Annotated in this window: 42 protein-coding genes and 1 tRNA gene (1 of these 43 running past the window's edge); 26 read left to right on the forward strand and 17 right to left on the reverse strand. The window is 45.8% G+C overall.

Annotated elements, in window-relative coordinates; translation table 11 throughout:
- Nucleotides 1-376, forward strand: the 3' end of a protein-coding gene (locus Q5866_RS01115; protein WP_303178211.1) for a tRNA-dihydrouridine synthase family protein. 587 nt of this gene lie to the left of the window's left edge; the window shows 376 of its 963 coding nt (coding positions 588-963); its start codon lies beyond the left edge, outside the window; the stop codon is at nucleotides 374-376.
- 6 nt (nucleotides 377-382) lie between these two features.
- Nucleotides 383-754: a YbaN family protein gene (locus Q5866_RS01120; protein ID WP_099291280.1), complete on the forward strand. Its 372-nt coding sequence runs from the start codon at nucleotides 383-385 to the stop codon at nucleotides 752-754.
- A gap of 25 nt (nucleotides 755-779) precedes the next feature.
- On the opposite strand, the gene leuS is transcribed toward Q5866_RS01120, so the two are convergent.
- A complete protein-coding gene (gene leuS / locus Q5866_RS01125; RefSeq protein ID WP_303178213.1) occupies nucleotides 780-3,551 on the reverse strand; it encodes a leucine--tRNA ligase in 2,772 nt (923 codons plus the stop codon).
- 498 nt (nucleotides 3,552-4,049) lie between these two features.
- Between leuS and Q5866_RS01130 the strand changes: the two genes are divergently transcribed.
- From Q5866_RS01130 to Q5866_RS01160, 7 genes are read left to right on the forward strand one after another with little or no spacing between them, the layout of a single operon-like run.
- Entirely contained in the window at nucleotides 4,050-5,078 is a 1,029-nt protein-coding gene (locus tag Q5866_RS01130; protein WP_099291278.1) for an HmuY family protein, read from the forward strand.
- Nucleotides 5,079-5,114: 36 nt separating this feature from the next.
- Nucleotides 5,115-7,349 (forward strand): TonB-dependent receptor, encoded by a 2,235-nt coding sequence (locus Q5866_RS01135; protein ID WP_303178215.1) that lies wholly within the window; start codon nucleotides 5,115-5,117, stop codon nucleotides 7,347-7,349.
- 19 nt (nucleotides 7,350-7,368) lie between these two features.
- Nucleotides 7,369-11,688 (forward strand): cobaltochelatase subunit CobN, encoded by a 4,320-nt coding sequence (locus Q5866_RS01140; protein WP_303178217.1) that lies wholly within the window; start codon nucleotides 7,369-7,371, stop codon nucleotides 11,686-11,688.
- Between the two features lie 2 nt (nucleotides 11,689-11,690).
- Nucleotides 11,691-12,389 (forward strand): hypothetical protein, encoded by a 699-nt coding sequence (locus Q5866_RS01145; RefSeq protein ID WP_292264898.1) that lies wholly within the window; start codon nucleotides 11,691-11,693, stop codon nucleotides 12,387-12,389.
- The gene (locus Q5866_RS01150; RefSeq protein WP_186974840.1) at nucleotides 12,389-12,991 is read left to right on the forward strand and encodes a MotA/TolQ/ExbB proton channel family protein; all 603 of its coding nucleotides are present in this window, start codon (nucleotides 12,389-12,391) and stop codon (nucleotides 12,989-12,991) included. The genes Q5866_RS01145 and Q5866_RS01150 overlap by 1 nt, the downstream gene beginning before the upstream one ends.
- Complete coding sequence (locus Q5866_RS01155; RefSeq protein WP_099291273.1) at nucleotides 12,988-13,311, forward strand: DUF2149 domain-containing protein; 324 nt, start codon at nucleotides 12,988-12,990, stop codon at nucleotides 13,309-13,311. Before Q5866_RS01150 ends, Q5866_RS01155 begins: the two co-directional genes overlap by 4 nt.
- A gap of 51 nt (nucleotides 13,312-13,362) precedes the next feature.
- Nucleotides 13,363-14,832 carry a sodium:solute symporter gene (locus Q5866_RS01160; RefSeq protein WP_303178221.1) on the forward strand — a complete coding sequence of 490 codons (1,470 nt, stop codon included), beginning with the start codon at nucleotides 13,363-13,365 and terminating at the stop codon, nucleotides 14,830-14,832.
- Here Q5866_RS01160 and Q5866_RS01165 read toward each other — a convergent pair.
- The 3 genes from Q5866_RS01165 to Q5866_RS01175 all read right to left on the reverse strand — a co-directional run bounded on the left by Q5866_RS01165 (nucleotide 14,796) and on the right by Q5866_RS01175 (nucleotide 17,624).
- Nucleotides 14,796-15,659, reverse strand: a complete 864-nt coding sequence (locus Q5866_RS01165) for a VIT1/CCC1 transporter family protein (protein WP_303178223.1) — start codon at nucleotides 15,657-15,659, stop codon at nucleotides 14,796-14,798. The two genes, Q5866_RS01160 and Q5866_RS01165, sit on opposite strands and share 37 nt — an antisense overlap.
- Nucleotides 15,660-15,823: 164 nt before the next feature.
- Nucleotides 15,824-16,543, reverse strand: a complete 720-nt coding sequence (locus tag Q5866_RS01170) for a pirin family protein (protein ID WP_227217006.1) — start codon at nucleotides 16,541-16,543, stop codon at nucleotides 15,824-15,826.
- A 142-nt stretch (nucleotides 16,544-16,685) separates the two neighbouring features.
- Nucleotides 16,686-17,624 (reverse strand): ribose-phosphate pyrophosphokinase, encoded by a 939-nt coding sequence (locus Q5866_RS01175; protein WP_099291269.1) that lies wholly within the window; start codon nucleotides 17,622-17,624, stop codon nucleotides 16,686-16,688.
- Nucleotides 17,625-17,920: 296 nt separating this feature from the next.
- Here Q5866_RS01175 and Q5866_RS01180 point away from each other — a divergent pair, with 296 nt between their 5' ends.
- A complete protein-coding gene (locus Q5866_RS01180) occupies nucleotides 17,921-19,294 on the forward strand; it encodes a dipeptidase (protein WP_303178226.1) in 1,374 nt (457 codons plus the stop codon).
- 146 nt (nucleotides 19,295-19,440) lie between these two features.
- Here the strand turns inward: Q5866_RS01180 and Q5866_RS01185 are convergent, their stop codons facing one another.
- On the reverse strand, nucleotides 19,441-20,355 hold the full coding sequence (locus Q5866_RS01185) for a YafY family protein (RefSeq protein ID WP_292264889.1): 915 nt from the start codon (nucleotides 20,353-20,355) through the stop codon (nucleotides 19,441-19,443).
- A 441-nt stretch (nucleotides 20,356-20,796) separates the two neighbouring features.
- Here Q5866_RS01185 and Q5866_RS01190 point away from each other — a divergent pair, with 441 nt between their 5' ends.
- The 6 genes from Q5866_RS01190 to Q5866_RS01215 all read left to right on the forward strand — a co-directional run bounded on the left by Q5866_RS01190 (nucleotide 20,797) and on the right by Q5866_RS01215 (nucleotide 24,891).
- Entirely contained in the window at nucleotides 20,797-21,009 is a 213-nt protein-coding gene (locus tag Q5866_RS01190; protein WP_303178229.1) for a winged helix-turn-helix domain-containing protein, read from the forward strand.
- Between the two features lies 1 nt (nucleotide 21,010).
- Nucleotides 21,011-21,754, forward strand: coding sequence for a hypothetical protein (locus tag Q5866_RS01195; protein WP_303178231.1), 744 nt, complete (start codon nucleotides 21,011-21,013; stop codon nucleotides 21,752-21,754).
- 346 nt (nucleotides 21,755-22,100) lie between these two features.
- A complete protein-coding gene (locus Q5866_RS01200) occupies nucleotides 22,101-23,249 on the forward strand; it encodes a tetratricopeptide repeat protein (RefSeq protein ID WP_303178233.1) in 1,149 nt (382 codons plus the stop codon).
- A 48-nt stretch (nucleotides 23,250-23,297) separates the two neighbouring features.
- A complete protein-coding gene (locus tag Q5866_RS01205; protein ID WP_141560914.1) occupies nucleotides 23,298-23,615 on the forward strand; it encodes a hypothetical protein in 318 nt (105 codons plus the stop codon).
- Nucleotides 23,616-23,698: 83 nt separating this feature from the next.
- On the forward strand, nucleotides 23,699-24,187 hold the full coding sequence (locus tag Q5866_RS01210; protein ID WP_303178235.1) for a hypothetical protein: 489 nt from the start codon (nucleotides 23,699-23,701) through the stop codon (nucleotides 24,185-24,187).
- Nucleotides 24,187-24,891, forward strand: a complete 705-nt coding sequence (locus tag Q5866_RS01215) for a restriction endonuclease (RefSeq protein WP_303178237.1) — start codon at nucleotides 24,187-24,189, stop codon at nucleotides 24,889-24,891. The genes Q5866_RS01210 and Q5866_RS01215 overlap by 1 nt, the downstream gene beginning before the upstream one ends.
- Nucleotides 24,892-25,029: 138 nt before the next feature.
- On the opposite strand, the gene Q5866_RS01220 is transcribed toward Q5866_RS01215, so the two are convergent.
- The 8 genes from Q5866_RS01220 to rbfA form a co-directional block, all read right to left on the reverse strand.
- Complete coding sequence (locus Q5866_RS01220) at nucleotides 25,030-26,505, reverse strand: COG3014 family protein (protein ID WP_303178239.1); 1,476 nt, start codon at nucleotides 26,503-26,505, stop codon at nucleotides 25,030-25,032.
- A 50-nt stretch (nucleotides 26,506-26,555) separates the two neighbouring features.
- Nucleotides 26,556-27,152 carry a penicillin-binding protein activator LpoB gene (locus tag Q5866_RS01225; RefSeq protein WP_303178241.1) on the reverse strand — a complete coding sequence of 199 codons (597 nt, stop codon included), beginning with the start codon at nucleotides 27,150-27,152 and terminating at the stop codon, nucleotides 26,556-26,558.
- Between the two features lie 109 nt (nucleotides 27,153-27,261).
- Nucleotides 27,262-28,119, reverse strand: a complete 858-nt coding sequence (locus Q5866_RS01230; RefSeq protein WP_303178243.1) for an N-acetylmuramoyl-L-alanine amidase-like domain-containing protein — start codon at nucleotides 28,117-28,119, stop codon at nucleotides 27,262-27,264.
- Between the two features lie 77 nt (nucleotides 28,120-28,196).
- The gene (pheS, locus tag Q5866_RS01235; RefSeq protein ID WP_303178245.1) at nucleotides 28,197-29,219 is read right to left on the reverse strand and encodes a phenylalanine--tRNA ligase subunit alpha; all 1,023 of its coding nucleotides are present in this window, start codon (nucleotides 29,217-29,219) and stop codon (nucleotides 28,197-28,199) included.
- Between the two features lie 74 nt (nucleotides 29,220-29,293).
- Entirely contained in the window at nucleotides 29,294-29,707 is a 414-nt protein-coding gene (locus tag Q5866_RS01240; protein WP_292264867.1) for a VanZ family protein, read from the reverse strand.
- Nucleotides 29,707-30,522, reverse strand: coding sequence for a peptidylprolyl isomerase (locus Q5866_RS01245; RefSeq protein WP_303178249.1), 816 nt, complete (start codon nucleotides 30,520-30,522; stop codon nucleotides 29,707-29,709). Before Q5866_RS01245 ends, Q5866_RS01240 begins: the two co-directional genes overlap by 1 nt.
- 11 nt (nucleotides 30,523-30,533) lie before the next feature.
- Complete coding sequence (locus tag Q5866_RS01250) at nucleotides 30,534-31,742, reverse strand: ABC transporter permease (RefSeq protein WP_303178251.1); 1,209 nt, start codon at nucleotides 31,740-31,742, stop codon at nucleotides 30,534-30,536.
- Nucleotides 31,743-31,755: 13 nt separating this feature from the next.
- Nucleotides 31,756-32,094, reverse strand: coding sequence for a 30S ribosome-binding factor RbfA (gene rbfA, locus Q5866_RS01255; protein WP_099291857.1), 339 nt, complete (start codon nucleotides 32,092-32,094; stop codon nucleotides 31,756-31,758).
- A gap of 91 nt (nucleotides 32,095-32,185) precedes the next feature.
- Here rbfA and Q5866_RS01260 point away from each other — a divergent pair.
- From Q5866_RS01260 to speA, 3 genes are all read left to right on the forward strand, one after another.
- A tRNA-Pro gene (locus Q5866_RS01260) sits at nucleotides 32,186-32,261 on the forward strand.
- A gap of 96 nt (nucleotides 32,262-32,357) precedes the next feature.
- A complete protein-coding gene (locus Q5866_RS01265) occupies nucleotides 32,358-33,821 on the forward strand; it encodes a hypothetical protein (RefSeq protein ID WP_303178254.1) in 1,464 nt (487 codons plus the stop codon).
- A 176-nt stretch (nucleotides 33,822-33,997) separates the two neighbouring features.
- On the forward strand, nucleotides 33,998-35,890 hold the full coding sequence (gene speA, locus Q5866_RS01270) for a biosynthetic arginine decarboxylase (RefSeq protein WP_186974822.1): 1,893 nt from the start codon (nucleotides 33,998-34,000) through the stop codon (nucleotides 35,888-35,890).
- Between the two features lie 888 nt (nucleotides 35,891-36,778).
- On the opposite strand, the gene dinB is transcribed toward speA, so the two are convergent.
- The 4 genes from dinB to Q5866_RS01290 form a co-directional block, all read right to left on the reverse strand.
- On the reverse strand, nucleotides 36,779-37,855 hold the full coding sequence (gene dinB, locus Q5866_RS01275) for a DNA polymerase IV (RefSeq protein ID WP_099291252.1): 1,077 nt from the start codon (nucleotides 37,853-37,855) through the stop codon (nucleotides 36,779-36,781).
- 170 nt (nucleotides 37,856-38,025) lie between these two features.
- A complete protein-coding gene (locus Q5866_RS01280; RefSeq protein WP_099291251.1) occupies nucleotides 38,026-39,048 on the reverse strand; it encodes a deoxyhypusine synthase in 1,023 nt (340 codons plus the stop codon).
- Nucleotides 39,049-39,200: 152 nt separating this feature from the next.
- On the reverse strand, nucleotides 39,201-40,064 hold the full coding sequence (gene speB, locus Q5866_RS01285) for an agmatinase (protein WP_186974821.1): 864 nt from the start codon (nucleotides 40,062-40,064) through the stop codon (nucleotides 39,201-39,203).
- 98 nt (nucleotides 40,065-40,162) lie between these two features.
- Nucleotides 40,163-41,470, reverse strand: coding sequence for an amidohydrolase (locus tag Q5866_RS01290; RefSeq protein WP_303178258.1), 1,308 nt, complete (start codon nucleotides 41,468-41,470; stop codon nucleotides 40,163-40,165).
- 443 nt (nucleotides 41,471-41,913) lie between these two features.
- Between Q5866_RS01290 and Q5866_RS01295 the strand changes: the two genes are divergently transcribed.
- The 7 genes from Q5866_RS01295 to Q5866_RS01325 form a co-directional block, all read left to right on the forward strand.
- Nucleotides 41,914-43,080 (forward strand): FecR family protein, encoded by a 1,167-nt coding sequence (locus Q5866_RS01295; protein ID WP_303178260.1) that lies wholly within the window; start codon nucleotides 41,914-41,916, stop codon nucleotides 43,078-43,080.
- 167 nt (nucleotides 43,081-43,247) lie between these two features.
- A complete protein-coding gene (locus Q5866_RS01300) occupies nucleotides 43,248-46,754 on the forward strand; it encodes a TonB-dependent receptor (protein WP_303178261.1) in 3,507 nt (1,168 codons plus the stop codon).
- An 18-nt stretch (nucleotides 46,755-46,772) separates the two neighbouring features.
- Entirely contained in the window at nucleotides 46,773-48,731 is a 1,959-nt protein-coding gene (locus Q5866_RS01305; protein WP_303178262.1) for a RagB/SusD family nutrient uptake outer membrane protein, read from the forward strand.
- Nucleotides 48,732-48,798: 67 nt separating this feature from the next.
- Entirely contained in the window at nucleotides 48,799-50,217 is a 1,419-nt protein-coding gene (locus Q5866_RS01310; RefSeq protein ID WP_303178264.1) for a DUF4959 domain-containing protein, read from the forward strand.
- 13 nt (nucleotides 50,218-50,230) lie between these two features.
- Nucleotides 50,231-51,934 (forward strand): DUF4998 domain-containing protein, encoded by a 1,704-nt coding sequence (locus Q5866_RS01315; protein ID WP_303178266.1) that lies wholly within the window; start codon nucleotides 50,231-50,233, stop codon nucleotides 51,932-51,934.
- A gap of 217 nt (nucleotides 51,935-52,151) precedes the next feature.
- Nucleotides 52,152-52,928 (forward strand): hypothetical protein, encoded by a 777-nt coding sequence (locus Q5866_RS01320; protein WP_303178268.1) that lies wholly within the window; start codon nucleotides 52,152-52,154, stop codon nucleotides 52,926-52,928.
- A gap of 36 nt (nucleotides 52,929-52,964) precedes the next feature.
- On the forward strand, nucleotides 52,965-53,980 hold a 1,016-nt coding region (locus Q5866_RS01325), incomplete at its 3' end, for a TlpA disulfide reductase family protein (RefSeq protein WP_303178269.1).

Here is a 53,980-nt window from a genome sequence, read left to right on the forward strand (position 1 = left end):
GTATTACAACGGGGATGTGTTGACCCTAGAGGATATTCAACGGGTGACGGCACGCTTTCCCCGTTTGGAAGGCGTCATGATCGGCCGGGGATTGTTAGCGAACCCCGCGTTGGCAATGGAATACTTGGATGGTAAAGAATTGACCTCGGAGGAGAAGTACAGGAAATTCAAACTCTTTCATGCCGAACTTCTGGCCGCTTATGCCGAACGTTTGCAGGGTGAGCATCAATTAGTGATGAAAATGAAAACTTTCTGGGAATATTTCATGCCGATGACCGACCGGAAAATATTGAAGAAGATTCACAAGAGTAACAAACTATCCCAGTATAACGAAGCGCTTGCGCGTGCCTTCGTGCCGGGACAGGAGGAAGGGTGATAGCGGATGAAGAAAGCGATATATATCATTATAGGCTGTATTTCCGTGGTGTTGGGTATAATCGGTATTTTCGTGCCCGGTTTGCCGACGACACCTTTTCTTTTATTGAGTTCATGGCTTTTTTACAATAGTTCCAAGCGATTGCATGATGCCTTGCATCGTTCCAAGTGGTTGGGGCCTTATATCCGGCGTTTTCAAGAGAAAAAAGGAGTGGGTTGGAAGACAAAAGCGGTATCCATTATTTGTATGTGGACGATGATCAGTATTTCCGCTTTCGGGATTATCGAGAATTTGCATGTGAGGATATTATTATTGATATTGGGTGTTGTCGGGACATGTAGCGTGCTGTTTATCGTACCGAATCCCAAAAAGAAATAAAAGAGAGCGACGCTCTCTTTTATTATTATCCTATCACCACGTTCACGATTTTTTTCGGTACGATAATCATTTTCTTGATTTCCTTCCCGTCCATCCATTTCGCGAAGTCCGGAGAGGCTTTTACGGCTGTTTCAATCTCTGCGTTGGTTGCCGTTGCGGGCATGGCGAGTTTGAAACGTACCTTGCCGTTGAAGGAAACCGGGTATTCGAACTCGTCTTCCACGAGGTATTTTTCTTCCCATTTCGGGAAGGCTTCTTTCGTGATGCTTTTCGTGTGGCCTAGCAGGCTCCACAGTTCTTCTGCCATGTGTGGGGCAAAAGGAGCGAGGGTGATCACGAGAGGTTCGAGGATAGCCCGTTTATTGCATTTCAAGGCTGTCAGTTCGTTCGTGCAGATCATGAAAGCGGGAATGGACGTGTTGAACGAGAAGTTCTCGATATCGTATTCCACCTTCTTGATCGTTTTATGCAGTACTTTCAATTCTTCTTTGGTCGGCATCTCGTCGCTCACGCTGAAATCTTCGCCGTTTTGGAACAGGCGCCAGAATTTACGCAGGAATTTGTACACCCCGTCGATACCTTGCGTGTCCCACGGTTTGCTGAATTCCAGCGGTCCGAGGAACATCTCGTACAGGCGCAACGTGTCAGCCCCGTATTCTTCGATAATCGTGTCGGGGTTCACCACGTTGAACATGGACTTGGACATCTTCTCGATAGCCCAGCCACAGATGTATTTCCCGTTTTCGAGGATAAACTCGGCATTGGCGAATTCCGGTCGCCATGCACGGAACGCATCCACGTCTAACACGTCATTCTTCACGATATTCACGTCCACGTGTAACTCCGTGGTCTTATGCTGATCCTTCAACCCGAGGGAAACAAACGTATTCGTGCCTTGTATCCGGTACACGAAATTCGAACGTCCTTGAATCATACCTTGGTTGATTAGTTTCTTGAAAGGCTCTTCTTCGGTGGCAACACCGATATCATGCAAGAACATGTTCCAGAAACGGGAATAAATCAAATGTCCCGTGGCGTGTTCTGTCCCGCCCAAGTAAAGATCCACGTTTTTCCAGTAATTGCAGACGTCCTTATCTACTAGAGCCTTGTCATTGTGCGGGTCCATGTAGCGTAAAAAATACGCCGAGGAACCCGCGAAGCCGGGCATCGTGTTTAATTCCAGAGGATAACCCTCTTCCGTTTTCCAGTCTTGTACACGACCTAGAGGCGGTTCTCCTGTTTCTGTCGGCAAGTATTTATCTACCTCCGGCAACTCCAGCGGCAATTTTGACTCGTCGAGCATATATGGCATACCGTCTTTGTAATACACTGGGAACGGTTCGCCCCAGTATCGTTGACGACTAAAAATGGCATCCCGCAGACGGTAATTGATCTTGCTTTTACCGATTCCTCTTTTCTCGACTTCTTGCGAGATATACGCGATGGCATCTTTTACTTCCATGCCGTTGATAATACCGCTGTTAATCATCTTGCCGACTTTCGTGTCGTATGATCCTTCGGACATATCGTGTCCTTCCCCGTCGTCAATCACGGGAACGATCGGGAGATTGAAATGACGCGCAAAAGCGTAGTCGCGGCTGTCGTGTCCCGGTACTGCCATGATTGCTCCGGTTCCGTAGCCGGAAAGCACGTATTCGCTGATCCACACGGGTATCGCCTCGTTCGTGAACGGGTTAATGGCGTATGAACCGGTAAATACTCCGGTCACTTTTTTCACTTCCGTCTGGCGCTCCCGTTCCGTGCGTTTCGACACGTAGTCCAAGTACTCGGCAACGGCGTCCGCCTGTTCCGGGGTGGTCAGCTGTTTCACGTAATCCGATTCGGGAGCCAGCACCATGAATGACACCCCGAATATCGTGTCCGGGCGGGTGGTGAAGATTTCCAGTTTCACGTCCGAATCTTTCACGTCGAAAATCACGTCGGCACCTTGCGAGCGACCTATCCAGTTGCGTTGAATATCCTTCAGCGAATCCGACCATTCCACTTTATCCAATCCGTCCAATAGCCGTTGGGCATAGGCGGATACGCGGAGCGACCATTGGCGCATTTTCTTCTGTACCACGGGATAACCGCCTCGTTCGGACAGCCCGTCTTTCACCTCGTCGTTGGCAAGCACGGTTCCCAGTTCCGGGCACCAGTTCACCATCGTGTCGGCAAGGTAAGCGATGCGGTAATTCAATAATATCTCTTGTTTCTCCTTCTCCGATTTGGCTTTCCATTCTTCGGCAGTGAAATGCAGTTCTTCGCCGCATGCCGCGTTCAGTCCTTCCGTACCCACCGTTTCAAAAGCTTTTACCAGATCGCTGATCGGCATGGCTTTTTGCTCGTCGTAACAGAAATAGCTGTTGAACATCCGGATGAAAGTCCATTGTGTCCATTTGTAATATCCCGGGTCGCAGGTACGGATTTCTCTGTCCCAATCGTACGAGAAGCCGATCTTGTCCATTTGTTCCCGGTAGCGGTTGATATTTTTCTCCGTCGTGATAGCCGGGTGTTGCCCTGTCTGGATGGCGTATTGCTCTGCCGGCAGTCCGTAGGCATCATACCCCATGGGATGCAACACGTTAAAACCTTTCAAATGCTTGTAACGGGAATAGATATCGGAAGCGATGTAGCCTAGCGGGTGTCCGACGTGTAACCCTGCCCCGGAGGGATAAGGGAACATGTCCAGCACGTAATATTTGGGTTTGGAAGGATCCATTTCAACCCGGTAAGTTTTGTTCTCTTGCCAGTAGCTTTGCCACTTTTTCTCGACTTCCTTGAAATTGTATTCCATGTTATTCTTTTTTTAGTTCTCGTAATGAATGACAAAGGTAATAAAAATACAGAAGTCGGAAACTCTTTTATTATTTTATGTCATAGGGGTGATTACCTAATATTGTAAGAGGATGTACTCTTTTCCTATATAAATCCGGTATGAATTCCGTATGATTTCCGGTTCAATTCCGCTTATAAAGTTTTTACTAAGCTTTTAGTAAGCTATTAAAACGCTATTACTGTATAGGGTTTTAATAGGGTTTTAATAGGGAACTAATAGCGTTTTACACGGAAGTGATGCGGAATTTATATGGAATTGATATGTATTTTATTATTGTAATCCAGATGTTTAGTGACTGACGTGATATCTTATTTGTACCGTGGTGAAATTTAAGGAAGAATCCCTAATATAGATGAAATGGAGTCTGTTTTTCCTCATTTTTGGGGATTGTGAGGGGATGTTCGGGGATATACTTTTGTAGCGATAAATAGTCTGTTAAATTAAAATTTTTATATAATGAAAAAGATGAATCAGTTTATTGCGTGGGGGCTGATGTTGTGTGTTGCCTGTTTTACAGCTTGTTCTGATGACGATAACGGTAGTGGTTGGGATGGTGAATCCACCGTGGTTGCTGCCGCCGATTATGACGCGTGGACGTATTTTGATTTTAAGACGGGTACCGTGAAGACGCTTAGCGTGAAATCCCAAGAAGGTGGTATCACCGGGATATACAAGGGTGATTTAGATATCTCCGTTATGGGGAGTTCTTACGGGAATCAAGAGGGCGTGAAGTTGATTATTTCTACAATTGCCGAGGATTCGGTATTGCTTTCTCTGGATAGTTTGATGCTCAGCATGAGTGGTGATGTGGAGCCTTATTCTTTATCGGCGAAAGCGGCAATAGCGCGGGACGGGGAAGAGTGGGTGTTGACGGGAGTACCGACAAGTGTCGATGTGGTCAACGGAGAAACAACCACGGTGTACAAGGAAGTAACTTTCAGCGGAAGAATAGGTGCGGCAGCCGGAAGTGCGGCAAGTATAAAGGTGACTTTTAAGCCGGGCGCTATGCCTATGGCGATCACTGGGACTTATACCGTGAAAGAGAGGGATAACAAGGTCTATATGTTGAATGGGGACGAAACCTCTTTTGACTGGGATATTGCTTTCCACAAGTATGATGTCAAGACGAACGGCGGGGGTGCGGTGAAATTGAACACGTTCGACCTTGATGCGGTAACCTTGTCTTCCGTAACCGGGGAGAATTTCACGGCTGACACGGACGATCACCAAGTAATGGTGGATATGACGAACATGATGGAAGGTTTCGTGGGGTATCAGTCCACGAAATTGAATGAAGTATTGTGTGGTTGGGTGACGGCAACCCCGACAGGTTCGATGCCGCCTTATACTTACGAGATCAATAAGAATGTATTCGTGTTGAAAACGGCAGCCGGGGAGTATGCTAAAATAAGATTCACGGATTATTCCAATGATAAGAACGAGAAGGTATATGCCGCGTTTGATTACGAATATCCTCTAAAGTAACGCGCGGAAGCCGTGCTTGGTTCAATGGAGAAGCAGATGAGAAACGGATTGTTGATATTGTTTTTGATATTTTTGTCCCCGTGTTTAATGGCGGATGAACACGAGAATGAGGCTCCCTCTTTTAAGGTAAAAGGAGTAGTCGTGGACGAGAAAGGGGAACCGCTGGCAGGGGCTTCCGTGTGGGTGAAAGGGACTGTTGTCGGTGCGGGAACGAATGCGAAGGGGGAGTTCACGGTAAAACTGACGTCGAGGGAGAAATGTGTGTTAAGAGTTAGTTTCACGGGTTATGCCCCGAAGGAACGGGAAGTAGTTCCCGGTCTGGATAGTTTGTTTCACTTCGCGCTGGCTCCGGGTGATAACGCGCTGAACGAGGTGGTGATCACGGGAACCCGCACGATGAAACCGTTGAAGGATGTACCCGTGCTGACCCGTGTCATCTCACGAGAGGATATAGCACAAATCAATCCTTTGGATTTGCAGAGTCTGTTGGAGTACGAGATGCCGGGATTGCAGTTCGGGTTGGCTCACGGTTCGGGTTTGCCGGAATTGAAATTCCAAGGCTCGGCGGGGGGATACGTGTTGTTCTTGATTGACGGGGAACGCGTATCGGGGGAAGGTTCCAGTAATAATATAGATTATAGTTTGATTGATGTTGATAATATCGAGCGGATAGAGGTGGTGAAAGGACCTATGTCGACGTTGTACGGTTCGCAGGCGATGGGGGGCGTGGTGAATATTATCACGAAGGATGCCGATCGTCCCTTCACGGGAAACGCTTCCGTCCGTTACGGTAATAACGACGAGAGTAAGTATTCGCTGTCATTGGGTACGAAGCAAGGGCGATTCTCCGCGTTGACGTCGCTTTCTTATCGCACGCGGGATGCTTACGCGCTGAAAGACGAGGTCGGGCAAATTCAATACACGCACTACAAGGATATGTATGACCGGGATTCGGTCGTCGCGGATACTTCGACCAAAGGGATGACGAGCGTTAAGGGGTTCGAGATTTGGCAAGTGAACCAGAAATTGAGTTTCACGTTTAACGATCGCTTCCGTGTATCGTTGGACGGAACGTATTATAACAATCATATTCTGGAATATATACAGGAAAAGGAACAGGATGTGTTTTCGACTTACAAGCTCAACCCGAAGATGTTTTACGCGATAAATGATAGGCATATTCTGGATTTGTCGTACGTGTTCGAGAATTACGAGAAGAAAATAGAGTATAAAAAATCTCCCGCGGAAAAGAGGTTTGGGGATATGACCCATAACATGCGGTTGAATTACACGGGATATCTCCATGACAGACACACGCTGACTGCGGGGATCGAGATGAACACGCAGCGGTTGCAGCATTACTGGTTTGATAACGGGTCGGGAAAAAAGTTTGACGCGCAGACTTACGTGTTGTATTTGCAGGAGGATTGGAAAGTGAGTGATTCGTTTAGTATTCTGGCGGGTGTGCGGTCGGATTGCCATTCGGAATACGGTTTCCATGCGAGTCCGAAAATATCGTTGATGTACAGGTACGGGGTGTTGGCTTTGCGTGGCGGTTACGGGATGGGATTCCGTATACCTTCGTTGAAAGAGTTGCACAGCGAGTATGATATGGGCGGACAAGGTTTCTTTATGATTTACGGTAACGAGGATTTGGAACCGGAGATCAGTCACCAAGGGACGTTGTCGGCGGAGGTGACGAGGGGGATTTTTAACGGTTCGGTATCCGGGTACTACACGAGGTATTTCGACGAGATCGGTTTGGGGTTGTCTTCGGACGGGAAGAACCAGCAATATTATAACGCGGATAACGCGACAAGGACGGGGGTGGATGTGATGGCGCAATTCCGTTTCAGGAACGGGTTGACGTTGCGCGGTGCGTACGCCTATATTGACGCACATTCCGAGGTTGACGGGTATAATATGGCGAGTGATCGTCCGCATAGCGTGACGTTCACGGCGAATTATTCCAAGACGTTCGGGAAGGTGACGCTGTCGGTGGCACTGAACGGGCGTTGGATGTCCTCGGTGGAAACGTGGTACAAGAATAGCGCGGGCGGTTACGTGCAGAATGAATATGACAGCCGGACGTTTTGCGCGTTGAATCTTAGCGGGCGTTTCCCGCGAGGGTTCCGTTTTACGGCGGGACTGGATAACCTGTTTAATTTCAAGGATAAAAACGTGACTGCCGATCAATCGGTTACCCCGCAACGAGGAATAGGGGTGCTCGGGACGTTGTCCGTGAATTTGGCGGATTTGTTTAAATTATAATCAGATAAAAAGAAAACGGATGAAAAAGAAATGGCTTAAATGGGGATGTCTTTTGGTCGTGATCTTGTTGGGAGTGTGGGGGTATCGTGTATGGTTCGGGACCACGAGGATTGCTTTCGTGAATTTCCAGACGATGACGATGGGGAGTATCGCGAAGGCGAATGACAATTCATTTATTCAATTGCAGGAGGTTCCCGTCGAGGAGTTGGGGCGTTTGTCCGGCTTCGATATGGTGTTCGTGAACGGGATGGGGTTGCGTGTCGTGGAAGAACAGCGGCAGCAGATACAAAACGCGGCGGACAAGGGTGTACCGGTGTTCACGACGATGGCGACGAACCCGGCGAATAATATATGCACGATAGATTCGGTCGATCAGGCTGCCTTGCGGGCTTATCTCGGTAGCGGGGGCAGGCGGAATTACAAGAATTTGCTGAATTACGTGCGGAAGAATATTGACAGGAAGGTGATGATTGCTGTCGAGGAACCGGGGGAGCCGATCGAGCGGGCATCGGATATCCTGTACCATGCGGATTTGGACAAGCCGGGGGAGGAACTGGACTTTCTGTCTGTCGGGGAGTACGAGAAATATTTGAAAGATAAGAAATTATACAGGGATGGGGCGAAAAAAATCGTGGTGACGGGACAGATGGCCGATGCCACGGGGTTAATCGACACGCTGGAACGGGTCGGGTATAATGTTTACCCGGTGTTGTCGTTGCGGCGTTTGCTTGATTTTATCTGGGAGATTGCCCCGGACGCGATAATTAATATGGCGCACGGCCGTTTGGGCGATGACATGGTGCGTTATTTGAAAGAACGTAATATTCTGTTGTTCGCGCCGCTGACGGTGAATAATCTGGTGGAGGAATGGGAACGCGATCCCATGGGAATGTCCGGCGGGTTTATGTCCCAGAGTATTGTTACGCCCGAAATAGACGGGGCTATCCGCACGTCGGCTTTGTTCGCCCAGTATAAGGACAAGGAGGGATTACGCCATTCCTACGCGGAGCCTTCCCGTTTGAGAACATACGTGGAGAATATACAGAAAACGTTTGCCTTGAGGGATAAGCCGAATAGCGAGAAACGGGTGGTGATTTATTACTATAAAGGACCGGGACAGAGTGCCATGAGCGCGGCGGGAATGGAAGTGGTTCCCTCGTTGTACAATCTTTTGAAGAAGATGAGAGAGGAGGGCTACCGGGTGGACGGCCTTCCGGCAAATCACAAGGAACTGGAGAAAATGATCATGGCGGAAGGTGCCGTGTTCGGGACTTATGCCGACGGCGTGGTAGATCGTTTCTTGAAAGAGAGTCACCCTTTGTTGATTTCGAGGGAGGAGTACGAGAGTTGGGTGAAACAAGCCCTGCGCCCGGAGAAATATGCCGAGGTGGTTGCCGCTTTCGGGGAATTTCCCGGGGAATACATGAGTCCCGCTGACGGGATACTGGGAATATCCCGGATACAGTTCGGGAACGTGGTGATAATGCCGCAACCCGCTGCCGGGGGCGGGGATAACGCTTTCCAGATCGTGCATGGGACGGATGCGGCTCCCCCTCATTCTTATATTGCGGCTTACTTGTGGATGCAATACGGGTTCAAGGCGGATGCCATGATACATTTCGGGACGCATGGCAGTCTGGAGTTTACGCCCAAGAAGCAGGCAGCCCTGTGCGATTTGGATTGGCCGGACAGACTCGTGGGCAGTGTGCCTCACTTGTATATTTATTCCATTGGCGACGTGGGCGAGGGGATGATTGCCAAACGTCGGGGATACGGGATGTTGCAATCCTATCTGACTCCCCCGTTTATGGAGAGTAACGTGTGGGGTATTTACCGGAGTCTGACGGAAAAGATAAAGATATACAACCAGAAATTGTACCCGGAGAAGGGTATCGCCAACGCGAAGGACGTGGAGCAGGCTTCCTTGGCGGTGAAAGAGTTGGCGGTTTCCTTGGGCATGCACCGGGAGTTGGGGTTGGATAGCGTGTTGACGGTTCCCTATACCGAGGAAGAGGTTTTGAAGATTGAAAACTTTGCGGATGAACTGGCGGCGGAGAAGGTGACCGGACAGTTGTACTCTATGGGAGTGCCTTACGAGGCTGCCCGGATAGAGTCTTCCGTTTATTCTATGGCGACCGACCCGATTGCTTACGGGTTATACGCGTTGGATAAGTTGCGGGGAAAGGCGGAGGCCGGGGTATTGAAGCGGAAGGCTATTTTTACCGAACGTTATCTGGAGCCGGCGAAGAAGTTGGTCGGGAGGTTGTTGAACGGGAGAGAGAACGTGAACGACGAGTTTATTTGCCGGGTGGCAGGAATCACGAGCGGGGAGTTGGCTCAAGCCCGGGAGATTGATGCGGACCGGAATGCGCCCAAGGGGATGATGGCGATGGTGATGGCGGCGACGGCAAAGCAACCGACCGTGAAAGATGAAAAGAAGGAAGAGGGAATGTCCGGGATGATGAAGGAGATGATGAAACAGACGGGCAAGGGCAAGACTCCCGGGGAAATGATGAAGATGGCGGAAAAAATGGGTATGCCCAAGGAAGCGATAGAGAAGGTGAAAGCCTCTATGTCGAAGCCGGGAGAGGATAAGCCCGATATGAGTGCCATGATGAAAGCGATGATGGGCAAGAAAGCGAAAGAGTACTCGAAAGAGGAGGTGAACAAGGCTCTTGCCATCATGGAGGTGGAGAAGACGTTGAAGAACGTGAATAATTACAAAAGGGCTTTGGCAGAAAGTCCGGCAGTCGAATTGCAGTCGTTGATGAACGCTTTGAATGGTGGGTACACGGCTCCTTCGCCCGGCGGAGATCCTATCGTGAACCCGAACACCTTGCCGACGGGGCGCAATCTTTTTGCCATTAACGCGGAGGAAACTCCCACGGAGTCCGCTTGGGAGAAAGGGATGCAGTTGGCAAAGAGTACTATCGAGATGTACCGGAAACGGCATGACGGGGAGTTCCCGAAGAAGGTGAGCTACACGCTTTGGTCCGGCGAGTTTATCGAAACGGGAGGAGCCACGATAGCCCAAGTGTTGTATATGCTCGGCGTGGAGCCCGTGCGGGATGCTTTCGGGCGGGTGAGCGATTTGAAGCTGATTCCTTCTGCCGAGTTGGGACGTCCCCGGGTAGACGTGGTGGTACAGACTTCCGGGCAGTTGCGGGATATTGCGGCTTCCCGTCTTTTCCTCGTGAATAGAGCCGTGGAAATGGCAGCGGCTGCCAAAGATGATAAATACGAGAATCAAGTGGCTGCCGGAGTGCTGGAAGCGGAGAGGACATTGATTGATAAGGGGATTTCCCCGAAGGATGCCCGTGAGATTTCGACATTCCGGGTGTTCGGGGGTGCGAATGGCGGTTACGGAACCGGAATCACGGGGATGGTAGAGGCGGGAGATCGCTGGGAGAGTGAATCGGAAATCGCGGCGACTTACTTGAATAACATGGGGGCTTACTACGGTAGCGAGAAGAATTGGGAGAAATTCAGGCAATTCGCTTTCGAGGCAGCGCTAACCCGCACGGACGTGGTGGTACAACCCCGACAGAGTAACACGTGGGGAGCGTTGAGTCTTGATCACGTGTACGAGTTCATGGGCGGAATGAATCTTGCCGTGCGTAATGTGACGGGGAAAGACCCGGATGCTTACCTGAGTGATTACCGGAACCGGAATAATAACAAGATGCAGGAGGTGAAGGAGGCGATCGGGGTGGAATCCAGAACGACGATATTCAATCCCTCGTATATTAAAGAAAAAATGAAAGGAGAAGCAACCTCCGCGTTCGGTTTTACTGAAATTATCCGTAATACTTACGGGTGGAACGTGATGAAACCTTCGGTGATTGACAACGAGATGTGGGACGAGATTTATAACGTGTACGTGAAGGATAAATTTGACCTCGGGGTGCAGGATTTCTTCGAGAAAGTGAGTCCTGCCGCATTGCAGGAGATCACTGCCATTATGATGGAAACCGTGCGTAAGGGGATGTGGAAGGCTACCGAGCAGCAGTTGGCGGATTTGTCGGAGTTACACATGGATTTGATCAAGAAGCATAAACCGGCATGTTCCGGATTTGTGTGTGATAATGCCAAATTGCGTGATTTTATCGCTTCCAAAGCGACTCCCGAAGCGGCGAAAGAGTACCGGAACAGTATTCAGCAGGTGAGGGAGGTTGCGGCAGACCGGTCCAAAGGGGTGGTGATGAAGAAAGACGAGATAGCCTCGGAAACACAGAAGCGCACGAATCGGGTGAGTACCCCGTGGATTGCGGCAGGGGTGATTGTGGTGTTGATCGGTTTGGCGGTCTTGATGAGGAAAAGACGTAAAAGCAGTATGTAATCATGGATACGATAGTTTGGATTCTGATTCTATTGACAGCATTTAATTTTTTGTTGAAGCAGACCTTTTGGAAACCGGTAGCGACGCTTGTCGCTACCGGTATTGCCGCGGTTTTCGTGTTGCTGGTATGGCCTTACGCTATCGAGCAATCGAAGACGCAGATCGCGGATTGGTTGTCCGACAATCAGTTGATGCTGGATACATCGGTGATTCTGACACTGGAACTGTCCCTGCAAATGGCTTTTTGCCTGTTGTCGGTTCACGTGGCGAATTTCTCTCCCGTGAAGCGGCGTATGATGTGGGCTTACCGGGTGTTGTACCGGTTCCCGGGTGTGTTGATATTGCCGGTATTGTTTTTCGGGCTCACGCAAACGATATTTACATTCCCGGGTGTGTCGTTTGAATTAATCGCTTGGTTGTTTGCCTTGTTTATTGCGGTAGTTGTTCCCTTGGGACGTTGGTTTATCAAGTGGTTGTTGCCGGAGGCGGAATTGCGGTTGGAATTGTTTTTCCTGACCAATGCTCTGGCGGCCGTTCTGGGGATTATCGCTACTGTGAACGGGCGTACTGCCGTGGACGGGACGACGCGAGTCGATTGGTCGGCAATGTCCGGCTGTATCGGACTTTTCGCGGTGGGGGCTGTCGTGGGGTGGATCGTGTATGTAATAAAAAGAAAACTAACTTTTAAATTGAAAAGATAATGAACGCGATTTCTGATATCATGTTTTGGATATCAACAGGATTGTTGGTGCCTGTTATTGTATTGTTGATTTTATTGTTTTTCCGCTCCCTTTTGCTGGTGGGCAGTTTTTTCGGTCAGTATGTTTCTATTCGCAAGACGGACAAGTTGATCCGGGAGCAGATGGAAACGCTGCATGTGGATAATATCGATCATTTCGGTTCCAAGTTGCCGGAGAAGAGTAGTTCATTGGTGGTGATGTTTATGAAACGGATATTGGCGGAACAGGGAAATAAAGCCCAAGTGCAGCGGTTGTTGGCGAATTTCGAGATTGCCGCCGATAAGGATTTGGCAACTTCCAAGACGTTGACGAAGCTGGGGCCCATTCTCGGGTTGATGGGAACCTTGATTCCCATGGGACCGGCGTTGGTAGGGTTGTCGACGGGTGATATCGCTTCTATGGCTTATAATATGCAGGTGGCTTTTGCCACGACGGTGATCGGTCTGGTGGCGGGAGCTATCGGTTTCCTGACGCAGCAAGTGAAACAACGTTGGTATTTGCAGGATATGACTAATCTGGAATGTCTGGTCGAGGTGTTGAACGAAAAGAATGAACGAAAATGAAACGCAATTTGTTGAAGAAGGAGGAGGATAATGATCCGATTAGTGCGGTATCCAATCTTTTCGACGTGGCAATGGTGTTTGCCGTGGCGTTAATGGTTGCGCTGGTGACTCGCTATAATATGACGGAAATGCTTTCGACAGAGGATTTCACCATGGTGAAGAACCCGGGAAAGGAAAATATGGAGATCATTACCAAGGAAGGTGAGAAGATCAATCGTTACACTCCCTCGGAAAATCAAGACAAATCGGGTAAGCGGGGAAAGAAGGTGGGGATTGCCTATGAACTTGAGAATGGTGAAATTATTTATGTCCCGGAATAGAAAAGGAGCGTAAAGTGACTATATTTGTCGTGGAATTTAAAACAATTGTCTGTGTCCACGAGTGTAGTTTTAGCGATATTGCTGTCTTATTTTCTGTTGTTGATTCTGGTTGGCTTCGTGACAACCAGAAAGGCGAATAGCGAGATGTTTTTTACCGCAAACCGAAATTCGCCTTGGTATCTGGTGGCTTTCGGGATGATTGGGACTACGCTTTCCGGGGTGACTTTTATTTCCATTCCCGGGGAGGTCGGCAATACACATTGGACGTATCTGGCAGTGGTTGCGGGCAATTGCGTGGGGTATATCGTGATTGCCCTCGTGCTTTTGCCTTTGTATTATAAACAGAATCTGGTTTCCATTTACTCGTGGCTGGGTTCCCGATTCGGGGAGAAAGCCCGGTTGACGGGTTCTTTTTTCTTTATCGTGTCGCAGTTGGTGGGGGCTTCCTTCCGCTTGTTCTTGGTCGTGGGGGTGTTACAGTTGGCTTTTTTTGACGCGGTGGGGATTCCGTTTCCCGTGACGGTGTTTGTCACGATTGCTTTCGTGTGGATTTATACCGTGCGGGGAGGTATAAAAACGATCGTGTGGACGGATGCCTTGCAGACGATATGTATTCTGGTGTCGGTCGGTCTGACGATTGCCGTGGTGAATGAAGCGTTGGAACTCGATTTTTCATCGGCAGTGGCGGCGGTGAAAGAGAGTCCTCTCTCGCGGGTGTTCGATTTTGACTGGCGTTCGGGGCAGAACACGGTGAAGCAGTTCTTGGCGGGAATAGCGATCACGGTCAGTTTGAACGGGTTGGATCAGAATATGATGCAGAAGAATCTGACTTGCCGTTCTCTGCGGGATTGTAAGACGAATATGTTCACGTTTTCGTTTCTCTTTCTGGTGACGAATTTGTTGTTTCTTATGCTGGGAGCCTTATTGTACATGTATGCCGAACGGGAGGGGATCGTGTTGCCGGGGAAGTCGGACGATGTGTTCCCGTTTTTATCGTTAAATTATTTCGGTACGGCGGCAGGAATATTCTTTTTGCTGGGAATCACGGCGGCGGCTTATTCTTCTGTCGATTCTTCGCTGACCTCGTTGACAACCTCTTTCTGTATTGATTTTTTGAAAATAGATCCCCGGAATAAGCGGGATAAGAGAAAGCGTATGGGGGTGCATGTCGTTTTCTCTTTGTTGATGATTTTTGTCGTGGTACTTTTCCGGGAGTTGAATAATTCGAGCGTGATCTCGGCTCTTTTTAAAGCGGTGGGGTACACGTACGGTCCGTTGCTGGGGCTTTTTGCCTTCGGGTTGACTACCCGCTGCCAAGTGCGGGAAAAGTATATTCCTCTCGTGTGCTTGATTTCCCCGGTGCTGTCTTACGTGGTGAATTGTTACTCGGAAGAACTGCTTTTCGGGTATAAGTTCGGTTTCGAGATTCTTTTGCTCAACGGGTTGCTGTGCTACCTCGGACTGTTGCTTATCCGGGAAAAGCGTCATAAGTCTATGCCCGTGACGACTCTTAAAGCGTAACCGATACCGAAACTGATTGCCGCTATGCCAAGGCTGATCGCCGCCATTTCGAGAAAGCGTTTTCTGAAGTTTTCGTCTTTCACGATAGAATAGTAATAGTTGAATATCGCGATGATCGTGATTGCCCCGGTAAGGCAAACGACCAATGCCCGGTACGGGTTCGACATGACAACGAAAGGCATGATGAGCACGACTACCGTGATGATATAAGCTATCCCGGTGTATATTGCCGCTTTTATCGCGTTCTTCCCGTCATTGTCTGTGCGGGAGGAAAGATATTCGGAAGCCGCCATGGAGAGGGCGGCGGCAATACCCGTGATACTTCCGGTCAAGGCTATCAGTTTGGGATTTTGCAGGGCGAAAGTGTAACCTGCCAAGGCTCCCGTGAATTCTACCAGAGCGTCGTTCAGTCCCAGTACCACTGCTCCCATGTAATTGAGCCCTTCTTCATCAAGCAGTCCGATGAGTTTGTTCTCGTGTACTTCTTCCTCGTCTGCCATGGTCTGCAAATCTTTCTCGTCTGCCCATTTACGATAAGAGTCTTGCGCGTGAACTTCTCCTTTCTCCATGAGCTTTATCCCGAAAGTAAGACCGAAAAAACGGGCAATCAACACGTAGAGTGTGATTTTCCAGTGCTTGGGAGAAGGGCTTTTGCCCGTGTATTTTTTTAGGATATGGTAGTGTTTGAGTTCCTCGGCGGATAACTCCTTCAATACTTCGCTGTTGTGCGTGTCCTTTTGTATGTTTGCCAGTCGGCTGTAAATTTTACTTTCCGTGATTTCATTTACTTGAAAGGCAACAAGTTGTTTTATATCTTCCGGTGTCATTTGTGTTCTTTGTTTGAAAAATGATAATACTGGTTTTTCCTTACGGGATAGATTTGTTTTGGTTTGTAAAAGTCCTCTTTTTTTAGAGGAGGTTAACTTGATACAGGGTTGACATGAAAAAAACCGTATCTTTGGGGATACGGTTTTTTCACGTGTGTTATATATTATTGATAGGGTGGAACTTCTATAAATAATACCCGTGATTTTTCTGTGGCTTTGAATTCGACTTCTTCCGTGTCATACACGCCTACACCGTCACGGCGTTTCAATTCCAGCTCCTTTATCGTGATGCCGCCCTCGATGATGAAAATGTAGACGCCAAGGCTGTCTTTTGATTTCATCTTGTAGCTTTGCAGTACGTTTTTGTCCAAATCGCCGATGGAGAACCAAGCCTGTTGATATATCCATAGCCCTTTGGCGTTCCCGGGGTAGGGAGATACAATTTCACTGATTTCGTTGCGTTGTACCAGATCGGAAATAACGGCGTTCTCGTATCGGGGTGGAACGTTTTTCTTGTTCGGGAATACCCATATCTGCAAGAACTCGGTGGGACGGTCGTCGTTCCGGTTGTACTCGCTGTGCATGATACCCGTTCCGGCACTCATTACTTGTATTTCACCCTCTTGAATGGTATCTTTGTGACCGAGGCTGTCTTGATGTTCCAAATCCCCTTTTAACGGGATGGAAATCACTTCCATGTTCTGGTGCGGGTGCAGGTCAAATCCCGTGCCGCCTTCAATCCGGTCGTCGTTGAGAACTCGTAAAGCCCCGAAATTAATGCGTTGCGGGTTGTAGTAATCCGCGAAACTGAATGTATGGTGGGTTTTTAACCACCCGTGGTCGAAAAATCCCCGGCTTTCAGCTCTATGTAATATTGTTTTCATAACCTTTATTTTTTTTGTTGTATAAATGTTATACGTGAGCGGTGTGTAAAAGTTGGGGTATCTTTCTCGTGAAGACGAAGAAGCTGTCCGTTTGTGTTGGACAGCCTCTTGTGATTTTGAACTTTTATTATAGAAAGAAAAGTTACATAAGGAAATGGTCGCTAATGGACTTGTGCTCGTAAATGTTGCGGATAGTGTCTGCAAACATCGGGGCGATAGGCAATACCTTGATTTTCGAGCATTCTTGTTTTTGCGGAATGGAATCCGTGAAGATCACTTCCGTGAGTTTTGAATTCTCGATGTTCTCGTATGCTTTGCCCGAGAGAACGGCATGAGTAGCCACGGCACGTACACTGGCTGCTCCCGCCTCAACGAGCATATCGGCAGCCTTGCAAATTGTACCCGCGGTATCAATCATATCATCCACGATGATAATGTTTTTGCCTTCAACATCTCCGATTACTTTCATGTCGGCTACTTCGTTGGCTCTGATACGGGTTTTGTGGCAAATGATCAAGCCCGAATCGAAGTATTTTGCCCACGAATTGGCTCGCTTGGCACCACCGATGTCGGGAGAAGCTATGGCGAAATCTTTTAATCCCAACGATTTGATGTAAGGAATCAATATCGTGGAACCGTACAAGTGATCTACCGGAATATCGAAAAATCCTTGGATTTGATCGGCATGCAAGTCCATCGTCATTACACGGTCTACCCCGGCAGCTTGCAGCATATTGGCTACAAGTTTTGCCCCGATAGCAACACGCGGTTTGTCTTTCCGGTCTTGACGGGCAAACCCGAAGTAGGGAATTACCGCGATTACCTTATAGGCTGACGCTCTTTTAGCCGCGTCAATCATCAAGAGTAACTCCATGAGATTATCACTTGGTGGGAAGGTTGATTGAACGATAAACACATGTTCCCCTCTCACCGTTTCGTCGAAAGAGGTGACGAATTCTCCGTCACTGAATCTTGTAAACGTTTTTTTACCGAGCTCAAGCCCAAGAGAACTAGCGATGCTTTCCGCAATGTATCGACTGTTTTCTCCGGCGAAAACTTTAATTTCGGGCAAATTTGACATATCTAAATCATTAGTTGAAACACTTGGCAAAAATAGAAAATTAATCTTAGATAGCATGTTGAAATGTTGAAAAGTTTCGATAAATACGTTTGTCAAAACAGTTACAAGTTACAACTTAGCAAGTTGCAGGTTTTGGGTATTGAACTTATAACTTGTAAACCTGTAACTTGCAACCGGGTGAAGGGATTAAACGGGAGCGTTTTTTACGCGTACCGTTTGATTCCTTCACCCGAATATATTATATTTACACGGCGAAAGCGTGTTTATTATTTATTAATCAATATATATTCAAGTAAATGGAAGAAATCAAAAAGTACGTGGAAGAGAACAAGGAGCGTTTCCTGAACGAGTTGTTCGAGTTAATCCGGATTCCTTCAATCTCTTCATTGTCCGAGCATAAGCCGGATATGTACCGTTGTGCCGAGCAATGGACCAAGATCATGTTAGCCGCCGGGGCTGACCGGGCAGAAGTGTATGAAACAGACGGAAATCCCGTGGCGTACGGGGAAAAGATCATAGATCCTGCTCTCCCGACCGTGTTGGTTTACGGGCACATGGACGTGATGCCGGTTGACCCGATCGACTTGTGGAACACGAAGCCTTTCGAACCCGTTATCAAGGACGGCAGGATTTGGGCTCGCGGGGCTGACGATGACAAGGGACAGGCTTTCATGCATGCCAAGGCTTTCGAGTATCTCGTGAAGTCCGGCAAGTTGAATTGCAACGTGAAATTCATGATCGAGGGAGAGGAAGAGATTGGTTCTCCTAACCTGCCGAAGTTCTGCAAAGAGCATAAAGATATGCTGAAAGCTGACGTGATTCTGGTTTCCGACACGAGTATGATTGCTCCCGATGTACCTTCTATCACGACCGGGTTGAGAGGTTTGGCGTACTGGCAGGTAGAAGTGACCGGACCGAACGCTGACTTGCATTCCGGTATTTTCGGTGGTGCGGTGGCAAACCCGATCAACGTGTTGTGCAAGATGATTGCCGAGATGCAGGACGAGAAAGGACATATCACGATACCCGGTTTTTACGACGATGTGCTGGAAGTAAGTGCCGAGGAACGTGCTAAAATGGCAAAGGCTCCGTTTAATTTGGAAGATTACAAGAAATCTCTCGATATCAAAGAAGTAAAAGGCGAAGAAGGGTTCGCCACTAACGAGCGCACGGGTATTCGCCCGACGTTTGACGTTTGCGGTATCTGGGGCGGTTACACTGGAGAAGGTGCAAAAACCGTTTTGCCGTCAAAAGCTTACGCCAAGATTAGCTGCCGCTTGGTTCCGAACCAGAAGCACGAGAAAATTGCGAAATTATTCAAGGAATATTTCGAGTCTATCGCTCCCGATTACGTGAAGGTAAAAGTGGAATACCTGCATGGGGGACCTTCTTACGTGTGCCCGATTGACCTTCCGGCTTACGCGGCTGCCGAAAAAGCATACGAGGAAGTGTACGGAAAGCAACCCGTTCCGGTACGTTCCGGCGGAAGTATCCCAATCATCGCCACTTTCGAAGAAGTGTTAGACATCAAGTCTGTGCTGATGGGCTTCGGTTTAGGCTCTGACGCTATCCACTCGCCGAACGAGAACTACCCGTTGGAGCAGTTCTACAACGGAATCACGACTATCCCGTTATTCTACAAGTATTTCGGGGAGATGATGAAGAAGTAAGGCACTTTAATTTAACAAGAAAATCGCCAAACCCAAGTAACGGATTTGGCGATTTTTTTGTCTTTTATATTTAATGTGTTCGTGATGTATGGTTGTTTGGTGATTCCAATAATCCAAGGTAAAAGGTCGTGAATTTCTAGGGGCTTTCAGGAGTTGCGTAGTAAGGCTTGCCGATAGATTTCGTTGATTCTTGCCTTGAGATTTAATGGTTGAATAACTCGCAGGGAGCGGCTTCTGGAAAGGAGTTCCATGACAAAATCGTTCGTGATGCGCAAGCGAAGGGTGATGGAGAACTCGTCGGGAGTGTCCTTTATGATTTGTTGCGAGTGGTGGAAGGGTTTCGTTTTTATGTATTGCCCGTCAAGGGCGTCAAACGATAGGGTGATGTCCTCGACGGGAAATTTCTCGTCGTTTATAATCCCGAAAGAATCCCGGAAGGAGAGGTTGATGTCGATAGTGTTATTTCTCTTGAAAGCGCGTGGGGTGATATTTAAGTTCGTGATGTAGTTTAAGCTGAATGTTTTAAATATGTTCGAACCGGATTCTTTCCCGATTAGGTACCAGCGTCCCCTGCATTCTTTCACGGCGTATGGTTCTACTTCGCGGGAGGTCATTAATTGTTCCCGGAATTTGTAGTAATTGAAAGTGATAAGCCGATTTTCTTTCATCGCTTGAACAAGGGGGTAGAGGTGTTGTGTACCGGAAGGGTGATGGTGTTCCGGGAAAACAAAGCGGGACAGCCCGTTGTCCGCGTTCAGGGAGTTTAGAATCTCGAAAGACTCCAAGAAGCGGGCGATTCCCTCCGGGTCGTTTGCCTCGTCATTGTCAGGGATGTAATATCCTTTTCTTCGGTTGTCCCATTCTATGGCAAAACCGAGTTTGTCACGTATTTCTTGTAAATCCCGTTTCAGGGTGCGGGTAGAGAAGGAGGTGGCTTCCGAGTCGTGTAGAACGAGTTGCCGTGACACGTGTTCGATTAATTCTTTACCGGAGATGTAAGGGTGTTCCTGTACATTGCGGATGATGTATAAATATCGCTTGGTGTAGTCGCTTTTTGCCATAATATGTCGTGTAAAACGGTTTAAAGATAATATTTTTTTCGAGTGCGTGCCATATTCTGTCCCTGTTCCCGTTTTTCTTTGTCATAAATTAAAGTTCTTGCAACAACCCACGAACGTTGTTTATTTCGTGATAAAATTGTAAATTTGTTGCATCACGGGCATGGAGATGTCACGTGGTGGACATATTTTATATTGAAGCGTTTTGTTTGATTCTTGGTAAAGAAAGTCTGGTAAATTTTCAAGGTACAGGAACACAAACGAATGACGTTCATGCTTGCCGTATATGTATTTCATATATACCGGTTGAGCGTGGGTTGTTGTTTATTTGTACCAATGGTTTACCAGAGCCACTTTACCGGATAAGCATACAGTACCCACGCTTTTTTCGTGTATGTATTTTTCCGCATCGGGGACTGGCGGAAGGAATAAAAATGAGAAAAAATGATGAAGTTACATGAAGTTATCGAGAAAGTCTTGAAAGACGAAAAAAAGCCGATGACAGCGACAGAAATCGCAGAGAAGATTAATCAGCAAGGGTTGTACGAACGTGGGGATAAATTACCGCTTCCCGCTAGTCAGGTTTCAGCGAGGGTGGGGAATAAAACTTATGTTGCTATGTTTGAGAAGAAAGGTGGATATATAAAATTGAGATGATATGGAAATAAAAATAAGTTTTAATATGCGGGGGAGGTCTGAGAGAGTTCCTGATGCGATACGGATTGCGGAGAAACTGAAAGGACAACAAGAAGGGACTTTTATGGTTGTGAATTGTAAAGAATTTTCTAAAGAGGTTCAAGAGTTACTGCATTTGGTGATATATTGGAGGCGTACGGAATTCGAGATAAATGGGTTAAAAATTGAAATAAAAGATTTTTGGTTGCTAAAGGAAGTTCTTTTATGCAAAAGAAATTGTCGGGGAAATTGTAAATTAGTGCAAGGTGATGATTGGTGGAAAGGAATAATAAAAGCCTTAGGATTGAATGGGAAAATTCCAGTATACGATAGTAAGGATGAGCCAGAATGTTGGTTTAGGCATTGTGGGAGTGAAGCGTTGCTTGATATATCTGAAAATAATTTTCGTGTAGATAGAGATAAATTGATAGAGGCGTATAAAAATAAATTTCAAGTAATTGATGTTGTATGTCCGAAATATAAAGAAAGTCCTTATATAGAAGAAATTAAAAAGATGGATAATGATAAAGTATTTCAATATAAATATCAAAAACTAGCTTGGGAAGACGAGGATGAATTAGAGGTTGGTATCACTCCAGGAGAAGAACTTTTTGAGCAATTGGAAGAAAGGCAACAAGAAAGGATGCAAGAGTTCGTGATGTTAGTTGCTGATGAGGTTGAAAAGAGATTGTTAAAGATATTAGATAAAGATGATATGAAAAGATAAGTATTGCTATGCGATGACAATCAGGGAATATTGGGAGAAATATGATTTAGAAGAAAAAGAGAGGTTTTCATACAACAGTTTTGTTGAAGACTTAAAACGTGATTTTGATAATTTGGTCGAGGAATATGATGCTATGTCGGATATGCATATTTTTAGATTTTGCATTAATTCCGTTAGAATGAAATATTGATGTGTTAGAAGCTGGTAGAGGAGCCGGAAGAAATGGAACGAGAGTTGATACAGTCATTTAAGAAAGAATATTTTGGTAAATGACCTTTTGCTAATTTGAGAGATTAATGAAACCTAGAGAACACGAAGTGAAGCGGTATTTATAAAATAGACATTTATGAAAATAGTGATATGTGTAATTTCAATTTTTGTGATTGGATGTACTGGAATAAGAAAAGATGATAAAAAAGCTACAAGTGAAAATGCGAAAAGTGGTATTGAATGGCGTAAACAAGGAGATAGTCTTTTCCTTAAACTTGATACTTTGAGAGCTTTGGAATGTTGGCAAGAAGCAGCATTGTTGAATGATTCTGTTGCACAGTGTGTTTTAGGACGGTGCTATCAAGAAGGAACAGGTGTCAGAAAAAATTATGAAGAAGCTTTTTATTGGTACGAAAAAGCTGCAATTCAGAATTGTACAGATGCACAGGTTCAATTAGGATATTTATATTCCAATGGTTTAGGATGTGAAAAAAATAATCAACAGGCTTTTAGTTGGATACAAAAGGCTGCGGAGCGAGGAGATTGTATTGGACAATATAATCTTGGATACTTTTATTGGTTGGGGAAAGGAGTAAAACAAGATTATCAACAAGCTTTTTTATGGTTTGAACGGGCTGCAAATAGAGAGAATGTAGAGGCTCAATATTGGCTTGCTATTTGTTATTTTGATGGCAAAGGAATAGAAGCTAATTTTGATAAGGCGCTTTGTTGGTTTCAGAAAGCCGCATTGCAACAGCATGCCGGAGCTCAAAATGCTCTTGCCCATATCTATTTATTTGGACAATGTGTAAAACAAGATTATGAAAAGGTACTTTATTGGGCAAAGTTAGCGGCGTCTCAAGGAGAATTAGATTCACAATATTTATTGGGGAGATTGTATATGACAGGTTGTGGAGTGGAAAGAAATCTTTCAATAGCGCGGGAGTATTTTGAAAAAGGAGCTAAAAGTGGACATTCTTCATCGCAATTTAATTTGTGTTTGATGTATTATGGATGGGGGGACGTTGTAGATGTTGACATTAAGAATGCTATATATTGGGGAGAAAAAAGTGCGGAACAAGGAAATGTCGAAGCGATACGTTGGTTAGTGTCGCTATATTTGAATAATAAGTGTTTGGGGGATGGAACAATTGAAAAATGGAATACAACGAAAGAGAATCTAAAGAAGGCTGAATATTGGTTGCAGAAAGCGGTAAATTTGCAAGATGAATGGGCTATTCGTACGTTAGAATTATTAAAACAAGGAGAGTTTACTCGTCGATAATATGGTGAAATGGGAGGAAAGGTTTTAATGTATTAATAAAAATTAACTATGGATAATAAGAAAACAGGTTCAATTGCGACAGGGATAATTGTTATTCTTTTTTTTGTGGGAGTAATAAGTAGTTTCTTTTCTTCAGGAGAAATCGAAGAATGGGAGGTGAAAGATTATGTCGTTTATTATTTGAAAGATAATCTTTTGAAAGATCCTAAGAGTTATGAGTCGGTTACTTGGTCAAGCGTGTCTGAATATGATAGTGGTTTTAAAGTAACTCACACGTATAGAGCTAAAAATAGTTTTGGTGGATATGTAGTAGAAACACATACTTTTTATTTAGATAAACATGGAAATGTAGTGAGTGTTAGATAATTTATTATGTTAATAGATTTGTAAATAAATTTGAGTGATTTCGAGATATAGTTTAATAGAATGAAATGATATAGTTTAATAGAATGAAATTTAAATCTATCGAAGAATTGAAAAGAGAAGGGTTTATTGGTTTTGTGTCAATAAACGAGTTATGGCAAGATGCTTCTTGTATTTCTAAAGAGAAGGGTGTTTATCTCGTGTTGCACGTGCAGGAAGGGGAACCGACTTTCTTGGAAGAGGGAAGCGGGGGATTTTTTAAAGGGAAAAATCCTAATGTATCGTTACATGAATTGAATGAAAACTGGGTAGTTGGTACTCCCGTGATTTATATCGGGAAAGCGGGAGGGCGAAGTGCAACGTTACATTCCCGTTTGTCGCAATATTTGAAGTTTGGGCAGGGAAAAAATATCGGTCATTGGGGAGGTAGATTTATTTGGCAAATAGAGAATGCCGGGGATTTGTTAATATGTTGGAAGCCGGTAGAGGAGCCGGAAGAAATGGAACGAGAATTGATACAATCATTTAAGAAAGAATATTTTGGTAAACGACCTTTTGCTAATTTGAGAGATTAATGAAACCGAGAGAATATGAATTGTTTGTTGGCGATTATTTTCGTCAGCAAGGATATAGAGTTGAAATCACCCCGGAAACGGGAGATTGGGGAGTCGATATTTTTGCTTGGGAAGGGGATGAGAAAATAGCCATTCAAGTGAAGAATTACGGGGGAGGGACGAGAAAAATCAATCGACAAATGGTGATGGAGTTATGTGGTGCGAAAGAATATTTTGATTGCACGAGGGCGATAATGGTAACAAGTGGTAGCGTGATGGATGATGCCGAAAAGGTCGCTAAAAAACTGGGAATCAAGATTATTTATTTAGGAGAAGAGGAAAATAAGTGCTCTCCGGTCGAGCGTGGCGAGAGTATTGATTCTCGGGGGCTTGATTTCGATTCGATTTGGAGCGAATACATTATCCCTTTGGCTGGTAAGACGTTGAAGCGGGAGAACGGGGAGGAAAATAAAATACTCGAGGTAAATTGGGGAGAGGTGAAAAGAATTACTTCTAACGGAAATGAAGGGAAAATCAGGATTGAAATTTTTAAATATGCGGTAAATAAAATATTGAAAGAGGGGTACGTGACGAGAGATGACATTAATCAAAATTATGCGGGTAGGGCTTCTTCCGGGGTGGTTTTAATTTTGTCGCAAGTCCCTTTTTTTGAATTGACGAAACGTCCAACGGGATTGCGATTAGTCAATTTGAACACGAAGTGAAGCAGTATTCTGTAAGTATTCCTACCGTATTCGGCTTGCGAACGTTGAATAAAGCCGACTTATTGCTATTGAAGACCTATCGTAATCCTACTCAAGATATAGGGAATGGTATTTGCTCGGGTATATTGCGCGAGCGGGTTAGAATTGGCGGGAATCCATGGTTTGGAATACATGGAAGCGGGTTTTCTTGCCGCCACCCTCGATGGTGATTTGGTCCGTGTTGCGGGAGCCGTTGCGGGTGGTGAGTTGCAGGGAGATGTTGTTTGTTACGGCGTCGAGGGGGACACGCGTGTAAGAAATGGAATAGGGGAGAGTCTGCCAGTTGCGGGTATCCGCTTTTTCTGTCAGAGAGTTGGCGATGCCGACGGCGAATCCGAGCCATTCGTTTTGCTTTCGAGCCGTGTATTCAAGTCCCTTTTTTGCCGCGACACGCAAGAGTGACGTGGAAAATTCGCGTACCATACGGTCACGTAAGGTTTTGAATGCAATCTCGTTGATGTTTTCGGCAATTTCCAAGGGATAGGTTTTGGCATCAAGCACGAGAGAGCCTTTGGCGTACAAGGGCGGGCGTTCCATGTATTTGGGGAAGGCGACTCTTAGCATTTGCAGGTCGGCAATACTTTTACGTTCGTCGTCCGAGTAGCGGGAGTCAAAAAAGAATGGAAAGGTGAATCCGAATTCGTCGTTGTGGAACACGATAGCCCCATCACCTCTTTTCTGTTTGGCGAAATTGATACTCCACTCCGCTTTCACGGGTCCCATCCCGTTCAGCCAGAAAAAGACGAGTTGCCCATTCGCGGGGGCAGGGGTATGTTTGTAAGTGGTGTTGAACTCTTTTTCGTATTGCTTCAATTCTGCCGTGAAGCCACAATTGTATGCGGAACGCATCAAGTCTTGTTTTAATTGTTCCGGGGCTTGTACGCCGAAGTTCTTCACGTAGTCGGATTGATATACCTCGTAAGCGTTACGGTAGGCGATGAAAGCGTTGTTGGCGTCGCCCGATGCATCGTAAATCAATCCCATAAGCAAGTGGGCGAAAGCGTCCCGCTGGTAACGATTTTTGTGGTCGGGATACTTGTCGTTCAGTTGATTGAGTTTGATGTTTATTTTCCTGACTTCGACTAACGCACCTTCCATGTCATTCAGGTCAAGATAATTCAATGCCTTGTAGAAATTAATCATGATTACCTCGAAGTCTTCCGGTTGGTAGGGACGCATTTCGGGATTCGTTACCAAGGCTGCCGCTTCTGCCCCGAGATTGCGGTGTTGCTCGTCAATCAAGTTTTCGGCGGTTTCAAAGTACTTGTTACTATTCTCGGGTTGCCCGAGCATGAACTCCACGTATCCCTTGTTCAAGTAATAAAGAATCCGGTTTTTCCCGGTGGCTTGTTTTTTATCTTTATCCAGTAGCTTGTTTGCCTTTTCGAAGTTGCCGGCAGTCACTGCCGATTGGAATTCAGCCGTGCGTTGGTACCACGTGGCACACCCGGAAAAGAGGAAGAGGATGATAATGAGTCCAAAGAGTTTGTAAGGTTTATAAAGTTTATAAGGTTCATAAGGTTTATGAATCCTTATTGTATTTCTACTGAAGCATGAATGATGAATGTGTATCATTATGGGACTACTTTATAAACTTTATGAACCTTATAAACTTTATGAACTAATTAGAATGCTCTATCCGTGATATGTTTCTTTATCTTCTTGTCGCCCATCCATACCACTTCGTTGGTTTCGATGTTGGTGAGTTGCAAGTCGATTTGGTAGGTTACCACTTTTTGCTTTTTGTACGAGTCCACGATGCTGTTGATGGTGCCTTGCAGGATAAAGTCGGCGCCCAGTTCTTTACCCCATTTCTTGGTGGTTTCGGGGGAGGCGTAGTCTTGTTGTTCGGCACGTTCTTTCCGTAGCTCGTTTCGTTTCTCTCCTGCCACGACTAGACGGATGTTGCCGTCACGAATAATGGCTTTCTCGACATCCTTGATGAAGGTTTCCGAGTTGATGTGTTCGTGGCTCTTGTTTTCGACTAATCCGACTACGACTACCGGGCGTTTGTCATTTGCTTTCAGGTAGCGGGGTATCCATGCGGATGTCAGTAGGTCGCCAATCATCTCGTCCGACACCATGCGGGAGTCGCTATCGTTCCAGCGTCCGCTGAGGTCTATTGTTTCGCTCGGGTCTACCCGTGCTATTTTCCGGCTACCGCACCCGTTTAATATCGCTATGGTTAACACGACAAGTGTTCCGATAAATACTTTTCTCATATTCTTTTGATTTTAGGTTTATATTCAAATTCCACGATTAATATCAAATTTTGTTACAATTATTTGACCAAATATACGTGTTAGATGGCGTTTTGGATGTTAATTACATTTAAAATTGATAGGGACGGGCAATTATTATTCCGGAATGAGAGCGAATGCCTTGCAAGTATTCGGGGAGGGGTACTTCTGAAATGACCACTTTCTTGGCGGAAAGTGACGCGTGGAGCAAGTGAATCTGCCCGTTTTGTTCTATGGCTATTCCCACGTGGGCGGTGTCGAGCCCTTTTTTGTCTGTCGTGATGAGCAGAATATCTCCCGGTTGAATTTGCCCGGTCGCGGCGGATACCTTGTCCTTGGGAATATAATGGTATTTCCGGAGGTTTATATTGTTCTCTATCCGGAGCATTTTTCCTGCGAGAAGGGAATCTTGTGCGAGGGCAGGATATTTCTGCCAGTTTCGGGAGATGAAACCCACTTTGTTAGGGAAGGGGATGCCTCCGTTTTCCAAGGTGACGTCTTTTACAATGCTGTCTAGGCTCATCTCGTGCAACCAATCGGTGGAGTAATGAAGCCGGGCAGTGTAGTCGGTGATTTCGCCGTCCCGGTAGCGAATCTTTTGTAAATTCTTCAAGTAGGCCTCTGTCTGTCGAGGGGTATATTCTTTCAATAGAGCCAAGGCAAGCACGTTATCCGTGAATGTTACACAGTCGAATTCCCGCAGGTTCACTACGAGTTGTTCTTTCGGGTTGATTTCGAGGGTGCCGCCTTTGTAGGGGGTATTGATAAAGAATTGACCGATAGCAACAATTCGTTCGTTCACGGGAAGCCGATGTAATTCTTTTCCCGAGGCATACTCGAAAAACCGGGAGAGGATTGCTTTATCTTCTTCCGATACGGGAGATTGTGCTTTACATCCCGAGATGACAGGGAAAAGGGCGACGAGTAGCAAAAGAATCGTTTTTTTCATATAAAGCGTTTTGGGTGAATAAAAAATGAGGAGCCGCGTGAACGGCATCCTCATCTCTCTTGTGTTGTGTTTATATATTATTTGCCTGCGGCCGAAAATTGTTCAAGGAAGCGGATGTCGTTCTCGAAGAAAAGACGTATGTCTTTGATGCCGTATTTCAACATCGTGATACGTTCGATTCCCATTCCCAACGCGAATCCGGTATATTTTTCTTTGTCGATACCGTTTAGTTCGAGTACGTTGGGGTCAACCATTCCACAACCTAAGATTTCTAACCAACCCGTGCCTTTGCATACGTTACAGCCTTTCCCGTGGCACAATGTACAGGATACGTCCATTTCTGCCGACGGTTCGGTGAACGGGAAGAACGAGGGACGCAGACGGATTCGTGTGTCCGCACCGAACAGTTCTTTTGCAAAGTAGGTGAGGGTTTGCTTCAAGTCGGCGAAAGAAACGTTTTCGTCGATATAAAGTGCCTCAATCTGGTGGAAAATACAGTGTGCCCGCGCCGAAATCGCCTCGTTGCGGAACACCCGTCCCGGGGTAACCAAACGAATGGGCGGTTGATGTGCTTCCATGTCGCGTACCTGCACGGATGAGGTATGCGTGTGAAGCACGATATCGGGATTTTTCTGGATGAAGAACGTGTCTTGCATGTCGCGTGCCGGATGTTCTTCCGGGAAGTTCAACGCGGAGAAATTATGCCAGTCGTCTTCTATTTCGGGTCCCTCGGACACGGTAAAACCAAGTCTGTTGAAGATGGCTAGAATTTCGTTTTTAACGATAGACAGAGGATGGCGAGTCCCGAGTTTCATGGGATTGCCCGGCATGGTTAAATCCATCCCGCTGAGTCCCTCTTCGGCGTTACTCAACAATTCTTTCAGTTCGTTTACTTTCGCTAAAGCCGTATTCTTCAACACGTTCAACTCCTGTCCGACAGCCTTTTTCTGGTCTGCGGGGACGCTTTTGAAATCGTCAAAAAGAGCGGCGATAGAACCTTTCTTGCTTAAATGCTTGATTCTAAATTGCTCTACTTCTTCCAAGCTACCGGCTTGGAAGTTTGCTATTTCATCACGGAGTTGTTTAATCTTATCTAACATCTTCTCAAAAATTTGAAATCCTTGGTTTGCAAATGTAATAAAAAAGTCTGATACATTTCAATTATTCGAGAACTTCAATTTTTATCTCGAATATTTTTACAGAAACGGGCTACAAGTTTATCCATTATTTTTTTTGCCGTGGGATATAATAAACATCCCGCGATTCCGCCGAGTACATCGGCGAGCAAATCCCACCAGTCGCCCCCTCGATGGAAATATTTGTATTGAAGTATCTCTATCAAGCCGCCATACGCGAAACTGAACCCGATGGCAATCAAGTAGCAGGCACGTGAGGATAGTTTATGGCGTAAGGCATCGCATAGGAAGACGGACATGATGAAGAACATGCCGAAATGGACGACCTTATCCAAATGCGGGATATTCAATTTGGGGTCCGGTATGGAACTCGAGGGAATGGCGCATAAGAAAAAGATAACGCCTGCCCATAGAAGATTACACCATAATAATACGTGTTTGTGTGCTATCATTATTCAATTATTTTTACTCGAATTATTCTCACGTCTTTTAACGGGCGGTTCTTTTTATCTGTTTGTAAAGCGGCGATTTTGTCAAGAATGTCAAAACCTTCAATCAATTCCCCGAACACCGTGTATTCGCCGTCCAGACTGTGTGCGCCGCCCTCTGTCGTGTATGCTTGTTTTTTAGCCTCGTCCATGAAGAGTTTTTCAGTGTTGTTTTCCCAGTCATGGGCGATGTCCGCCTTGATTTTGTCGGCTATTTTTCGGAATTCCGGTACATTCTTTTGTGCTTTTAAAGAATCCAGAATCGCTTTTTTCTCCGGGGTATAGTATTTATTCTGGATAGCCCTCTTGATGGGCACGTTTACCGATTTCTCGATATGCTCCAGTTCTTCCGGCGGGTATTTTCTCCCGACGGTGAAATAGAATTGTGAGATATCCGACTTCTTGAGCGGGTTTGTTTCGTCCGGTTGCCGGGGGGCAGCCAAAGCTCCTTTTTTATGGTAGTGGTGCGGTTTGATTTCGGCATCAATCGTGATTTCTCTACCATATCCCAGTTCCTGACCGGCAACCGCGTTACGGCTGTCCGCGGAACCGCCTTGTATGATGAAGTCTTTGATTACCCGGTAAAATAGTGTCCCGTCATACTGACCGGATTTCGCCAATTCGATAAAGTTGTCCCGGTGAATCGGGGTGTCGTTGTATAATTTGGCCTTGAGATTGCCCATGCTGGTTTCTATCAACACGATATGCTCTTTTTCCTGTCCCGTGGATGGAAGCGTGAAAAGGGCAAGCGTGAACGAGAGTATCAGAAGTTTATACATATATATATCATTTACGATTTGACAATTTTATTCACGAGGTATCGTACCGGGAAATGCGAGGCGATGTACCCGATGGCAATGACCGTGAGCATGATAATCAATATATCCGAGGCAACGACTTTCACGGGGTAAGCGTTGATGATGTAACTGCCGTTGCCGAGGGTGATGAAACCGTAATATTCTTGCAGCAGGCAAAGTCCGGTTCCGATGATAAGTCCGGCGAAAGCCCCGACTCCCGTGATTAGGTTCCCCTCCAGTTTAAAGATTGAAACGAGTTTCTCTTTTGTCATTCCTAGGGCTTGATAGACGCCGATGTCTTCTTTCTTGTCTATAATCAACATTGAAACGGAGCCCACGATATTGAATGAGGCAATCAGTAGGATAAACAACAAGATTAGGAATACCGCGAGTTTCTCGGATTTCATCATGGCATAGAACGAACGGTTGAGGTCATACTTGTCGAGTACCTTGTATTTTGTTCCCACTTCCGTCGCGAGTGATGTTTTAAAAGACGCGAGGTTGTCAGGATTTTTCAGTTTAATCTCTATTTTGGATATTTCCCCTGGAACCCCGAATAATTTTCTCGCGGTTTCTATTCCGGTAATCACGTATTTCCCGTCAATATCCTGTTGCGCGGAGAATATTCCAATCGGGTATATCCTTTGACTGTTTAATGCCGACATGGATGCCGACGATGCGGTTTTGTCCGGGTAATAGAATGTTACCGGTGATTGCATGCCAAGGCGGGTGCGCAAGGCGGCGGCAATACCGTACCCGAGTACCACGGTCGGTTTGTCTTCTTCTTCAAGACTGAATTTCCCGCTAATGATGGTGGGGGCAATTCCCGCGTGGCGGGCGTAATCTTCCTCGACTCCTTTCACTATCACGGGGACAAGTTTATCACCGAATTTTACCAGTGAATTTTCTTCCACGACGGCATCGAAAGACGCGATGTCGGGCATGTTTTCCAACTGTTCCAGCAGTAGGGAGTCGGTGGCGACGAATTTTCCTTGCGCGGGAGAAACCGTCAGGTCGGGAGTGAAGCTGTCTGTTACTGTGGTGAGTAACGTGTCGATGCCATTGAACACGGAAAGTACGACAATCAACGCGGTCGTGCCTATCATAACTCCTACCATACTGATGATAGAAATAATGTTTATGGCGTTCTGTTTCTTTTTCGAGAACAGGTACCTCCGGGCAATGAATATCGACAGTTTCATCGTGGACGGTTTTCTATTGCTTCAATAGATTGTCTATTTTGTCTATGTAGTCCAGACTATCATCCACGAAGAAACGTAATTCCGGGATGATACGCGTTTGCTTTCCGATTTTTTTCCCGAGGATAAAACGGATGTTTTTATTTTTCTCGTCCAGAATACCTAATACTTTCTCCGCGAGTTCGGACGGGAAAATACTCAAGTATACCCGGGCATACGACATGTCAGGGCTAACTCGCACGGCAGTAACGGATAACATTGCACCTCCGGTGTATTCTTTACACTCTTTCTGAAACATTTCGCTTAAATCTCGTTGTATCAAACGCCCTACTTTATTTTGTCTTATAGTATCCATATCAAGAAAAAAATTGTTTGCTAAAAAAATTTCCACAAATATAGTGATTATAATTGATACTTTTATTATCTTTGCCCTCGCAAAACGGAAACGAGATGTAGCGCAGTTGGTAGCGCGCCACGTTCGGGACGTGGAGGCCGCTGGTTCAAGTCCAGTCATCTCGACCAAATAAGAAAGAACGCTTTTGAAGGCGTTCTTTCTGTTTTTTATATTCTCGAAAATAATACGTACATTGCATAACGATTTTAGGATGTAGATTCGTTATGATTGATATTCAGGTAAAGCTACATGACAGATACTCCGTGGAGTTTAAGGTCGGTTACGTGGTAGATCGTGACCGGGAGGAGAACGAGTTCAGAATGGACACGTGGTTTTTCGTGCCTCATAGTCTTGGTATCAGTGCATCGACTTATTCGAAAGATGATTTTTACAAGGACGTGCGTTCTAACGTGAGGCTAATTACCCCGATTTATTCGTTGGAGGAAATCGCGGAGGGTGAGTGGACCCCTTTCGTGTTTCTGGAGGATGCGTTTCAACATCTGGTAGAGGAACGCACGAGGGAGTCTATCGAAACTTACGAATACCAAATCAAGATGTTCACCTCGATATTCAAAAGCGCCTTGCGGGGGAGCGTGAATAAGGCGATTCATCACGAGGTGGAAGTGAATGAACGGGGATTGATGGTAGGGCACTATGTGGCTTGTGTTCGGATTATTGCCCGTCGTTATCGGGAGTTGAAAAAGATTGTTCATGTACAGGGTTTGCCGAAAGAAGCGTTGAACTATTTTTCTTTCGGGGACGAGTATCTTTCCAACTTGATCGAGTTTCACACGTTTCGTTTATTGGACGGGTTGAAAGAGTTTGACGTGAAGTGTTACGAGCAAGAGAAGGAGAAATTGCTGGAACTGGTGCATGAAGAGATAGCCTACAAGAAGAAGCATGGTTATCTGGTAGCGGAGAAAGATAGTCGGGAGCAGAACCGGACGGTGATTTATCGGCGGGGGATATTGAAGAAATACGCGGAAAGTGATCTTTTCTTGAAGGCATCGAAAAAACGGGACGGGGTATTGGTCGAGCAGATATATTATAGTCTGGCAGCCGGGCTCTCGATGATATTTGCCACGGTAATCGCGTTCTCGTTTCAAAAGAAGTATGGCAATTTTACTATGCCCTTGTTCGTGGCTTTGGTCGTGAGTTATATGCTGAAAGACAGGATCAAGGAATTGATGCGATTCTATTTTGTCCACCGCTTGGGGAAGAATTATTTTGACCGGAAAACGAAGATCAGTATGGGGGATAAGGTGGTCGGTCAGATCAAAGACGGGGTGGATTTTATATCGGAAAACAAGGTGCCGGAAGAAATTATTAACCGACGGGCACGTACTGATCTCTTGGCTGCCGACAACCGGTACGCGGGTGAGAAGATTATTCTCTACCGCAAGTGGATACAGTTGGATGCGGAAATTTTAGGTGAATATAGTCAATATGACATTTCGGGAGTAAACGAGATTATCCGCTTTGATTTGGGAAATTTTGCCCGGAAGATGGATGAGCACGCTTATGAACTTTATGTTCCGGAGGGGGATTTGGGTTACACGGCAATCAAGGGAGAGAAAATTTACTACGTCAATTTCCTGATTCAATTGCGACACGAGGGAAACGTCGATTACAGGCGTTTCCGTCTGATGATTACCCGTGATGGGATACGGGAAATTCAAAACTTGTAGGAATCAATCAGTTTATAAAGTTTATTATTCACGGCAGCATGGCTGCCGATAGATATAATCCGAAGGACACCCGTTACTTTATAAACCTTATAAACTTTATGAACTTTATAAACTCATATATAAAAATATATTGTAGCTTTGCGGGACAATCAACCTTAAAGATCTTTAGAATAGAAATGAGAAAATGGAGCATTGACGATTCAGCAGAACTGTACAATATCAACGGTTGGGGGCTGAACTATTTTTCGATTAACGAGAAAGGACACGTGACGGTAACACCGAAAGTAGGAGGACCAAGGATTGACATCAAGGAATTGATGGAGGAACTTCAGGTGAGAGATGTGTCCGCTCCCGTGTTATTACGGTTCCCGGATATTCTGGATAACCGGATCGAAAAAATCTCAAGTTGTTTCCAGGCGGCTGCCACGGAATATGGTTACACGGGGAAAAATTTTATAATTTACCCGATCAAGGTAAACCAGATGCGTCCGGTCGTGGAGGAGATTGTAAGTCATGGGACGAAATATAATATCGGTCTTGAGGCTGGTTCCAAACCGGAACTGCATGCCGTGCTATCCATCGATATTGACGATGATGCCATGATTATCTGTAACGGGTACAAGGACGAGAACTACATCGAGCTGGCCTTGTTGGCACAGAAGATGGGGCGGAATATTTACCTCGTGGTCGAGAAGTTGAACGAGTTGAGGAATATAGCCGCGATATCCAAGCGCCTGAAAATTCGTCCGAATATCGGCATCCGGATTAAATTGGCAAGTTCCGGTAGCGGAAAGTGGGAAGAGTCCGGGGGTGACGTCAGCAAGTTCGGTTTGAACTCCAGTGAATTGTTGGAAGCGCTCGACGTCCTGCAAAAGAACAAAATGACCGATTGCCTGAAACTGATTCATTTCCATATCGGAAGTCAGGTAACGAACATCCGCCGTATCAAAACGGCATTGAAAGAGGCATCCCAATTCTACGTGCAATTAAAAAACATGGGATACAATATACATTTCGTGGACATCGGGGGCGGACTGGGTGTTGATTATGACGGGACCCGTTCTGCTACAAGTGGCAATAGCATGAACTACTCGATTCAAGAGTACGTGAACGATGCCGTTTCCGCTCTGGTAGATGCTTGCGAGAAGAATGAATTGGAACAGCCGAATATCATTACCGAGTCGGGACGCTCCTTGACGGCGCATCACTCCGTGTTGATTTTCGAGGCATTGGCAAGCACGAGCCTGCCGGCTTTTGACGAGAACGAGGAGATTGCCGAGGATGCCCATGAACTGGTGAAAGAATTGTATGACCTTTGGGAGAACTTGAACCAGCCCCGCTTAATCGAAACGTGGCATGATGCCATGCAGATTCGTGAGGATGGCTTGGGATTGTTCAATCTCGGGTTGATTGATTTGCATACCCGTGCCCAGATCGAACGTTTGTTCTGGTCGGTAGCCCGTGATGTATATGATATGGCGGTGAACACGAAACATTCACCGGACGAATTAAAGAAAATCTCCAAGTTATTGCCGGATAAATATTTCTGTAATTTCTCGTTGTTCCAGTCGTTGCCTGATTCATGGGCGATAGACCAGATTTTCCCGATCATACCGATTTCCCGTTTAAATGAACAGCCGACGAAATCGGCAACTTTACAGGATATCACTTGCGACTCCGATGGGAAGATAGATAATTTTATCTCTACGCGTAATTTCTCGTACCACCTTCCGGTACATGACTTGAACGGGAAGGAACCTTATTATTTCGGGGTATTCCTCGTTGGGGCTTACCAGGAGATTCTGGGAGATTTGCACAACTTGTTCGGGGACACGAATGCCGTTCATATTAAGGTGAAAGGTGATGAGTACGTGATTGATAAGGTAATCGAAGGGGAAACCGTCGCGGATGTATTGGAATACGTGCAGTTTATGCCGAAGAAAATGGCTAGAACCGTCGAGGTATGGGTAACGAGTTCCGTGAAGAAAGGAATTATCTCGGCAGAAGAAGGACGTGAGTTCTTGTCAAATTACCGTTCCGGATTGTACGGGTATACCTATTTGGAATAAGCAGAATATAATTTTCGAAATATAGAAGGTCGTGTTAGTTATCTCGTTGTAGATGTTGACACGATCTTTTTTTTTGTGAAAACGCAATTCTGGAAGTGTTAAAGCGAAAAACAACACTATTGATAACTAGATTGTTGTGGTTATTCTGATATTTAACACTATTAAAAGTGGTGCAAACGTTTGTAGGTAAAAAAAGATTTTATAGTTTAGCAACGGTGAAAGAAAAAAAGCCTCGTGCTGTCACAGCAGGAGGCAACCAATAACAAATTTATGAAAAAAAATCGAAGTCTCTTTTGAAATCCGATACAAAGGTATCGGCTTTTCTTTATATATGAAAATTCTTATAGTTAAATTTCCATTATATAGATTAATCATTGAAATCTATAGTAGTAAACGTATTTCTCGACGAAAGGTTTCACTATGTACTGAAATAATCCCTTAAAAAAATCAATTGTATTCTCGGGAAGAACCTGCTATTCTGCCGTAGCCGAACTGTTGCTTCGCCGTGGCACAGCTATCCCGGAGTATGGTTGGTCTGTTTGAGTTCTGGGCGGGCTCTGGAAAAGGTGAATTATTACCTTATTAATAGAGTTTGAATACGGTTGGAATTAGGTGTTAATACAGTCCCGGTTTGCCTAGGAAAAAAAACGCTCCCGTGTACTTTGGATGTGTACAGGGTAAAATAAAAATGGTCCGCGCTGTCTCAGCGGGGACCCAAAATACCAATAACAAATTTATGAAAAAAAATCGAAGTCTCTCTTTGAATACTGATACAAAGGTATCAGGTTTTCATCGTAACCGAGTGACGTTTCCGTTAAGTTTCGGTTACATGATAATTTATTCAAATTGTATGCCTATATACGTCAATTAAACGTAAAGGTTTCATAATTAATCAAAATCAAACCTTAATTGTAATGGTCCTTCAATAGATGTCGCCTCGAAAGGATTTGATACAGAGAGTCCTATGAGTCTAATCCTAAATTGAGTAAGTTCTAATTCCCGGAGTAATTTTTTTGCCAGAGGGAGAATTTCTTTTAAAGTTTTCAGTTCATATGCCACGCTGGCACTACGTGTTTTTTGAGAAAAGTCGTGGAATTTTATTTTTAGCGTGAGGGTATGTCCCTTGAAACCGGATGTTTCTAGCCTGTGTATAAGTTCAACTGCCACGTGGTACAACTCGATGATAACGGCGATATAGTTTGTCAAGTCGTTGTCGAAGGTACTTTCGCAACCCACTGATTTGCGGATACGTTCGGGGGAAACAATTCGAGGGTCTATTCCATGCGCGAAATCGTGGTATAGAGCCCCGTTTTTCCCGAAATTGCGAGCGAGAAAAGCCGCAGAACATTTGCGAAGGTCTGCCCCCGTGTGTATTCCTAGCGAATGCATTTTTCGGGCGGTAACTTTCCCGATACCCCAAAAAGCTTCTATGGGTAATTTCGCTATAAAATCGGCAGCCCGTTCGGGATGTATCGTGTATAACCCGTCTGGCTTACGGTAATCGGAGGCGATCTTGGCAAGGAATTTATTGTAGGATACTCCCGCGGAGGCTATCAAACCGAGCTTTTCTTTTATTTCCCGCTTTATTTCCCGGGCGACATCCACGGCAAGGGTGATGCCTTTTTTGTTCTCCGTGACATCGAGAAATGCCTCGTCAAGCGCCAGCGGTTCGATGATATCGGTATATTCCCGGAATATTTCATGTATTTGGTGGGAAACGGATTTATAATGTTCCATGCCGGAAGAGACAAAGATCAAATCCGGGCAAAGTTGTTTGGCTTTCATGGACGACATGGCAGAGCGTACGCCATAACGGCGAGCCTCATAACTGGCAGCTGCCACGACTCCCCTTTTCTCCGCTCTTCCCACGGCAAGAGGCTTTCCCCGGTATTCCGGGTGATCCCGTTGCTCTATGGAAGCATAGAACGCGTCCATATCAATATGAATGATTTTCTTGTTTTCCATCTCCCGTTTTCGAAAAGTAAATATAGGCAATTTCTTGGATAGTTGAAAGAATATACCCGGAAGAATGGGTGGGGAATTTTACCCCTTGACGGTGTAGAGATTTTCCGCAAAAATGCGTTATAAATGAAGAGGCTGTCTAAAAAGTAAATAGACAGCCTTTTCTTTCTTCATTATTTCAGGAATAATTTATTCCAATTTTTATATTCTCTTTCTTTCCAAGGTCCGTTGTGATAAACGTAACTTGCGATAGCGGGAATAACGGTTGTACCTTCGGCGTAAACCATTTGCTCGTAGGTAACGTCGACTTTACCCCAAGAGCAGGCTTCTTTCAAGGTTGAAGAAGAGCATGCTCCGTCGCGAACGTCAGCCACGGTGATTTGGATGGCGTATTTGTGCATAGGCACGTCGAAACCTAAGATTTCAGCACAGACTACGGTGTCTTGTGCGAAGTTCTTCGGGGTTCCGCCACCGACCATGAACAGTCCGGTAGTACCAGCCTTGATCTTGATTTGGGTCAGTTCAACGAAGTCCTTTACCGAGTCAATCGACAGGTGTTTGTCGGGGTGTTCCCATTGGTGTTTACCGATACCGAATCCCGCGCTACAGTCTGAGAATGCCGGGCAGAAGATGGGTACACCACATTCATAGCAAGTTTGGATCAAGCTGTCTTTTTTCACGGCGTGTCCCTCGTGTAACCATTTCCCGATTTCCCAGATAAATTCACGTGATGAATAAGGACGGGGTTCCAAGTTGTTGGCGATCTCGTAAGTCGTGTGGTCGCAAGCTTGTAATTCCTCCTCGTCGATGAACGTATCGTAAATACGGTCAATGTAAAGTTCTCTCAATTGCATGTCAGGCACGTCCTGGTGTCCCTTGTAGTGTTTGAAACCCAGAGCCTCGAACAAGTCCATGTCGATGATAGATGCTCCGGTAGAAACTACCACGTCAACCATTTTGTTGCGAACCATATCCACGTATACCTGCATACATCCGGCAGCACTTGTACTTCCGGCAATGGTAAGAATATTAGTACACTCTTTCTCTCCAACCATCATCATCAGGATATCAGTTGCTCTGGCAGTATCGCGAGAGGTGAAGGACATATCGCGCATCGCATCGATCAATTGGGTTGAGTCATACGATTTGATGTCGATGTGTTTGATAGTGTCTTTTAATAAATCTTTCTTTTCCATTTTATTTATTTAAAAATATAAGGTACAATTATGAGGACCTTATTGACTCAATTTCTTTATTTGTGATTTATGATTTTAGATTTTGGATTCCAACCGCACAAGGCTTACGCTTTTTTGAATCATAAATCGTAAATCATAAATCGTAAATTGTTTCATTGGTTTTGAAACCTCATGCTCAATATCTGGTAGATCAGTTTGCTTGCAAGGAAATCGGATGATCTATTGATTTCGTTGGGGCAAAGTTCTACCACGTCCAAACCGATGATGTTGTGGCGCTCGTTGATCAGTTTCAGGAAATTCAATACTTCCCGGTAATACAATCCGTCTGGTTCCGGGGTTCCCGTGGCCGGAAGAATAGCGGGATCGAAAACGTCCAAGTCGATCGTGATATAAACGTTGTCATGCAATTTCTGGGATACCATGTACATCCAGTTGTTACCCTCTTTGGCATCATGCAGATCGTGAGCGTAAAAAATACGGTCGGGCATGATGTTTTCCTTTTCCTCGATAGCGGAACTTCTGATGCCTACTTGTGCAACGGTAGCCACTTCTTTGGCACGGGCCATCACGCAGGCGTGGTTGTGGGTGGAACCCTCGTATTCGCTGCGCATATCGGAGTGTGCATCCAATTGCAGGACAGAAAATTTGTCATAGTGTTTGGCAAAAGCCCGGAATGCCCCGATACTCACGGAGTGCTCCCCTCCCAGTATCACGGGGAATTTTTTATCTGTCAGAATTTTATCAACTTGTTTTTCCACTTCTTGAGACATGGCTTCGGGAGAAGAGGCTTCCGTTACCGGGTCTAATGTCGCGATGCCGCGGGTGTAAACTTCGGAATCCGTTTCGATATCGTAGAGTTCCATGTTTGCCGATGCTTCAAGAATCGCGTCGGGACCTTTGTCCGCTCCCTTCAACCACGTGCTTGTCCCGTCGTAAGGTACTGGTAATACTACAATCTCGGCTGTTTCGTATGCCGTAAACTCGCTGTCGAGTCCTCCATAATTTTTATTCTCCATATCTATTTGGGTTTATAGTGTTTATAAACTCCTTTCTTTATAAAAAGGTCTGCAAAACTAACGTATTTAATTGAAAATTGAAAGTTGAAGATTGAAAATTATTGATTACATTTTCTCGATTCATTCACAAGGTGTTGCATGGCGTGCATGGTGGCTATCTTGTCGATGTTCAGAACTTCCCGGTTTCGCATGATCCATTTGCCGTTGACCATGGAGGAACGGATGTTCTTGCTGTTCGCCGCGTACACGATAGCAGAGTACTCGTCGAACACGGGAATCATGTTGCTGGCATCGGCGTGAATCACGATGAGGTCTGCCCGTTTACCTGTTTCGAGGCTTCCGGTCAAATGACCTAATCCCAAGGCTCTAGCCCCGTTGATGGTTGCCATGCGAAGGGCGGTGCGGGCGCTTACAGCTTCCGGGTTGTAACGTGTTCCCTTGGGGAGAAGGGCGGCGAAGCGTGTTTCTTCTACCATGTCCAGTGTGTTGTTGCTTGCCGTGCCGTCGGTTCCGATGCTCACGTTTATCCCCGCTTTCAGGTAGGTGTCCGTGTCGGTGATTCCGCTGGCGAGTTTTAGATTGCTTTTCGGGCAATGCGCCACGGAGGTGTGTGTCCGGGTATATAATTCGATTTCTTTCGGGTTGAGCCAGACGGAATGAGCGGCAATCACGTTTCGGTCAAGCAAGCCGATCGAGTAGAGATACTCGGCAGGGGAGGCACCTGTTTGTGCCGTGACGTCCTCTACTTCTTTGCGGGTTTCAGCAACATGGATGTGAAGGGGAATATTGTATTTTTCCGTTATATCTTTTGCTTTTCTTAGGGTTTGTTTCGAACAGGTATATGGCGAATGGGCGCAAACCGTCGGGTGGATCAGGTCGTTCCCGTACCATTGCTGCACGAGGGATTCACAGCGGGCAATACCCTCGTCGAGCGTGTGAAAACTGGGAGTCGGGAAGTCTATGAGCGATTCGCCGATAACGGCACGGATTCCGGCTTTCTTGGCTTCTGCGGCGATAATATCCTCGAAGAAGTACATGTCGTTGAAACAGGTCGTACCCGATTTGATCATTTCAATAAAGGCCAGCCGGGTAGCCACGGCAACATTCTCTGGTGTTACCATACGGGCCTCTGCCGGGAAGATATGGTCGTTTAGCCACGTGTGAAGGGGAAGGTCGTCGGCGTACCCGCGTAACATGGTCATCGGCACGTGCGTGTGCGTGTTCACGAATCCGGGCATCACGATCATGCCTTCCGCGTCGAAATATTCGGCATCGGGCATCTCGATTTTACCGTCACGAATTTCTTTGATACAATTTTTTTCTATCAGGATAGAGCCGTTTTTAATCACCTCCATGTTCTCGTTCATGGTGAGGATGCGGGCGTTGAATATGATGGTGTTTTCCATGGTGTTTATTTTTGTGAAAGAGATTCTTTTTTAATGATATTTGGTAATTGTCCCACGAGGTAAATTAATGAGGTTGTTATTTTAAAGTGATAATTGCTTTGGTATTGATTATCAGTTGCAAATATACGAAAATGTTTCAAATCGGAGGCAAGTCATCCTTATTTTTGTTTCAAATCGGAGGCAAGTCTAATAATTGAACCTGAAATGCCAGAGCGGTATGATATTGCCGGATGCAAATTCTATATCGTTTTTTTGTGAAAAATTGCTCAATAAATGAGCAATTTTAGATGAATTTTGCTCAACTTATGAGCAATTTGCGAGAATTCCTTCGTTTAACAAACATACCTTTTTTACACAAGATGTTAAACTATATTAAATACGACTCTCCTCAGGTAAAAATGAGCGGAGAAAACTGTTTTATAATAAAAGCATGGCAAAAATATATGAAGAAATTGGATAATAAAGAGAGAAAAGATTTGGAAATTGCCGGGAAGGCGATTGAGCGGGCGGAGTCGATGAAAAAGGAAATTCTCTCGCGTGAGATAGAGTTTACCGAAGAAGAGGAGGGGATGCAAACGGGGACGGATGTCGTGGAACGGATGGTAGAGGAGATACATCAGATAGCACGGATGGACAAGGAGAAGATGGGGGAAAAATTGCAGGCAAGATTGCGGGGACTGGAGCGGAAGAAAAGAGCATCCCGTCGTTGGTTGTACGCGGGGAGTTCCGTGGCGGCGGCGGTCGTGTTGTTTTTCATGGTAACAACGATGTTGCCTGAAAAGGAGCGAGTGGTGGAGAAGACTCCCTTGATCAACATGGCGGAGATAAAGGTACCGACGTTAATCACGACTGAAGAGAATGATGCGATCCTCTCGTTAGATACTTTGGAAGTGAAAGAGGAGGGAAACGTGTATATCGTGGGTGACAAGAAACGAGAGGAATTGTCCGGAGAGAATCCTGACCCAGTGGAAAAGCCCGTCCGAATTGTTCGAATGGTAATTCCTGCCGGGTATACCTATAACGTGCAATTGGCAGACGGTTCCACGGTCATGCTGAATGCGGGGAGTGAATTGCGATTCCCGGAGGAATTTCGTGATTCTGTTCGGCAGGTGGAGTTGAAAGGAGAAGGTTATTTTGACGTGCGGAAATCCGATGCCCCTTTTGTCGTGAAAGCCGGGGGGACACGAGTGAAGGTCTATGGCACGCGATTCAATCTGTTTTATAGTGAAAAACTTGCTTTTTCCGAGGCTGTTCTGGTAGAGGGAAGCATTGGTATGATAGCCGGGGGAACGGAAACGATGATCGTGCCGAACCAACGTGCCGTGTTCACGATGCGGGATAGTGTTACTCGGGTTGAAAAAGTAGATCCCGCGGATTACATCGCTTGGCTAGGGAATAGTTTCAAGTACAATGGAATGAGACTGGATAAAATAGTCTTTGATATATCCCAATGGTACGGGGTGGATATTCGCCTCGCGCCGGGATTGGAAGGACAATCATGTAGTCTTGAGTTTGACAAGTCTTCCACGATCGATTGGGTGATGAAAGCCCTTGGGTTGATCTTGGATAAAAACGTTAAAAAAGAAGGAGGTGCTTACTATATAGATTGATTGAAATCAAATAAAGAAGAGAATCCGCTGAGAGTGGATTCCCTTTTGAGCCACTGCCGTAAGGATTGATTTCGCAGGTCAGATGCCTTCGGTCGTGACGAGTAATAAACGTTAGTCAAAACGTTTACATCTAATATTCTTACAAATATATGGAAAAAAAAGAAGTAATGAACAAAATTAGGGGTAATAAAGTTATCATCGGTGTGTTTATCATGTTTATGCCGATGTTATGGAGTCCTGTGCAATTAGCCGCTTCCGTGTCGTCGAGTAGCGTGGACGTGCAACAAAAGGACGAAAAGAAAGTCACATTGAATATTATAGACAGGAATTTAACTTACATCCTGTCAGAGATAAAGCAACAAACGGGGCTTGCTTATGGATTCAGGGATAGCCGAAATGCAGTTCAAAACGAGCGTTTTACAATTAACGTGCGTAACGTAAGTGTCGATTCAGCTCTAACCGTATTGTTGAAAGATTCTCGATATACTTACCAAATTGAGGGTGATTTGATCTTGATCATGACGAAACAGGAGAAAGCCCAAGTGGCGGATAAAAAGGACATGATCACCGTGAAAGGTCGTATTGTGGATGAAAAGGGAAATCCTGTTGCTGGAGCAACTGTCGTGATTCACGGGACAACCAGAGGAGTGGCCTCTGATGCAGAGGGACAATATTCCATTGATGCCAAACCGGAAGATATTTTACGGGTTTCCTTTATTGGTTTTGAAACGAAAACGGTGGAGATCAAGGGGAAGGAAAAATTGAACATTCGTTTGACTCCCACAGCGGAGAACTTGGCGGAGGTTACTGTCGTTGCTTTCGGTGAGCAGAAAAAAGAGAGCATTACGGGATCCATTACTACCATCCGTCCCATGGATCTGAAATCTTCCAATAGTGACTTAACTGCAAGTCTTACCGGGAAAATAGCCGGTATTGTCGGTTGGCAGACGGGCGGAGCCCCCGGGGCATTGACCGAGGAAGAAATGAACACGAAGTTCTATATTCGGGGTATCAGTTCGTCCAACGGGGCTTCCGAGCCGCTGGTGTTGATCGATGGGGTAGAATCTTCCCGTTTGGACTTGGCGCGTATGGCACCGGAGGACATGGAGAGTTTTTCCGTGTTGAAAGATGCTGCCGCCACGGCGATGTATGGTGCCCGTGGTGCGAATGGGGTGATTATCGTGACCACGAAAAAAGGGGAAGCCGGAAGCGTGTACACTTCTGTGCGTTACGAGGCGGTGGCTTCCATGCCGACGGATAAAATCGACGTGGTGGATCCTCAAACCTACATGCGCATGTACAACGAGGCGTTGTTGGCACGTAATCCGGGGGCTACCCCTCAGTATTCCTTGAACCGCATCGAGCGCACGGGCAGCAAGGATTATCCCTCTTGGGTGTACCCTGCCAACGACTGGTTTAAAACCCTGTTTAAGGATTATTCTGTGAACCACCGCGTGGGCGTGAACGTGCGGGGCGGTTCCGAAACAGTGCAGTATTATGCGTCTGTCAATTACGTGAATGACCAAGGTATGTTGAAAACCGACCGGTTGAACCAGTTTGAAGTGAATATCAAGAATTCCACGCTTTCATCACGTATCAATCTGAATGTGAATTTAAGTACCGGAATCCGGTTGTTGATCAATTCCAGTATAAATTACGATAAATATCACGGACCTTTTTTCGGACCGAACCAGCCGGATGTACAATCGGCTTACTATTACGCGTTCAACGCTTCGCCGGTGAATTTCGCCCCGACCTACCCGGGTGATTTCGAGCACGGGTGGCCGCACCTGCGTTTCGGAAGTGTGAGGAAAGGTGATGGCGTTGCCCTTAACCCGTATGCCGCGATACAGAGTGCTTATCAAGACCGGAGCCGTTATAGTGCGACGACTAGAATAGAGTGTATCTACAATCTAGGCTCTGTGGTAAAGGGGTTGGAATTGAGGGCAAATGCTTCCTTGTCAAAAACCGGGTACGAGATGAATGCTTTTGCAGTCAGTCCATTTTATTATGCTATGGATGCGGAAAACGGCGGCTATGATTTTGAGACGGGCGAGCATACTTTGACACTGTTGCAAAATGGACGCCGGACGTTGCAAAAGCCTATGCAAGGAGGATCGGCATCTACTTCTTCCACGCAGTTAGTGTATGAAGGTAATTTGATCCATACAGCAGCATGGGGCGGGGACGATGCAACTTTGCACCAAACTTCACTGACCGCGGTATTCCAAGCATTGCAGGCAAATTCCGCTCCCGTGGGTGATTTATTCGGTAGCTTCGAACAACGAAATTTGAGTTTCTCCATGCGCGGTAGTTACGGGTTTATGGATCGTTATTTCGTGGAAGCCAGTTTCGGGTATAATGGTTCCGAGCGTTTCACCAAAAATAACCGGATGGGTTTTTTCCCGGCTCTTAGCGGGGCGTGGATCGTTTCCAAGGAAAATTTTATGCAAGGAGGTATCAATAAATGGATCTCTTTCCTGAAATTAAGAGGTTCGTGGGGTAAGGTGGGTAACGATGGTATCATAAAAGATCCTCGTTTCGTGTATATGCCGGAAATTGTAGGTGGACCGGGTTATAAGGATCCAGAACCGGGAAGTCAACAAAACGTATATCGTAAAGAAATCAAAAATTATGGTGACCCGGATGTGAAATGGGAGGTTTCCGAGCAGGTGAATCTCGGTATCGAAACCCGCTTTTTCAAAGATATTCTGGAGGTTAATGCTGATCTTTATCAAGAAGTGCGTCACAATATCATAGAACAGCGTGTCACTATTCCTGCGCAGGTGGGTGTGGAGGTAAATCCTTTGGACAATCTCGGTAAAGTTCGTGCCCGCGGGGTGGATCTTTCCGCTAAAGTGCAACATGCTTTCAATAAAGACTTTTGGATTATCTTGAACGGGACCTTTACTTACAACAAGGCGGTTTACAAGGAACTGGAAGAGGCGAAGGATAAGCCGTACTGGCAACTGAAAACGGGTTACGAGCTTTCTCAACGGGTGGGATACATCGCCGAAGGGCTGTTCCGCGATCAAGCGGAAATCGATAACTCGCCGCAAGCGAATACCGGAATTTTGCCGGGTGACATCCGTTATCGTGACGTGGACGGGAATGGTGTGATTGACGTGAATGACGCCGTGCATATCGGTTTCCCTGAGACGCCGCGTATGGTGTATGGTTTCAGCGGGTTTATCAATTACAAGAACTGGGAGTTTAGTTTTGCTTTCCAAGGCTCCGGCAAGCGGGGTTTCTTCATCAACCCGAAATCTTTGTCTCCGTTCGAGGAAGACCGTGCCATGTTGAAAGAGATCTACGAGAGTCACTGGACAGAAAAAAACGTGGATAACCGCCCGTTCTGGCCCCGTCTTTCCGTGCAGAATATCACGACCTATAACAAACAGGAAGATTGGGACGCGAATGTCACGGACGATCGCCGTTCAACTTATTTCATGCGGGAGTGCCGCTTCTTGCGCTGTACCGCCTTGGAGTTGGCATACAATCTGCCGCAGGGACTCCGTCAAAAATTACACATGCAGAACGTGAAGTTCTTTGTCCGTGCCAACAATCCTTTCATGATATCCAATTTTAAATTGTGGGACGTGGAATTGGGCGGAAACGGATTCAATTATCCCATCCAAAAGACTTACGCTTTGGGTATTAACATTAGTTTCTAACTTAAAACCAGAGATAACATGAAGCGTCTATTAGCTTATTTATTTATTCCTTGCCTGCTGTTCTGCTCTTGCGACAGTTGGTTGGACGTGGTGCCGGAGAAGGATATCGCCACGATAGATTCTGAATTTGAAACTTATGATCAGGCTTTCGTGTGGTTGAAAAGTGCTTATGTCTACATGCAGGATCTTTACGAGAGATATTATGATGTGGCTTACACGGGATCTGATGAATTGGTTGCCGACAATTACTTGAGAAATACTCTTTATTATCATCCCGCGGGTTTGGATATTATTGCCGGAAGGCAGAGTGTGTTGGATCCTTACAATGACACGTGGTTTAATATATCCAGCGGTAATGCCGGGCGTTGCCGGAAAGACTTTTACACGCAAATAGTACTTTGCAATCATTTTATTACCCGTATAGATAACGTGTATAATTTGTCTGCTAAAGATAAGAGTGAATGGAAAGCCGAAGTGGTAGCCTTGAAGGCTTATTATTATTTCGAACTGGTACGCCGCTATGGACCGGTGATGATTGTGCCGGACTCGTTTGATCCGAATCAGGACGTGGAATCTTTGAAGTTGCCCCGTAGTCCCGTGGATACTTGTTTCAATTATATCGTGCGCTTGTGTGACGAGGTGATGGATATGCTTCCTTCGTGCACGGCAAAACAGAGTGAACGGAGAGGATATTTTAATAAGGAAGCGGTTATGGCATTGAAGGCACGGGCATTGTGTTATCAAGCATCCGATCTTTTCAACGGCAATCCCGATTATGCCAATTTCAAGAATAAGAAAGGAGAATTACTGTTCAGTGCCACTGCCGACCCGAAAAAATGGGAAAGGGCAGCCCAAGCTGCCATTGATGTGATCAATCTTTGTCGTGAAACGGGATCGGCAGCTTTGATAGAGGGTAATTCTGCGAACACGGAGTTGCAGGCGCATATGCTTGATATCGAAAGGTCTACTCAGACATTTAGCTGGCTGAGTGATGAGGTGTTGTATATGATCAGATTAGCGGGAATGGATGGTACTTGGTTTAACTATACATTGCCGAAATTTTCTGACGGTTCGAATCACACGTTGCCGGGTGCTTGCCTTACCCCAAGTATGAAAATGGTGGAGATGTTTTACACGGAGAACGGCTTGCCTATCAGTCAGGATTTGAAATGGGTCGGGGGTGGTAATCCTTATGCCCTCAGCATGGAAACAGACCCGAAATATACCGACGTGGTGTCTTTGAACGAGCCGGTGCTGAACCTGCATCGTCGCCGTGAACCCCGTTTCTATGCCGATATCGCTGCCGACCGTTGCTATTGGCGTTTGGGTACCGGAGTAAACAATGTTTATTTGATAAAGACTTATCAAGGCGAGGGAAGTGGATTGAATGAAAAACGTTTGTCCGCCACCGGTCCGCAAAATATTACCGGTTATTACCTGAAAAAAGGAACTTCTTCCAGTGCGACGCTTTATGCCCATCAACAGGGATTGGGTAGTTTGGGTGAGCGACCTGCCGCTATTTTCCGTTTGGCGGAGATGTACCTTATTGCCGCCGAGGCGTTGAACGAGTGTAAAGCGGCTCCCGATGAGGAGGTGTACAAGTATTTGAACGCCGTACGTCGCCGTGCCGGAATCCCGGATGTAGAGGTGGCTTGGAAGAATGCCAAGGATCCGGGCAGGGTGAAGTCCAAGACGGGTATGCGCGATATTATCCGTCAGGAGTGGAACATCGAGTTCGCTTTCGAGGGGTATCGGTTCTGGAACGTGCGTCGTTGGAAAATTGCCAATGTCGAACTGAACGAGAAATCCTTGGGATGGAACGTGATAGGCAGTGATGCCAATAGTTTCTACAACGACGGGCGGGGTCCCGTGGTAGTTTATTCCGGCAATAAGTTTGTTGCGCCGCGCGATTATTTCTGGCCTATCCGGAGCGAGGAGGTACAGACTGCCGGTTGCGTGCAAAACCCGGGATGGTAGATGGATTTACGATTGTAGATTTACGATTTTAGATTGTAAACTCAATTAAAATTTAAAATTTGAAATTATGATACGAAGAATATTATTTTTATTACCGTTATTTTTCATCTTCTTTGCTTGCAGTGATGATGATAAAGTCGGTTTCGATGTGCCCGTGGAATTTCGGAAGATATCTTTTGATCCAGTTCCCGGGGGTGCGGTGATGCGTTACAGATTGCCCGATAACATGGAAATTTTTGGGGTGCGAGCCCGCTACAATGATGCTTACGGGCGGCAGTTAGTGAAGGAAGGTACTTACTTGACAGACACTTTGCTGTTGAACGGTTTCGCAGAAGCGCGGACTAACGAGCCGGTGCGGTTGACTTTCCTCGATAGTAATCTGGAAGAATCGGCACCATTGGATATAACTTTCAACACGGCGGATGCCGCCACTGTGGCTCTTTTTGATAATTTGAGTGTGAACCCGTTCTGGGGTGGATTCAACGTGATTTACACGTCACCGTCTGTTGTGGAGGGAACCGTGCATATCTTTTACGTCGGCATAAATCCCACCACGAAGCAGGAGGACAATATTCTGGTGGGAAGTTATCCTATTCTGGAAGGAGGCGACACGTTGAATTTCGAGTTGAAACAAGCGTTGGATGAGTTAAAAGTAGTTATACGGACGGACGATTTCGAGGGAAACACGGTGAGGATGAAAACTTATGAAGGCATTGAAGCCATGGCGATGGAGATGTTGTCCCCGGATCAATTTAAGTTCTTTTTCCCGAAAGAGTTGGAGATCGAAGATGAAGATCACCAGATTGGTGTGAAATATCTTTTTGACGGGCAAAAGAAAGGGGCTAATTATAGGAAGAATTACCAGAAGGGAGATAGATACAAGTTTGGTACTTTCGTTGCGGGTCCGAACGCGTTCGAGGAACGTTTTATCATAGATTTCGGGACTCCGAAGGTGCCAGCCATGTTGCGCGGCGATGCTTTCTTGTACCACGGGAATTCTTATCCTTATGCCAATCCCGATTATCCTAATCCGAGCATCGATATGTTTGTTGCTACTTTATGGAATGCCGTGTACACTTCCCGGTTGCCGGCAAAAATCAAAGTGTACGGGACGAATGCGGCAGATCCAGCGAAAGTGCCTCTTAACGAATGTACCGTGCTTTACGTGTTGGATGATGACCCGGGGTGGTCTAATTTTTACCGTAACGCTTGGTGTCGTTATTCGGATTATCAATATGGTCCTGTTGACTATGCTAAAGATGCATTCAAGAACAAGGATGACAAAACTTTTGATGCGGCGGATCCTATCTCTTTGGATATGAAATGTAATTATTTTGGTGAGGCTTTCCGCTATATCTTCTTTATCGTGGAAGACACATGGATGAGTAGCCGTTGGAGTAATCAGTATCCGTATGGATACGAGGAGAACGCTAGGGAGTACATAACGTTCGACGAGTTGGAAGTATTTGTAAAGAAGGAAAAGTAATAAAGGAACAGCTATGATAAAAAAACTATATTATACGATCGGTTTGTTCGCTGCGCTCTTGGCGGCAGGTTGTAGCGAGAGCTTGGAAGAAACTTATGATGAGTTTGCCGGCGATGGGATGATCCGCTACCTTGGCAAATGCGCCGACGTGAGCGTGAACCCGGGTTGGGAACGTTTGCAGGTGGTATGGAAACATAACATCGATGCCGGGGTGAAAAAAGTGAAAATCACATGGAATTCTGACAAGGGATCGGGCGAGATGTTCGTGGACCCGTGTGACCCGGATAGTGATGATTTGATGGATACCGTTTATATCGAAAATTTGGCTGATGCTATGTATACCGTGCGGGTGAACAACGTGGCTGATGACGGTAGGGAGTCGTTGGTGGAGGAGAAATACGGTAGACCGTATTCCTATGACCACGAGGATTTACGTTCGTTTTCACGGGGTGTTACCGCTTTTAGCCGCATGGGTGATAAATTGGTGGTTGCTCTCGATCAAAGCAATGAAAATATCAAGGAGATGTTGCTGTGTTTCAAGGATAAGGCGGGGAACAAGCACGAGTGGGATATGAACGCCCATGCGAATGATTCGCTTTCTTATAAGTATTATGGTTATTATGATGTTAATTTGGGGCGTGATTATCTTTTTCTGTTACCTGACGAGGAGGGTGTGGAAATCGATTTTAATCAACCGATCACCGTGCAGCGGAAAGGGAAATTGTTGGGTTGTGTAGATGAAATTGATTTCAAGAACGAAACATTGAACCTGAACGAGAGGTTGTGGTCAACGGCGTTCACGCAACTGATGCTTGGGCTATACGGTCCGAGTTGGGAGAGCCGGGTTGACGATGTGGAAACTTTGGAAATGGATTTTGACATGACTTCTATGCAGGATTTAATGTATTTTCCCAATCTGAAAAAAGTTGTTCTCGGTAAGAATCGGTACATGGATTCTGAGTATGCCCAAAAGTTTCACAGTACCACGGATGAATACGTGGGGTTGGTGATGTTGCAATTCTTGAAAGATACCCGTCCCGATTTCACGGTGGAGCGTTATAATGCGCATTATTTTTACCAAAGGGATGAGTTCGGAACTATTTTTATCGATGCGTACAAGGAGGCAGGAAAATTGACAGATTTGACGTTAGAGGAAAAGGAGAGTAGCAATTTGTTAGCCAAGCCCGTGTACACGCCGTTGGATACCACGGGTTGGGAGGTGACTTGCTCCGATACCGTCTACAATGGTTACAAGAATAACGGGGCTGCCAATTTACTTTTCGATGGACCACGTCATTTCGTGGATGATTATTTGGGCTATGAATATGATGCCGAGGTGTATTTTGAGCCTGCCGAAACGGTGGGAGCTAGCATTGTCACCGTGACATTTGATATGAAAACACCTCGAAGGGTGGAAGGTTTCAAGGTGGGGCAACCTACCCGTAATCAGAATGGTGATACGGATTATTTGTTGTTGAATATGAAAATAGAGTTTTCGGTTGACGGCTATACTTGGACGGATGCGAACCACACGGACGGAAGTGTTTCGATTGGTAACACTCCCGGTGAGGAAACCTATCTTTTGGTACCGGAGGAAATGCGGACTCCCGTGCGGTATATCCGCTTGAGAATGTCGAACCGCCCAATCGGTACAATCTCTAGCCTAACGAAGTATTGCTTGCGTCTGGGTAAGTTTATCCCGTGTACGGTCGAATGACTTGATTCTATGTGTATGCATTCCCTGCTTGACAGGGAATGCTTTCTCTTTGCTTGACAGATGATTACTGGACGAGAATAGATAACTATTGTGGTACCTACGGCAAAAAACGGATCTTTTATGGAATATGAATAAGTATCCAGCATTGAAACCAAATTATGAGTCCAATTTTTGGGTGGACGAGTTAATTAGTTTCACTAATATTAAAGAATATATCATGAAAATAATAGTATTGTGTTTGACGTTAATATCAGTTGTGTTTGATGTATGTGCACAAAAACAATCATTTAAGAATTTCAAAAGGTACGGTAATTGGATTGTTCCGGCAGAAAATTTTGAGCAAACGTTTGATTCGATAAGACAGGAGGTACTCTCGAAAGACATATACGTGGACTATCGCATTATGCAACCGACAGATAGTCTTGTTGATTGGTTGATTCACATGAAGTTAGATGTTCCGGAAAAACGAGATTTCATGTTGTATAAAGAGTCTGTGGAATATGAAAAACGCATGAGATCTTTGGGTAAAGAGATGAACTCGTATTATTTGTTTGAAGAATGGTGGTCATTGATTCCTGAAACGTTAGTGAAACGTTTAAAAGAAAATGAAAAGAATTGGAATAAGTTATACGAGAACTACTTTGAAGCCCATGCGTTCGTGAACAATCAGGGGAAAATACTTTCCGTCTATTTTAAAATACCTTCGGTTATGCTTGATGTGGTGAAAGAGGAAGAGCTGCAGATGATTTACGATCGTGTAATGGAAAAGAGATTGGATATTGAAAATTTCGTTTTTCGTCGTCCAACGAATAAGCAAGTGAAAGAGACTTTGGCAGAAATTGTGGGAAAAGGTAGAAGCGGAGAAGAAAACTGGGATCTTTTCGTTAACATGAGACGTCAAGGTGTTCCGTGTGTTTATGGTAATGTGAATTTTTTTTATATGCAAAAACAGGATACTACCCGAATACCGGAAGAGGGAACCGTTTTCTTGTAGAAAAAGATAGAGTTGGCGGAGAATAATGTAATAAAGATGATGAAAAAAATAGGATTGTCTATACTGTTGACCGTTTGCGCGTACGTGACAAGCATGGCGCAAGAGGGTTTTAAAATTACTGGACACTTGGGAGGTACTCTCGGGGGAGACCTCGTGTTAGCGACAACCGGGGCGGAAGGTTTGGTTAAACTGGACGAGGCAGTGATGGTAAATGGTGAGTTCGAGTTCGTGGGACGGGTAGATGGACTGATTCTCGCTTATATATTGACGGCGGAGCAACAACCGGTAGCCACGTTGATGCTCGAGAACTTGGAATACACCATAGTGGCGGGGGAGAGCGGTATCGAGGTACAAGGGGGTGGGGAGTCCCAAAAGATATTGAATCAATATAATGCGATCAACCAGATTATAGCCCGGGAGAAGATGCTCATGGAGCAGGAAGCCCGAGCCGCTTACGCCCAGCAGAACCAGATGAAACTGCAAGCGTTGCAACAGCAGTTCCAGAAAGTGATGGAAGAAGCGGGGGCGAAACAGGCAGAATTGTTCCGAACCTACAAGGATTCGCCAGTGACGGCTTTCGTGATCGCTTCCGGCATGGGGCAAATGGATTACACTTCGTTGAAAGCCGTTTATGACAAGTTAGGCGAAACGGCAAAAAACAGTCCTTACGGTCAGGCGATCGTCCAACAGTTAGCCGTGTTCAAGCAAGTGGAGCCGGGCTCCGTGGCGCCAGACTTCAAGGGAACCACGTCGGGAGGTGAAACAGTTTCTCTTCACGGGCTCAAGGCAAAAGTGAAACTCGTGGACTTTTGGGCATCGTGGTGTGGTCCCTGTCGTCAGGAAATGCCCAACGTGGTGAAAATCTACAAGAAATACCGTGAAGCGGGCTTGGAAATCATCGGCGTGTCGCTGGACACGAAAGCCCCTGACTGGCTGAAAGCCATGAAGGACGAGAAAATGACTTGGCCTAACATCATGGATGAACAACAGGGTATTGCCGCCCGTTACCTTGTCCGGGGCATTCCCCACACGGTATTGCTGGACGAGAATAA

It is taken from the genome of uncultured Butyricimonas sp. (genome assembly GCF_959596855.1).
GTDB lineage: Bacteria > Bacteroidota > Bacteroidia > Bacteroidales > Marinifilaceae > Butyricimonas > Butyricimonas muris.

Bases quoted from the DNA above. Each gene is read 5' to 3' on its own strand.
- Q5866_RS01120 (WP_099291280.1), top strand. From the start codon at position 383: ATGAAGAAAGCGATATATATCATTATAGGCTGTATTTCCGTGGTGTTG.
- leuS (WP_303178213.1), bottom strand. From the start codon at position 3,551: ATGGAATACAATTTCAAGGAAGTCGAGAAAAAGTGGCAAAGCTACTGG.
- Q5866_RS01130 (WP_099291278.1), top strand. From the start codon at position 4,050: ATGAAAAAGATGAATCAGTTTATTGCGTGGGGGCTGATGTTGTGTGTT.
- Q5866_RS01135 (WP_303178215.1), top strand. From the start codon at position 5,115: ATGAGAAACGGATTGTTGATATTGTTTTTGATATTTTTGTCCCCGTGT.
- Q5866_RS01140 (WP_303178217.1), top strand. From the start codon at position 7,369: ATGAAAAAGAAATGGCTTAAATGGGGATGTCTTTTGGTCGTGATCTTG.
- Q5866_RS01145 (WP_292264898.1), top strand. From the start codon at position 11,691: ATGGATACGATAGTTTGGATTCTGATTCTATTGACAGCATTTAATTTT.
- Q5866_RS01150 (WP_186974840.1), top strand. From the start codon at position 12,389: ATGAACGCGATTTCTGATATCATGTTTTGGATATCAACAGGATTGTTG.
- Q5866_RS01155 (WP_099291273.1), top strand. From the start codon at position 12,988: ATGAAACGCAATTTGTTGAAGAAGGAGGAGGATAATGATCCGATTAGT.
- Q5866_RS01165 (WP_303178223.1), bottom strand. From the start codon at position 15,659: ATGACACCGGAAGATATAAAACAACTTGTTGCCTTTCAAGTAAATGAA.
- Q5866_RS01170 (WP_227217006.1), bottom strand. From the start codon at position 16,543: ATGAAAACAATATTACATAGAGCTGAAAGCCGGGGATTTTTCGACCAC.
- Q5866_RS01175 (WP_099291269.1), bottom strand. From the start codon at position 17,624: ATGTCAAATTTGCCCGAAATTAAAGTTTTCGCCGGAGAAAACAGTCGA.
- Q5866_RS01180 (WP_303178226.1), top strand. From the start codon at position 17,921: ATGGAAGAAATCAAAAAGTACGTGGAAGAGAACAAGGAGCGTTTCCTG.
- Q5866_RS01185 (WP_292264889.1), bottom strand. From the start codon at position 20,355: ATGGCAAAAAGCGACTACACCAAGCGATATTTATACATCATCCGCAAT.
- Q5866_RS01190 (WP_303178229.1), top strand. From the start codon at position 20,797: ATGATGAAGTTACATGAAGTTATCGAGAAAGTCTTGAAAGACGAAAAA.
- Q5866_RS01195 (WP_303178231.1), top strand. From the start codon at position 21,011: ATGGAAATAAAAATAAGTTTTAATATGCGGGGGAGGTCTGAGAGAGTT.
- Q5866_RS01200 (WP_303178233.1), top strand. From the start codon at position 22,101: ATGAAAATAGTGATATGTGTAATTTCAATTTTTGTGATTGGATGTACT.
- Q5866_RS01205 (WP_141560914.1), top strand. From the start codon at position 23,298: ATGGATAATAAGAAAACAGGTTCAATTGCGACAGGGATAATTGTTATT.
- Q5866_RS01210 (WP_303178235.1), top strand. From the start codon at position 23,699: ATGAAATTTAAATCTATCGAAGAATTGAAAAGAGAAGGGTTTATTGGT.
- Q5866_RS01215 (WP_303178237.1), top strand. From the start codon at position 24,187: ATGAAACCGAGAGAATATGAATTGTTTGTTGGCGATTATTTTCGTCAG.
- Q5866_RS01220 (WP_303178239.1), bottom strand. From the start codon at position 26,505: ATGATACACATTCATCATTCATGCTTCAGTAGAAATACAATAAGGATT.
- Q5866_RS01225 (WP_303178241.1), bottom strand. From the start codon at position 27,152: ATGAGAAAAGTATTTATCGGAACACTTGTCGTGTTAACCATAGCGATA.
- Q5866_RS01230 (WP_303178243.1), bottom strand. From the start codon at position 28,119: ATGAAAAAAACGATTCTTTTGCTACTCGTCGCCCTTTTCCCTGTCATC.
- pheS (WP_303178245.1), bottom strand. From the start codon at position 29,219: ATGTTAGATAAGATTAAACAACTCCGTGATGAAATAGCAAACTTCCAA.
- Q5866_RS01240 (WP_292264867.1), bottom strand. From the start codon at position 29,707: ATGATAGCACACAAACACGTATTATTATGGTGTAATCTTCTATGGGCA.
- Q5866_RS01245 (WP_303178249.1), bottom strand. From the start codon at position 30,522: ATGTATAAACTTCTGATACTCTCGTTCACGCTTGCCCTTTTCACGCTT.
- Q5866_RS01250 (WP_303178251.1), bottom strand. From the start codon at position 31,742: ATGAAACTGTCGATATTCATTGCCCGGAGGTACCTGTTCTCGAAAAAG.
- rbfA (WP_099291857.1), bottom strand. From the start codon at position 32,094: ATGGATACTATAAGACAAAATAAAGTAGGGCGTTTGATACAACGAGAT.
- Q5866_RS01265 (WP_303178254.1), top strand. From the start codon at position 32,358: ATGATTGATATTCAGGTAAAGCTACATGACAGATACTCCGTGGAGTTT.
- speA (WP_186974822.1), top strand. From the start codon at position 33,998: ATGAGAAAATGGAGCATTGACGATTCAGCAGAACTGTACAATATCAAC.
- dinB (WP_099291252.1), bottom strand. From the start codon at position 37,855: ATGGAAAACAAGAAAATCATTCATATTGATATGGACGCGTTCTATGCT.
- Q5866_RS01280 (WP_099291251.1), bottom strand. From the start codon at position 39,048: ATGGAAAAGAAAGATTTATTAAAAGACACTATCAAACACATCGACATC.
- speB (WP_186974821.1), bottom strand. From the start codon at position 40,064: ATGGAGAATAAAAATTATGGAGGACTCGACAGCGAGTTTACGGCATAC.
- Q5866_RS01290 (WP_303178258.1), bottom strand. From the start codon at position 41,470: ATGGAAAACACCATCATATTCAACGCCCGCATCCTCACCATGAACGAG.
- Q5866_RS01295 (WP_303178260.1), top strand. From the start codon at position 41,914: ATGAAGAAATTGGATAATAAAGAGAGAAAAGATTTGGAAATTGCCGGG.
- Q5866_RS01300 (WP_303178261.1), top strand. From the start codon at position 43,248: ATGAACAAAATTAGGGGTAATAAAGTTATCATCGGTGTGTTTATCATG.
- Q5866_RS01305 (WP_303178262.1), top strand. From the start codon at position 46,773: ATGAAGCGTCTATTAGCTTATTTATTTATTCCTTGCCTGCTGTTCTGC.
- Q5866_RS01310 (WP_303178264.1), top strand. From the start codon at position 48,799: ATGATACGAAGAATATTATTTTTATTACCGTTATTTTTCATCTTCTTT.
- Q5866_RS01315 (WP_303178266.1), top strand. From the start codon at position 50,231: ATGATAAAAAAACTATATTATACGATCGGTTTGTTCGCTGCGCTCTTG.
- Q5866_RS01320 (WP_303178268.1), top strand. From the start codon at position 52,152: ATGAAAATAATAGTATTGTGTTTGACGTTAATATCAGTTGTGTTTGAT.